Here is a 56642-nt window from a genome sequence, read left to right on the forward strand (position 1 = left end):
AAGGGACGCGGCTACCAGATGGCCGTCGTCGTCGACGAGTACGGCGGAACCGCCGGAGTCGCCACTCTCGAAGACCTCGTCGAAGAACTGGTCGGCGAGGTCGCCGACGAACACGACCGCACCCGCGCCGGCGTGGTGCGCTCGCAGGACTCCCTGACGTTCCCCGGCCTGCTCCGCCCCGACGAGGTGCTGGAACGCGCCGGACTCTCGGTTCCCGACGACGGTCCCTATGAGACCGTCGCCGGATTCGTGATGAGTGAGCTCGGCCGGCTTCCGGTCGTGGGCGATGTCGTCACAATCGACGCCGGAACCCTCCGCGTCGAACGCCTCGACGGGCGGCGCATCGACCGACTGCGGTTCACCCCTGCTCCCGAACCGGAACCTGACGAGAACAACGCGATCAAGAACAACGCGATCAAGAACAACGCGATCAAGAACAACGCGACGAAGAACAACGCGACGAAGAACGATACGCAGAAGAAGGAGGGGAACCGATGAACGACTGGGCTGGAATCGCATGGCTGGTCGTGCTGCTTCTCGGCAACGCCTTCTTCGTCGGCGCCGAGTTCGCCGTGATCTCGGCGCGCCGCTCGCAGATCGAACCGATGGCTGAAGCCGGCAAACGGAGCGCGAAGACCGCGCTCTGGGCGATGGAAAACGCCACGTTGATGCTCGCGACAACGCAGCTCGGCATCACCGTCTGCTCGCTCCTCATCCTGAACGTCTCGGAACCGGCGATCCACCACCTGCTGGAGATTCCCCTCGGCCTGACCGGGTTGAGCGAGGAGGCGATCGGGACGATCGGATTCACGATCACTCTGCTGATCGTGACCTACCTGCACGTCGTGTTCGGCGAGATGGTGCCGAAGAACCTGTCGTTCTCGGTGCCCGACCGCGCGGTGCTGTTGCTTGCACCGCCATTGGTGTTCATCGGACGCATCTTCAAGCCGGTGATCATCATGCTGAACGCCAGCGCCAACGCCGTGCTGCGTCTATTCGGTGTGGAACCGAAGGATGAGGCGACGAGCACGTACACGCTCGACGAGGTGGCGACCATCGTCAGCCAATCGACGCGCGAAGGCGTGCTCAGCGACGGAACCGGCGCATTGAGCGCCGCGTTCGAATTCACCACGCTCAAGGTGAAGGATGTCGCGGTGCGCCTCGACAAGCTGATCAGCTTGCCGGCGGAAGCAACGCCCGCCGACGTCGAGCGCGCAGTGGCCAAGCACGGCTTCTCCCGCTACGTCGTGGTGAACCCCGCCGGGGAACCGACCGGGTATGTGCATTTGAAGGACGTGCTCGACCTCGACTCCGAGACCGACGAAGACGGCGAACCCGGTGGCTATTTCGCGCCGATCCCTGGCAAGCGCATCCGGCAGCTCGTGTCAATCTTCGAGAACACCGATCTCGAAGACGCCCTGGCGACAATGCGGGCATCCGGCGCCCATTTGGCCCGGTCGTTCACGGCCGAGGGGGAGACGACGGGTGTGCTCTTCCTGGAGGACATCATCGAGGAACTCGTCGGTGAGGTTCAGGATGCGACGCGTCGCGACTGAGCGGCGGGTTCACTGAGCGTGCCTTGAGGGTCTCGCCACGGCGGGTCTCAGGCCGGCCCCGGGGGCCTCGCCTGCCCGCTGGCCCAGGCGTACGCTGGCCGCGGGGCAAGCAAAAGGAGACACTCATGCTGAATTCATGCGAAGTGATGGCTGTGCTTCCAGCCAAGGATCTGAAGCGCGCGCGGGACTTCTACCGGGACGTTCTCGGGCTGGAACCAACGGAAGAAAATGAGGCGGGACTGACCTATCGCACGGCGCAGGGCAGCGCCTTCTTCCTCTACGAAACCGACAATGCCGGATCGGCGAAGAACACCTCGATTTCGTGGACCACCGACAATCTCGAGAAGGAAATGGGCGAGCTTCGAGGGCGTGGCGTCGTCTTCGCCGAGTACGATTTTCCGGGCCTGAAGACTGAGAACGGCATTGCCGAGCTGGACGGCGAACGCTCCGCGTGGTTCACCGACAGCGAGGGAAACATTCACGCGCTCGGGGAACACGCGTAATCACCTGAACAGGGCACACCCGTGAGCACGCGGATGCTGCGGCGCTCATACATCGAGACTGACGTCTCAGTCGAGCGCGCCAGGGTGTCGCGAGGCCAGCGGCCCAGGCGTACGCTGACCGCGGGGCAAATGGAAGGGCACACTCATGTTGAAGAAAATGAAGGCAATGGCCGTGCTTCCGGCGAAGGATTTGGAACGGGCGCGGGCGTTCTACCGGGACACTCTGGGGATGGAACCCGACGAAGAGGAGAGCGGCGGATTGATCTATCGCACGGGAGGCGACACCGCCTTCCTGCTGTACGAGACCGACAACGCCGGATCGGCGAAAAACACCCAGATGGCGTGGGAAGCCGACGATCTTGACGCAGAAGTCGCTGACTTGAGAGGGCGCGGAGTCGTCTTCGCCGAGTACGATTTTCCGGGTCTCAAGACCGAGAACGGCATTGCGACGACCGACGGGCTCCGGACCGCGTGGTTCCTCGACAGCGAGGGAAACATCCTGGCCGTCACGGAACGCGTCACCTAAGACGGATGCGTTTGGTCACGCCGTCGTGTTGCGCCGTGCCCGAGGCCGCTCGTCACGCCACTGGGCACGCAGATACTGCGATGGCCAGTAGTCGAGGCTGACTCCGAGTTCGTGCGCCGCGCGCAGCGGAAAGTGCGGATCTCGGAGCAGCTCCCGGCCGAGGAGCACGGCGTCGGCCTGCCCAGACGCGACGATCGCGTCGGCCTGGGCCGGCGTCGTGATGAGGCCGACGGCGCTCACCGGAAGCTCGGTGCGCGTTTTCACGAACTCGGCCAACGGAACCTGATAGCCGGGCCCCAGCGGGATCGTCACCCCGGTCACGTTTCCGCCTGAGGAGATATCGAAGAAATCGGCCCCGCGCTCGGCCGCCCAGCGGACGACCTCGACGGTGTCATGCTCGTTCCAGCCGCCCGGCGCATAGTCGGTCGCCGAGAACCGCACGAAGATCGGCACGCGCGCGCCGACGGCATCCCGGATCGCACCGATCACCTCGAGCAGCAGCCGTGCCCGATTCGAGAGCGAACCGCCGTATGCGTCGTCGCGCTGGTTGCTGAGCGGGGAGAGGAACTGGTGCAGCAGATAGCCGTGGGCGGCATGGATCTCGACGAGGTCGAAGCCGGCGGCAACCGCTCGCACGGCCGCGGCGGCGAAATCGGCGACGACCTTCTCGATGCCGGCGAGGTCGAGTGCGATCGGCGCCTCGTAGCCCGGAAAGGGGATGGCCGAGGCCGACACCGTCGGCCAGCCACCTTCGGCCGCGGGAACAGTGCCGTGCACGTCGTGACCCCAAGCCGGCCAGGTTGAGGCCTTGCGCCCGGCGTGAGCAAGCTGGATGCCGGCGTGCGCGCCCTGAGAATGAATGAACGTCACGATTCGCTGCCAGGCCGCGGCCTGTTCGTCGTTCCAGATGCCGGTGTCGGCGGGGGAGATGCGGCCCTCCGGGCTGATCCCGCTTGCCTCGGCGATGACGAGGCCCGCGCCCCCGGTCGCCAGAGCGCCGAGATGCACGAGGTGCCAATCGCGGGGAACGCCGTCGGACTTCTCGATCGAGTACTGGCACATCGGTGCCACCCAGACCCGGTTGCGGAAGGTGAGCCCGCGCACGGTCAATGGCGTGAAGAGACCGACTGTCGGAGTCATGGGCGACCTTTCGTAGACGAAACAACCTATCGTGAGTGCATGACGAATGCCGGGGACTGGCTGGACTGGAACGCAGAACGTGCGCGCGACTGGATTGCGGTGCCCCAGGCATCCGACGACAAGTACTCGCGGGGTGTTCTCGGGATGCTCACGGGCTCGGCCGAATACCCGGGGGCCGCGGTGCTCGGTGTCGAAGCCGCGGTGCGCACCGGGGTCGGCATGGTGCGCTACCGGGGGCCGGAGCGGGCCGCCCACCTGGTGCTCGCCCGCCGTCCGGAGGTCGTGACCGCTGCCGGCCGGGTGCAAGCCTGGTTGCTGGGCTCCGGAATGGATGCCGGGACCCGGTCCGACGAGACGACGAAGGCAGTTCGCGCGGCGCTCGCCGAGGGGCTGCCCAGTGTGGTCGACGCGGGCTGTCTCGATCTGGTCGAGGGCGGCGGACCGCTTATCGTCACCCCGCATTTTCGGGAACTCCGGGCGCTGCTGGGCCGGCACGGAGTCGTCGCGACGGTCGAGCAGATTCAGCGGGCACCGGGGGAGTGGGCGATTCGTGCGGCGGCGGCCCTGCACGTGACGGTGCTCGTGAAGGGGAACGTGACGCACATTGCCTCTCCGGCCGGGCTGAATCTGCGCCTGGCGGGAAGCACGCCGTGGCTGGCGACAGCCGGAACCGGCGACGTGCTCGGCGGCATCCTCGGTGCGCTGCTGGCCACACACGCCGAGCAGGCGCGTGACGACCCGAATGCACTGGCGAAGTTGGCCGCGACGGCGTCGCTGCTGCATTCACGGGCGGCGATCCGGGCTTCGGCCGGGGGGCCGATCGCCGCGCTGGATGTGGCGGAGGCGCTTCCGGCCACGATCGCTGAGCTGCTGGGGGCTGCGCGTTAGCGCGGGATACGCGAGAGGAACTCGCGGGTGCGCTCCTCCTGCGGGTTCTCGAACACTGCAGCTGGAGCACCGATTTCCAATACCCGCCCGTGATGCAAGAACGCAACCCGGTCGGCGACATCCCGGGCGAAGCTCATCTCATGGGTGGCCATCACGATGGTCGTTCCGGTCTGCTTGAGCTGCCGCACGAGATCGAGAACCTCGCCGACGAGTTCGGGGTCGAGCGCGCTGGTGACCTCGTCGAGAAGCAGGAGTTCCGGATCGGTGGCAATGGCGCGCACGATGGCGGTGCGTTGCTGCTGGCCGCCGGAGAGCCGGTCGGGGAAGTCGCGCGCCTTGTCGGCCAGGCCTATCTGGTCGAGCAGTTCCAGGCCACGCTTCTCGGCGACCGCGCGGGACTGCTTGTGCACGGAGCGGCTGGCGAGCGTCACGTTGTCGAGCACCGAGAGGTGGGGGAACAAGTTGTAATGCTGAAAGACCACGCCGATGCGCGCGCGCACCGCATCGGCCGGGGTGCGCGGGTCACTGATGTCCTGCTCGTTCAGCCAGATTTGGCCGTCGTCGACCTGCTCCAGCAGATTGATCACACGCAGCAGCGTCGACTTGCCCGACCCACTCGAGCCGATGAGCGCGAGCACCTCGTGCCGGTGCACGTCGAGCGTGATGCCGTCGAGCACGGTGTTGTCGCCAAACGACTTGCGGATGCCGTCGAGGCGCAACACGGGGATTGTCGAGGCCGGGGATGCCGTGCCGAGCGCGCTCATACGAGGGTTCCGATCTGCTCGCGGCGGCGCATCCGTGCCGTGACCCAGTCGGTCAGTCGGATCATCGGCAGGGCGAGCAGCACGAAGAGCAGCCCGGCGAGCACGTAGGGGGTGAAATTGAAACTGGCCGCGGATTCGATCTGCGCGGCGCGCACCGCATCGACGGCACCGAGCACCGAGATGAGACCGACGTCTTTCTGCATGGCGACGAAGTCGTTCATCAGCGCGGGGGTCACCTTGCGGAGTGCCTGCGGAAGCACCACTTTGCGCAGAGCCTGGCCATGGCTGAGGCCGAGCGAGCGCGCGGCGAGCACCTGTGACGGGTGCACCGCCTCGATTCCCGCCCGCCAGACCTCGGCGACGTACGCCGAGTAGGTGAGGATGAGGGCGATCGTTCCCCAGACCGCTGCCGGAAACCGGGGGAAGATGTCGAGTCCCGGCAGTCCGAAGCCGACCAGGTAGAGCACGATGAGCAGCGGAACGCCGCGAAACAGATCGGTGTAACCGGTGGCAAGGGCACGTAGCGGAAAGAAGACGGGGCCGCGCAGCGTGCGCAGGGTAGCGAGGATCAGGCTGAACACCAGCACTCCGAGAGCCGCGAAGATCAACACCTGGATGTTGAGCACGAGGCCCTGGAACACCCGCGGCCAGGCCTTCACCGCGACGGCAGGGTCGAAGAAACTCTGCCGCACGGCGTCCCAGCCCGGGGTGTTGACGACGAACAGCCAGATCAGCGCCGCGAACACGAGAGTGCTCACAACGCTGATCAGAACTGAGCGCCCGGTTTGACGCTGGCGGTAGGCGCGTCGGCCCAGCTCAACGGCGCTGGGAAGCGGCGCGGTGGGCAGCGGTTCGTTGGTACGGCTGCGGCCGAGTGTGGTGGTCACGCCGTCAAACTACTTGAGCACGGGAGCGTTGGCGTTGCCCGCCAACCACTTCGCGGCGAGTGCGTCGAGCGTGCCGTCGGCGCGCAATTCGTCGATGGCACTGGTCACGGCGGGGGTGAGCGAGCTGCCCTTGGCCAGAACGAGGCCGTACTGGTCGCCCTTTTCGCTGCTGCTCGGCAGCTGGCCGACGATGTGGCCGCCGTCGAGTTCGACGCCGGTGAGGTAGAAGGCGGTCGGAAGGTCGACGACGAGCGCGTCGATGCTGCCGTTCTGGAGCGCCAGTTTGGCGTCATCGTTCGTGTTGAACACCTGCACGCCGGCGGTGGGGGCGATGAATTCCTCGGCTTCGACGAAGCTCGTTGTTCCGGCCTGGGCGCCGATGAGCAGGCCCTTCAGATCGGCGAGCGACCCGGCTTTGGCCGCGGCGGAGGAGTCGACCGTGATGACGGCCTGGGTGGTCTCGTAGTAGGCGGGGGAGAAGTCGACCGCCTTGGCGCGCTCCGGGGTGATCGAGAACTGCTGCAGATTGAAGTCGAAGTCCTTCGGGCCCGGTGCGATGGCCTGGTCGAAGGTGCTGCGCACCCAGACGACATCGGCCGCGTCGAAGCCGAGCTTGTCGGCGACCGCGTAGGCGACCGCGGACTCAAAGCCGTCACCGCTCTCGGGGGCGTCGTCGATGACCCAGGGGAAGTAGGCCGGTTCGCCGGTGGCGATGGTCAGCTTGCCCTCGGTGATGTACCCCTGCCCGGCGCCGCTGCCGGTCGTCGAACCAGCGCCCGCGTCAGCACCGCAGGCGCTGAGCGCAAACACGGCAGCAGTGGCTGCAACAACGGCGAGGCCGCGGGTGAAGGTACGACGACGGGGCATGGGGTTCTCCTCGGGAAGATGGTGTTTCATTCAGCATGGCAAAGCCGCGGTTTCGTCGCTCGTACGCGACGAATTGTGACGAAAGGGGAGCGAGAGCTCCGGTTGACCGGCCCGCACCGGATGCCGCTTCGGCGTCGGCAACGCACTCCGGACCTCACGATGTGGGAAAGTGAAACGTGCAGCAACTTGAGTCCTCGCCCGTCGCGGCAACCGTGGCGTGGCCAATGCGCCGGTCGCTGCTCTGGACGGGTTTGGTACTCGTGCACGGCTGGCTGATCTGGCTGTGCGTGAACGCGGTGGGCTGGCCGCTCGGCGACATCGAGGGCGTTTACCGGCCCTGGGCCGAACTCAGCGTGTCGGGAACCGCGATCGTCGGGATCGACACCCCATTCGTCTATCCGATCGTCGCCCTGGTGCCGATGCTGCTCGCGCTGGCGTTCGGCCCGGCCTCCTATGCGTTGGTCTGGCTTGGCCTGGTGACTGTGCTCGACGCCGTGGCGTTCGCCGTGCTGATCGGTATTCGCCAGGCGCCGAGTCGTCGAATCGCCGGGGTTGCCTGGTGGTGGCTCGCCTTTCTGCTGCTGCTCGGGCCGATCGCTCTGGCCCGGATCGACTCCGTCACGGTTCCACTCGTCATCATCGCCCTGCTCTGGTTGCGCACCCGGCCGTTCTGGGGTGTCGTGTTGCTCACGATCGACACCTGGGTGAAGGTCTGGCCGGCTGCGGCGCTCGCCGCGCTGGTCGTGGTGTCTCCCCGGCGCTGGCGCATCACGCTCATCGCCGTGGTGACGAGCGCGGTGATCGTCGTGATCGCGCTCATCCTGGGCAGCGGTCTCAATGTCTTCAGCTTCGTCAGCCAGCAGACGGGGCGTGGCATTCAGATCGAGTCGCCGGTCGGCACCATCTGGATGTGGCTGGCCGCGCTCGGGGTGCCGGGCTCCACCGTTTACTACGACTTCGACATTCTCACCTTCCAGGTGGTCGGCCCGGGCACCGAGATCGCCTCCCAGCTGATGACCCCGTTGCTGGTGCTCGGCACTGCAGTAGTGCTCGTGCTCGGTGTGCGCGCCCAGCGGCGTGGGGCGCCGATCGACACGCTGCTGCCGCCGTTGGTACTGGCCCTCGTGTTGGCGATGATCACGATCAACAAGGTCGGCTCGCCGCAGTTCATCAGCTGGGTTGCCGCACCGATCATTCTCGGGCTCGTGGTGAATGGTGCGCGCTGGTCGACCCCCGCGGTTCTGGGCTTGGTACTGGCCGCGCTCACCCAGCTCATCTACCCCTATTTCTACGACGGGCTGCTGGTGCCGACGGTGCCCATGGTGCTGGTGTTGACACTGCGCAACGTGCTCGAGTTCGTTCTGTTCGGTTGGGCGCTCTGGGCGCTCGCGACCGCGCACGTCCGGCGTGATAGCTCGGGTGACACCCAGCTGCCGGGCGCAGACTTTTTTCCAGAACTCGTGAAGGAGTAAACAATGCTTGTCGCTTTTTCGGTCGCCCCCTCCGGTGCCGGCAACGAGGATGCCTCGGTGCACGACGCTGTTGCCGCCGCAGTGAAGATTGTGCGGGAGTCGGGTCTTCCGAACCACACTGATTCGATGTTCACGACGCTGGAAGGCGAGTGGGACGAAGTGTTCGCGGTGATCAAGGCTGCGACGGAAGCCGTCGGCACGTTCGGGCCGCGGGTGTCCCTGGTGCTGAAGGCCGACATCCGTCCCGGTCACACCGGGGAGCTCACCGGCAAGGTCGAGCGTCTCGAGAAGGCGATCGACGCGGCCGAGTGACCTGCCCGTCGCACTAGTCGCGCTGCGCGAGATCCTCGAATCGCGCAAGCGTGACCACGCCGGCCACCACGCGGGCGAGGTCGGCGTCTTCGGTGATGAAGGCATCCGCCTGGAGCTGGGCGATAGCGACGTATTCGGCGGGCGCCGTGTCGTCCCCGTCGAGCTCGGTGGCGAGCCGCCAGGCGACGGCGCGAGAGACGCGGTCACCGAGCAGGCGGATGCGGAGCGTCGTAACGCCGTCGAGAATGATCTGAGCGTCATGGTGGCTGAGCTCGCCCCGGCGAACGGCCCGGTAGAGGATCGAGAGCGCGTCGGAACGCAGCCGACTCGGCGCAACGAGCTGGTGCTCGCCGGACACCGTGATGCCTTCGCGCACCAGACGGATGGCGGTGGGGGCGTCAATCGCATATCGCGTCATGAGCACAGTATGCGCTGAACGCCGCGCATCTGCCCCGACCTTCAGCGAGGAGTGTCGAACCAGGCCGTAGGGTGGAACGATGCACCCCTCTTCTGACGGGCCGACGTTGTTGTCGCCGGCCCGTATTCGTCTTGCCCTCGTGGCGCTCGCCCTCGGTGGCTTCGGAATCGGCGCGACCGAGTTCGTGGCCATGGGACTGCTGCCGAACCTCGCAGCCGACCTTCTGCCCGGGCTGGCCGCAACCTCGCCGGACGAGGCGAACGCTCAGGCCGGTTGGTTGATCAGCGCGTATGCGCTCGGCGTCGTCGTCGGTGCGCCGACGATCGCTGCGTCGGCGGCACGATGGCCACGCAAGCAGTTGCTGCTCGTGCTCCTGACCGCATTCACGCTCGGAACTATCGCGTCGGCATTGCTGCCGACCTTCGGCCTGGTTCTGATCGCCCGTTTCGTCGCGGCGCTGCCGCATGGCGCCTACTTCGGGATCGCGTCGCTCGTGGCCGCCGACCTCATGGGTCCGGGTAAACGCGCCCGCGGTGTGGCATTCGTGCTGGGTGGTTTGACCATCGCCAACGTGATCGGTGTGCCGCTGATCACCTGGCTCGGCCAGCAGTCGGGCTGGCGCATCGCGTATTTGGCGGTCGCCGTGATCTTCGCACTCACCTTCCTCGCCGTCGCGCTCTTCGTTCCGCTGCAGCCCGGCAACCCGGAGGCCACGATGCGCAGCGAATTGCGTGCATTCGGTCGGCTGCAGGTCTGGTTCGCGCTCGGCATCGGCGCGATCGGTTTCGGCGGGCTGTTCGCGGTGTACACCTATGTGGCCCCGCTGGTCACCGAGATCACCGGGATGCCGGCCAGCACGGTTCCGCTCGTGCTGATGGTCGTCGGGCTCGGCATGGTCGCCGGCAACTTTGTCGGCGGAGTGCTTGCCGACAAGAGCGTGCGGCGCACGATCTACGGCTTCTTCCTGCTGATGATCGTTGCCCTCGTCGGGCTGGCGCTCAGCGCACAGTTCTTGGTCGGGCTGCTCCTCGGCGTGTTTCTGGTCGGGGCGTCGGCATCCGCCTTGTCGCCCGCGATTCAGAGCAGGCTGATGGATGTCGCCCACGACAGCCAGTCGATCGCCGCGGCACTCAACCACTCAGCGTTGAACATCGGCAACGCCCTCGGCGCCTATCTCGGCGGGGTCGCCATCGCCGCCGGATTCGGCTATCTCTCGCCGATCTGGATCGGCGCCGCTCTCAGCACCGTCGGAATCCTGCTCGCTGCGGCCACGTTCGGGATCGACCGGTCGCGGCGGATGAAGGGGCTGACGGTGCCCTATGGCACGCAGTCGGTCGCCGTGGTGGGCGCCGGCGTCCGGGAGTAGCCGCGCGGAGTCTGGATCAGAGCAGGAACCGCGTGACCACGGCCAGGTGGTCACTGTCACCGGCCGGAACCACCTCGTTGTGCACCGGGGTGAGTCCCGACTCGAAAATGTGATCGATGCGCACCAGCGGGTTGGCGGCAGGCCAGGTCGGGCCGAGCGACAGCGAGGTCTGGTTGGGCTCCGAGACGACGCGCCGCAGCGCAGTCAGGGACGGATCGGTGACCGCTGCGTTGAAGTCGCCGACCACGAGCACCCGGTCGTTTTCGTCACGCGCAACGATGTCGGCCAATGCCGCGAGCATGGCATCGCGGTCGCTTTGAAAACCGACGCGCAGTGACGCCGCGTGAATCACGTAGACGCTGATGAGGCCATCCGGTGTGTCGATATCGGCCGCGAGAGCGCGTTTCCACCCGAGCCCCAGATCGAGTGGCTGTTCGTTGACGATCGGATAGACGCTCCAGAGGCCAACCGTTCCCACCGCGTAGGAGTAGGGATGTGTGGCTTCCAGAGCGTCACTCGCGGCGTCGCGTGCCGCGCCGTCAAGTTCGACGAGAGAAATCACGTCGGCGCCCTCGTCGACCAGAGTCTGCGCGGATTCGGCGGCGGTCCCCGACCCCGCTTTCACGTTCTGGCTCGCGACGGTGAGTGTTGACGCATCGGCTTCGGAGGCTGACGCGGCGCTGAGGGGAACGACCAGGGGCACGATGAGAAACAGCCAGACCAGGAGCGGGACCATGCTGACGAGCCAGGCCCGGCGTCGGCCGGTCAGGAGCGCGGCGATGAACAGCACGGGAATGATCAGGCCGAGCCAGGGAAGAGCTGTCGCGATTGCCGTACCGAACGGGCCGACAATCAGCGGGTGGATGGCGAGGAGCCCCGCGAAGAGGATGGCGACCACTGCAATCGCACGTGCCCATGCTCGCCGTGAGCGCGCGGCGGCCCGCATGCGCTCGGTAGCGGGGGGTGATGCGACGCGGTCGGGCATGGTTGCAATGCTAGGCGTCGGCCTCTGTGAGGCAGGTGTGTGCGGAGCGTGAGGCAGGTGTGCGTGCAGCGTGTTTTGCGCAGCAGGATCGCCCGGTGGTGCAGCGGGTCGAGCCGGTGCGACGAGCCCGTGCGACGAGCGACGAAGCGGCTAGTCGTTCTGCAGCAGGATGCCGTCACGGATGGCGCGCTTGCGCAGTGCCACCTTGGTACCGACATCGTGACCGGCCAGGCGGTACTTCTCGCGAATGCGCTTGAGGTAGGACTTCGCGGTCTCTTCTGAAATGCCGAGCTGGTGTGCCACGGCCTTGACCGGCTCGCCCGCGCCGTACAGTGCCATCACGCGGCGCTCCTGAGCGCTCAGCCGCGGCGAGCCCTCATTGCCGCCGGTGAGGGCAAGGTCGAGTTCGGCGGAGATGAAGGACTCGCCGTTGTAGGCGGCACGGATCGCCTCAACGATCATGCTCGCTTCCTCGCTCTTGACGAGATAGCCGAGCGCACCCGCGGCGAGAGCCTCGCGGACGAGAGCCGGCTCAGAGTACGTGCTCATGAGCACGGTCTTGACGCCGGTGGTCTTCAGCGTGGAGATCTTGAGTGAGACCGGAATGTTGTCTTTGAGGTCGAGGTCGAGCAAGACGACGTCGACCGGGAACTCGGGATGGGTGAGCAGCTCAGGCCAGGTTGTCACCGCAGCGACCATACTGATGTCGTCGGCCGCGCTTCTGATCCATTCGGTCAGCGCACCGAGCAGCATCCGGTGGTCATCCACGATGGCCAAACGGATCGGGCTGTTCGCATTCATTTCTGATTCCCCTACTGCCTCGCCCGGCGGGTCATGGCTGAATTAAGCATCCGCGGGATTATCAACACTGCACTCGATGTCCACTCGAAGACTGCCGTCTCGAACAGAGTCAAGATGCGTGCCGACTACACGGATAGCATGCCATGTCTCGGGGTCAACCTTTTGTCGTGGCACACCCTTAGTGAGCAATTTGATCGGAAATCGAACATTTTGATGCAGAATTCCACGATTTGACGGAGAAATCGGCCCGAATGTGAGTGAAACCGTTGCCGTCGGACGGGCCTCATCGCTGATCAGGAGCCAGATCGCGAGGAGGAGCGCATCGCGTTGCGAGGGCGAGAGCAGGCCGGCGAGACCGTCGGGATCGTCAACCGTCACCGACGGGCCGAGAAACTCCGACTCGGTCACGGCGTGATAGAGCCAGGTTTCCGTGCGCCCTTCGATCAGATGCAACCTCAATTGAGTCGCGAGGGATGCGGCGGTGCTTGCCGTGGCGGCGGGCAGCGGCAGCGGCGAGCGGCCCTCTGCGACGTCGTCGAGGAGCGTCTCTGCTGCGAGGTCGAGCGCCGCGAGGCGTTCGGAGGCCAGCATCCCCACTGCGAAACGCGGCTGAGAAACCGTGCTCTGCACCAGTACGAGGTCGAGCTCGAGCTGAACCATCCGGCGGAATGCGCGGACGATCTCGATTCCGATCGCCGGCGCCAGCAAAGCCAAGCTCAAAATGAGGATGTCAGGGGCCAGCGTGAGCGGGTCGGATCGGGGTTCGATGAAGGCCGCGGTGACAAGAGTGACAGCCAGCGCGGATGTCGCGATCAGGAGGCTGCGCTCGCTCTGCACGGTGATCAGGGTGCTGAGGAGCAGGCCGACGGCGGCGGCGGCGGTCGGGAAGACGCCTTCGCCTCGCAACCCCGTCGTTCCGGCCAGGTCGAGGGCGACGACGATGGCTCCGCAGCCGAGCACAGAGATAAACGCCCAGCGCGGCATCTGCGGGGCGAGAACTCGGGCGCTGGCCAAGGCGAGAATCGACGCACTGGCCAACAGGATCCAGGCGGCGAGGGTCGGGAGAGGGTTGGGGTACGACGACCACTGAACGGCGAATCGCCAGACCAGAAACAGCGTGATGAACCCGCCGCTGAAGACAAGCCCGACGCCGAGGTGGCGTCCGCCGAGTCCGTTCTGTTCGAGTCGGGCCTCGCGCGCGATGCGGGTCTGATGCCGCCCCGCACGCCGGTGTTCGGCGACCGGTTGAACGGTGTGCACGGCCGGCGTGAATGACCGGAGGTGCGTCGCATTCGAGGTCGATCTCGTCATTTCGGAACCTCAAGAACGACAGTTGTGCCCGAATTGGGCGAGGAGAAGAGGCGGGCGTTGCCGCCCACATCGCGGAGCCGGGCAACGACTGATTCGGCGAACCCGAGCCGAGCCGTGTCAACGGCGGTGAGATCGAAGCCGATACCGGCATCCGTGACCATCGCCCGCACCGTCGTGTCGTCGTCGGTGATTGTCACGTCGGCGCGGGCGACACCGGAATGGCGGCGCACATTCTCGAGACATTCGGCCAGGGCAAGAAGAAACGAGTCGAGCACGTCGCTCGGCAGAAGTACCTGGCCGCTGCCGTGCCAGTCGACATCGAGGCCGAGGCGTCCGAAACGCTGCTTCACCGACTCAAGCGTGGTGCCGAGCGTCGACTCAGTCGCCGGTTCCAAGGTATAGACGCCGGACCGCTGCGGGGCCGGCATGCCGCCGAGGCGCAGCTGGCGCAACAGTTGGGCGTCATCGCCGGCTTGCGCCCGGAGGGCCTCCGGGCGCACCCCGACACCGGAGTGCGCCAGCAGAGTGAGGGTCGCGAGCACCGTGTCGTGCAAGAGGCGGGCGTCGTGGCGACGCTGGGCTTCGAGCTCGCTCGCGTGGCGTTCGACGCGGTGAGCTCGTCCGATCGCGGCGATGCGCTGCATGACTTTCGGGATGCTCTGCCCCATCCACCAGCCGCCGAGGCCGTTGGCGAGCCAGGCGCAGATGGCGAGAGCGAGCGGGAGCGCGGATCCGCCGGAGGCGACGGTGACGAGCGCGACGGCACTGAGGGTGAGCGCAAAGGCGACGGCGAGCAACAGCGCGCGGCGCCAGCTTTGAGCGAGCACGAGTGCCACACAGCTCACCGCCCCCGCGCCGATCACACCCACGACCGACTCTTCGACGACGTTGAGTCCGTCAGAATTCGCGGCGCCGACCCCGAAACCGATGGCGAGGATGATGCCGATGCCGGAGGCGACGATTCCGAGAACCCATCCGAGCGAGCCGCTGCGACCGAGAAAGTACTGGCTGAGGGCCAAAAAGACGGCAAGTGGCAGGCACACGGCGAGCGTGGCCGGGGTGACTCCGCCGGGAACGATCAAGCAGAGTACCGCTGAAGCCGTGCAGGACAGACCGATCAGCCGGGCTGTCTTTCGCAGAAGCCGGTCGCGCTCCTTGACAATGCGTTGCATGGTGCTTGCTTCGTTTCTGTGAAGTGGGACTCTTGCACCATATCGGGATTCCGGCTAACTGGGCAGGAGCCGCCGCAGTTGATCGCCGACGAAGTCTGATTCGATCAGAAAACCGTCGTGACCGTAGTCAGACTCCAGCAATACCGCATCCGTGCCGTCGATGTTGTTTCGAAGCTGCGCCGCGATCTCCTGTTGACCCGACAACGGGAACAATCTGTCGCTGTCGATTCCGAGCACCAGGCTCTGCGCGGTGACCTGGGCCAGCGCCGCGGCAACGCTTCCTCTGCCACGCCCCACGTCGTGGGAATTCATCGCCTCGACGAGGGTGATGTAACTGTTCGCGTCGAACCGGCGGGTGAACTTGTTGCCGTGGAAGTCGAGGTAGGACTCCACCGCGTAGCGCCCGTTGCTGCCGAGCGGGCTGATTTCGCTCTGCCAGCCGCGCTCGAACCGGGAGTTCAGCTCGGAGGGGCTGCGGTAGTTCAGCAGGGCCATCCGCCGGGCCAGGGCGAGCCCGCGGGTGGGGCCGTCGCCATCGTCGGCGTCGTAGTAGTCGCCAGCGCGAAACAGCGGATCGGTGCGGATCGCCTCAATCTGTACCGAGTTCAACCCGATCTGATCGGCCGTGGTGACCGGGGGAGCAGCGAGCACGGCCAGCCGTTCCACGCGTTCCGGTTGCGCGATCGCCCATTCGAGAGCATGCATCCCGCCCATCGAACCACCGATCACGGCCGCCCATCGGTCGATCCCGAGCCGATCGGCGAGTGCGATCTGCGCGGCGACCTGGTCTCTGATCGTGACGAAGGGAAACCGTATGCCCCATTCGACGCCGTCGGGTGCAAGCGTCGAGGGGCCGGTGCTGCCCTGGCAACCGCCGAGCATGTTCGGCGCGATCACAAACCAGCGATCGGTGTCGACGGCGAGGCCGGGACCGACGACGCCACCCCACCAGCCGCCGGTGGCGTGCCCGCGACCGGCCGAGCCGATCAGATGGCTGTCTCCGGTGAGGGCGTGCAGGATCAGCACCGCGTTGTCGCCTGCGGGTGAGAGCGTTCCCCAGGTTTCGTAGGCGAGCCGCACGTTGGGCAGGCTGCCCCCGGCCTCGAAGGTGAACGGCCCGAGATTCTGGAACTGACGGTTACCGACCGGGTCGCCGTCTCGCCAGGCACCGGTCGCCGGCGGCTTGCCGAGGAGCGAGCGCGCCTGAGCTTCGGTGATGAAGCTCGACGGGACCGTGTCTGCTGAAGATTGCCATTCCATACGCACCCATTCTGCCTGGCAACGCGACGCCCCCGCCGATTGTTACGTCGGCGGGGGCGTGGCGATCAGATCAGGTGAACTGCTTGCTAGGCGTTGGCGCGCGACGCGGCGACGACGGCACGGGCCGCAGCCAGGCCGAGCTCGAGGTCGGCCTTGAGGTCATCGATGTTCTCGATGCCCACCGAGAGACGCACGAGGCCCGGGGTCACACCAGCGGTGAGCTGCTGCTCCGGTGTGAGCTGAGCGTGGGTGGTCGAGGCCGGGTGGATGATGAGCGAGCGCACGTCACCAATGTTGGCCAGGTGGCTGAACAGCTCGACGTTGTCGACCAACGCACGGCCGGCATCCACGCCGCCCTTGAGCTCGAACGAGAGCACGGCGCCGACACCCTTCGGGGCGTACTTGTTGGCGTTGGAGTACCAGGGGCTCGAAGGCAGGCCGGCGTAGTTGACCGAGGCGATGTCGGGGTGGTTGTCGAGCCACTCGGCGACCTCCTGTGCATTCTGCACGTGGCGCTCGATGCGCAGGCTCAGGGTTTCGATGCCCTGAATCAGCTGCCAGGCGCTGGCCGGGGCAATGGATGCGCCGAGGTCGCGCAGCAGCTGCACGCGCGCCTTGATGATGTAGGCGATGCCGTCGCCGACCGCGGCCGTGTAGCTGGCACCGTGGTACGACGGGTCGGGCTCGGTCAGGCCCGGGAACTTCTCGACGTTCTTCGACCAGGCGAACTTGCCGCCGTCGACGATGATGCCGCCGATGACGGTGCCGTGGCCACCGAGGAACTTGGTGGCGGAGTGAATGATGATGTCGGCGCCGTGCTCGAACGGACGGATCAGGTACGGAGTCGCGATCGTGTTGTCAACGATCAGCGGGATGCCGGAGTCGTGGGCGACATCCGAAACGAGTGCAATGTCGAGCACGTTGATCTTCGGGTTGCCGATGGTCTCCGCAAAGAACAACTTGGTGTTCGGACGGACCGCGCGGCGCCACTCTTCGGCGTCGTCCTGGTTCTCGACGAACGTGGTCTCGATGCCGAGCTTGGCCAGCGTGTACTTGAACAGGTTGTAGGTTCCGCCGTAGATCGAGCTCGACGAGACGATGTGGTCGCCGGCCTGGGCGATGTTGAGCACCGCGAAGGTCGAGGCAGACTGGCCGGAGGCGAGCAACAACGCGGCGGTTCCGCCTTCGAGCGCTGCGACACGCTCTTCGACGACCGCCTGGGTCGGGTTCTGGATGCGCGTGTAGATGTTGCCGAACTCCGCCAGCGCGAACAGGTTCTGAGCGTGCTCAGCGCTGTTGAACACGTAGGACGTGGTCTGGTAGATCGGTGTGGCCCGCGCGTTGGTGACCGGGTCAGGCTGTGCTCCGGAGTGAACCTGCTTGGTTTCAAACTTCCAGGATGCCGAGTTGTCGCTCATGGGAAAATCTCCTGCTTCGCTGTCGAGGAGCGCGGTCCATCCTCGCTCTGCTGCGAGCCTAGGCAGAGCGCGCGCGGCTCGCAAACACTTCGACACACAAGGTCATTTTCAGGACGGTGGACGAGGCGGTACCGACTCATCCGGCGGCAAAACGATGGTTCCGGTGGGTGTCGCCGCCTCGGTGCGAAACAGCCAGCGCGCCTGCGGTTCGACCAGCGGATGGAACACGCGTTTCACGAATTTCTGGGACAACAGAATGGATATTCCGATGCTCGCAACGATCACTGCCGGCAGCACCCAGAGCGGTTGCGGGCCGGCCAGTACCCCGCTCTCCCGCACCGGGTAGAGCAAGAACGAGTGAAGCAAATAGATGTACATGGTCGCGGCGCCGAGGCCGGTGAACCAGGTTTGCCGCCGCGGCATCAGCACGAGGAATGCCACCATCAATGCGCAGGCCAGTGCGATCAACCCCAGACGGATGCCGCCGGCCCAGATCTGGTCGTAGCCGAAAGTCGGGTAGGCCCCGTCGTAGAGCAAGAAACGGCGGATCTTCAGCGCTCGCAGCGTTTCGATGTTGGCGAAGATCACGATCAGCAGGGTTCCGAAGAGAGCGAGCGCTCCGGCCCGCCACCGCCAGACGATGGCGGAACGCAGGGTCAGCCAGCGGCCGGTGATCTGCCATTGCCGCAGCTGCCAACCGAACACGAAGAAGGGGAGGAGCCCGAGGGTGCGCGACAACGCGAAGGTGCTGTCGATCGCCGGAATGTAGCCGGCTCCGACCGAGATGATGACGCTGATCAACAGCGGATAGCGCAGAAGCACCAGGTAGGGCAGCGTGATGCGCCAAATCGTCAGGGCGATCAGGAACCAGAGCGTCCAGGACGCCGTGGAGTAGTCGAGCCAGAACTTGCCCCCGAGCATCCACCGCAGAACCGTCCAGATCGTTTCGAAGATCAGGTACGGGAACACGATGTCGGTGAGCAGCCGGTGAAGCTGGCGGGTGCCGGGCGGACCCGACTTGGCGAAGTAGCCGCTGACCCCGACGAAGACCGGCACGTGGAAGGCGTAGATGAAGAGGTAGACCGCGTAGGAGAGATCCGAATCGCTGATCAGTTTCAAAATGGCGTGACCGATCACCATCAGGGTGATCGCGATCCATCGCGCGTTGTCCCAGAGAGGAACGCGTCGTCGCTGTGTCGGCGCTGTGCCGGGGAGTGGGGCGATCATTGTCTCTATTCTCCCGGCAGAATGGGAGGCATGGGTACACGCAGAGTTGTGGTGACGGGTGCAAGTTCGGGAATCGGTGCGGCAACGGTGCGCCTGTTTCGGCTTCGAGGCTGGGATGTCGTGGGCGTGGCCCGCCGGGCCGATCGGCTGGCGGCGCTCGCCGCGGAGACCGGGGCCACGGTCTTCCCGGCGGACCTCACCGTGCAGAGCGACGTCGATGCGCTGCGGGACTTTCTCGCGGCATCCGGCCCGGTGCATGCCCTGGTGAACAACGCCGGCGGAGCGATGGGACTCGACACCGTCGAAGACTCAGCGATTGACGACTGGGCCTGGATGTTCGAGATCAACGTGCTGGCGGTCAAACGTGTGACTAGCGCGGTGCTGCCGCTGCTGCGGCGCACAATCGCCGCGGAGGGCGGCTCGGCGACCATTCTCACCGTCACCTCGATCGCCGGCCATGTGGCCTATCTCGGTGGTGGCGGATACAACGCGGCGAAGTTCGCCGCGCATGCGCTGATGGAGGTGCTGCGGCTCGAGTTGAACGGCGAACCGATCCGGGTGATCGAGGTCGCTCCGGGCATGGTCAAGACCGAGGAGTTCGGGCTGGTGCGATTCGGTGGCGACGCGGTGAAGGCCGCGGCGCCGTATGAGAACGTGCCGAACCCGCTGTCCGCTGAGGATGTTGCCGACACGATCGTCGACGCTGTCGAGCGTGCTCCGCATGTGAATCTGGACCTGATCACGATCAAGCCGGTGGCGCAGGCAGCGCCATCGCGACTGGCGCGGGGGCCACTGGTGGTGCGGCCGGAGGCCTAGCGCTACGGGATCACTTCGACAGGCTCAGTACATCGCTCGACCGGTTCGACCGCCGAGCGCTCGGCGAGCAGGTCCTCGTCGGGCGCGACATCCGCGAATGACAACTTCGGCACGAAGAACAGCAGCACCCCGGCGACGAGTGCGCCGAGACCACAGATCGTCCAGACCAGCATGTAGCCGAAGAGGCTCGCGGCCGTCGAGGTGACGGCGGTCGCCGCGCCCATCAACAGCACGACACCGAAGGTGGCGGAGGCGAACGACCCGCCGAGGGTCTTCGTGGTGTTGGTGAGACCCGCCGCGATCCCGGTTTGACCGCGGGGCGCCGCAGCCGCGGCGGCGGCCGGAAGCGCGCCGACCAGGGCGCCGGAGCCGATGCCGGCGATCGCCATGTTCATAAACACCTGCCAGGTTTCCAGGTGGAACGGCAAGAACATGAGGTAGCCGAGCGCCATCAAGAAGGTGGCGATGATCAATGCGATGCGCGGGGTCGTCCATTTGGAGACGAGAGGGAAGAGGAGCGCACCGACGATCATCGAGATCAGGTAGGCGCCGATCAGGGTCGAGATGTCTGAGGCGTCGAGTCCCAGGCCATAGCCGTTGGCCCGGTCGGTTCCTGCATAGGTGGCCAGCGGCGCCTGAGCCCCGAGCAGGCTGATGCCGATCAGGCCGGCCGTCAGCTGCACCGGCCACATATTGGGCTGACGCAGCACTCGCAGGTCGATCGCCGGGTCTTTCTGCTTGAGCTCGAACTTGCCGAACGGAATGAAGCTCGCGACGCCGATCAGGATGAGCGCCCAGACCCACCAGGTGCCGGGCCCGTTCAGACGCAGGAAAGTGAGTCCCGACGTGATCAGCAGCAGCCCGATGGTGAGCATCAGGAAGCCGCGGGCGTCGAGGGAACGGCCGCCGACCGGTTCGGACTCCGGGACGCCGAACAGAATGGCGAAGAAGACGAGGGTCACGGCGATCGCCGGAAGAAACAGGGTGAGGGTCATGTCTTCGTCGAGTGCGGCGAAGATCCGCCCGGCGCTGAGCGCACCGATGATGGCCCCGGCCTCCAGGGCGACGACGAGCAAGCCTGCCGCACGCCGCGTCTGCGACGCTCCCGTGTTGGTGCGGCGGCCGCGGTCGAAGATCAGTGCCACCTCGAGCGGCAGCCAGACCACATAGAAGCCCTGCAGCGCCCAGGCGAAGAGAAAACTCCAGAAGTCCCCGGCGAACGCAAGCCACCAGGTCGCCCCGGCGGTGAGCACCGTCGATGCGAGAAGGATGCGTTTGTGGCCGTACATGTCGCCGAGCTTGGCGAGGAACGGCACGACGATGGCCGACAGTAGAAGCTGGGATGCCTCGAACCAGTTGAAGTCGGCGTCGTGAATGCCGAGATTCTGCACCAGATCCGGAATCAGCGGAACGTAGTAGCCCTGCAGAATTCCACTGGTGATCTCCACGAGAAAGAGAAAGCCCACCAGGCTCGCGGTCACACCAACGGCCGAACCCCGCATCGCCCGGGCGCCCCGTGAGAAAGACATCATTCCCGGATGTTAGCGGCACGGTCCTCTGAGCGGGGAACGCCGGACCTCTCGTTTCGATTTTGGACAGGGCCGATTTACCATAAGGGATGACATTTGATGCAGGAGATGCGGCAACAACAGACGCGAGCACGATTAAAGAGATCCTGCAATGGACGGATTTCGCCGACGCCTCCCGTGAACTCGCCGAAGCGGTGTTGAGGAGCGGATACAAGCCGGACGTCGTGATCGCCATTGCGCGCGGCGGACTGTTGCTCGCCGGCGCGATGTCGTACGCGCTCGGCACCAAGAACTGCGGCAGCATCAACGTCGAGTTCTACACCGGCGTCGACGAACGGTTGCCGAAGCCGGTGCTCTCTGCGCCGATGCTCGACGCTCCGGCGCTCGCCGGGAAACGGGTGCTGCTGGTCGATGACGTCTCGGACTCCGGCCACACGATGGCGATGGTCGTCGGGCTGCTCGGTGAGACTGCGATGGAGGTGCGCACGGCAACTCTCTATACCAAGCCGCGCACCGTGCACGTGCCCCATTTCACCTGGCGCACCACCGATGGCTGGATCGTTTTCCCCTGGTCGGCTTTGCCTCCGGTGCAGGTGGTCTGACCACCTCGGATTCACGCCACACTCGTCTACAAAGGGTGATGCCGCTCTCTTCCGCCCGGGCATAGCATGGTGCCGAATCCGGGGTCGATGAGTCTTCTTTTGCCTCGTGATCTGCACTTAATCACTGATGGAGGAGAGCACAATGGCGAAGAAGTTCGGCGGCGTTATCAATCTGGATATCAGGGACTCGGTTCCGGACTGGACGCCATACACGGCAGAGCGGGCACCTGACGGGTCGCCGAATGTTCTGATCATTCTGTTCGATGACACCGGAATGGCGGCCTGGTCGCCCTATGGCGGCCGCATTTCGATGCCGACGATGGACAAGCTCGCCGCAACCGGACTGACCTACACCCAGTGGCACACGACGGCGCTCTGCTCACCGACGCGGTCGAGCTTTCTGACCGGCCGCACGCACCACCAGAACGGTTTCGCCTCGATCTCGGAGGGCGCGACCGGCTATCCCGGCGCCAACTCGCACATCCCGATGGAGAATGCTTTTCTTGCAGAGGTACTGCGTGAAAAGGGCTGGAACACGTTCTGGGTGGGCAAGAACCACAACGTGCCGATCGACGAATGGCACGCCGGCGCCTCCAAGCGCAACTGGCCGCTCGCGCGTGGCTTCGATCGCTTCTACGGCTTCCTCGGCGGCGAAACGAACCAGTGGTATCCCGACCTGACCGAAGACAACCACAACGTCGACCAGCCGTATCTGCCGGATGACGGCTATCACCTCTCGAAGGACCTCGCCGACAAGGCGATCGAGTTCATCCGCGACTCGCAGCAGACCGCGCCGGAAAAGCCCTGGTACATGTTCTTCTGCCCCGGGGCCAACCACGCTCCGCACCACGCACCGCAGGAGTGGATCGACAAGTACAAAGGGCAGTTCGACGACGGCTATGAGGCCTACCGGGAGTGGGTGCTGCCGCGCATGATCGAGCGCGGCATCCTGCCGGAGGGCACCGATATCACCGAAATCAACCCGATGCCCGACGGTACCTTCGCGCCGGCCGACTCGGTGCGGCCGTGGGAAACCCTCTCCGCCGATGAGAAAGCACTGTTTGCGCGGATGGCCGAGGTCTACGCCGGATTCTCGTCGTACACCGACTACGAAACCGGCCGCATCATCGACTATCTCGAAGAGTCGGGCCAGCTCGACAACACCATCGTGATGTTCGCCGCCGACAACGGCGCATCCGGTGAGGGAAGCCCAGACGGCTCGGTGAACGAGGGCAAGTTCTTCAACGGGATCCCCGACGACATCGCGCAGAACCTGACGATGCTCGACAAGCTCGGTAGTCCAGACACCTACAACCACTACCCGACGGGTTGGGCGATGGCGTTCTCGACACCGTTCCGCATGTTCAAGCGCTACAGCTACCAGGGTGGTGTCGCCGACCCGCTGGTGATCAGTTGGCCGAAGGGGATCAAGGCGCGCGGCGAGGTACGCACGCAGTACCACCACGTCACCGACATCGTGCCGACTCTGCTTGAAGCGCTCGGGGTCGAGTTTCCGGAGGTCGTCAACGGCTACACCCAGACGCCGTTGCCCGGCGTTTCGATGGCGTACACCTTTGACTCGCCCGAGGCTCCCACGACCAAGCAGGTGCAGTACTACGAGATGCTCGGCACTCGTGCCCTCTGGCATGAGGGCTGGAAGGTGGTCGCCCTGCACGGACCCACGTCGGGCATCGGACATTTCGAGAAGGATGTGTGGCAGCTGTTCCACACCGACGAAGACCGTTCGGAGGCCGTCGACCTGGCCGATCAATATCCCGACAAGGTCGCCGAACTCGTCGCACTCTGGTTCGAGGAGGCCGGTAAGTACAACGTGCTGCCGCTCAACGACCTGACGGCCAAGGAGATCCTCGCGATGGAGATCCCGACGATTGTTCCGCCCGGCGGCACCTACACCTACTACGCCGGCGCATCCGATGTGCCTGAGCGGATGGCGGCCAACGTGCACGGCGTCTCGTACACGATCGCCGTCGAGTTCGAGGCGACGGAGGCCGACGCCGAGGGCGTTCTCTTCGCCCAGGGTTCGCGGTTCGGCGGGCATTCGCTGTTCGTCAAGAACCGCAAGCTGTACTACGCCTACAACTTCTTGGGCATTCCGCCGGAGACGCAGTTCATCTCGGATGTCGAGGTGGGCGTCGGCAAGCATGTCGCCGGCCTGGAGTTCGCGAAGGAATCGGTGGGGGAGTACGGCGTCTCGATCGGTACCGCGAAGCTCTACCTCGACAAGGAAGTGGTCGCCGAAGGCCCATTGACCACGATGACCGGTCACTTCTCACTCTGTGGCGAGGGATTGGCCATCGGACGGGATAGCGGTGACCCGGTCAGCAAGGAATACGACCACGGCTTCGACTACCGGGGCGGCACCATCGTCAAGGCCCAGGTGCACGTCGGTGACGACGCTTTCCTCGACATGGAGCGGATGCTCGAAGCGGCGATGGCGCGCGACTAAGTCACTGCACGCGTCAGCATTGACGGGCGGGCCGGGGCGATTTTCGCTCCGGCCCGCTGTGTTGCCTGCCCGCTGTGTTGTCTGCCGTCAGGATGCTGCGATGCCCACCACTGCAACCCCGCAGAGCGCCAGCCCAATGAGCTGGGTTCGGTTCGGTCGTTCGTGGAGCAGAAGGAACGCGAGTAGAACGGTGATTGCGGGATACAACGAGGTGACAACTGCGGCAAGGGTGAGAATCCCGAGTTGGCTGGCGTAGAAGTAGGAGATGGTTCCGACGACGCCGAGGGCGCCGGTTGCCAGAACCAGCCAGCCGATCTTCGCTGACCTTGTTGGACGGGTCGGCCGCGTGAACGCGATCGTGATTCCGATCACGAGCAAGGCTGCAGCTTGTCCGGCGGCCACCGGCCAGAGGCCATCCTGGTTGCCGGCTCGGTTCAACCCGATGAAGAGCACGCCGAAGCCGAGCCCGGCGATGCATCCGTCGAGCGCTCCAGCTCGGAATGGAGCCCCGTCGTGTGATGAGGCTCTTGAGACCAGCCAGATCGCCGGAAGCGCGACGATAACGCCGGCGATCGCCAGTGGGGGAAGGCGGTCGCCGATGGCGACTCCCACCAGGGCCGGAAGTACAGCTGCCCCAACTGCCGAGATCGGGCCGGCCACTGACATCTCGCCTCGGCTCAAGCCGCGATAGAGGGCTATGCTGCCGATCGCGGTGCCCAGCCCGCTGAGGGCGCCCCACGCGACGGCGTCGGGATCGGGGAGAGTCGGGCTTGTCCACGGCAGGGTCGCGGCCACCATGATCAGCGCGACGACGATGGACGCGAGCGTTACCCACAGAAAATGAGCTCGGCGCGCGGCCAGGCCTGCGGTGAAATCGGAGACACCGTAGGTGAGCGCTGCGCTCAGGGCCAACGCGAGGGGGATCATGCCGGCGAACTTGTCATCGAAGTGGAAAATACCACCGGCGTCTCAGGTCGGGAGGCATTCTCGAGCGAGCGGTCTTGTCGCGACGCCCTGGCCAGGATCCCAAGTCAGGATGCCTGGCCAGGTCGGTGTCAGCGTCAGGAAAGGACGACAGGCTGCTGCAGCTCCGTCACCCAGTTGTCCGGGGAGTCCGGTCCCGCAACGACGTATACCTCTCGACATACCCCCGCGAGCTGGTAGCCGTTGTCGTCGATCCAGGCGTGGAGGGCATCCCACGAGTCGCCGATGGTAGCCATCGAACCGTAGTGAACTGTCGTGGCGGCGAGTTCGACCGCCGGCAAGTCGACGATGCTGAAGCCGGCATCCGCAACGACGCTCTGGCCCACCGGGTAGGCAGCATTGGCGCGCGCGCCGTCGCCGTCACCAGACTCAAGAGCCTCGTATCTCGCGATGGGATTCGGGCTCAGCCCGACTCCCGCAGCGGTGAGGTCGTGGCGTAGGCGGTCGAAGAGCGGTCCGATGACCGGGCCGATGTTCTCCGACCCGAAGCCCGGAGCGATGGCGCTCGCTTGTGCGACATGCTGTGCGGGCAGTGATTTGAGTGCGGTGGTGATCGTTGACATTGATGGTTCTCCTTCGATGTGACGGATTCGCGCGTCGAGTCGGCGCAGACGTGCTGCGTCGAGGTCGAGCTGCCGGCCGAGCTCCGAGCGCTGATTGGTGAGCATCGTGTGCAGGGCGTCGTTGTCGCAATCGCCACGCACAATCTGAGCTACCTCATCGAGCCGGAATCCGAGGTCTTTGAACGCCACGATGGCGCCAAGGACCGCGAACTGTGCACCTTCGTACCAGCGGTACCCGGTGAAGGGGTCTACGTGGGCCGGGGTGAGCAGGCCGATCTCGTCGTAGTGTCTGAGCATCCGCACGGACACCCTGCCGATCGACGCGAATTCTCCGATGCTGAACATGATGTCTCCGACGATTCCGCCTCACACTGTGTGAGAGTCAACCGCCATTGTGAATCCTTCTACGAGTCGGTGGCCGCTAGCCCTGCGCGTGTCTGGAGTCCGGTGCAGTCACTCATCGGTCGAGACCGGGTGGATGGTTCGCAACGAGATGGTGACGTCCGTCTCGGGTCGGTCCCGTTCCGGTGGTCGAGCTTGTCGAGACCGGGTGCGCCGAGCCGTGTGCGGTGGGTGCGTTGTGCGGGGCGGCTGGCGGAGGTCACTTCGACAAGCTCAGTACATCGCTCGGCAGGCTCGACCACCGGTCAGCCGGCCCGTCGGGCGGGTGGCGGTGCCGGCGCCTGCTGCACGGGTTGTGTCGTCGGTTGCTGCGCGGGGCGTTTCGGCGGGAACAGTTCGAGCATCAGCGAGCTCTTGCTCGGGATCGGGATCGGTGTCTGGTCGGCGTCGAGTGCGACCGGTGGGATGAGCCAGTAGTCGGCTCCGGTGCGCCGGATGTGCCAGCCGTTGTTGTGCAGGAGCAGGTGGTGGGCTTTGCAGAGCAGGATGCCGTCGGCGAGATCGGTTTTGCCGTGTTCGGCTTTCCAGTGGTCGATGTGGTGTGCTTCGGTCCAGGAGGCGGGTTTGTCGCAGCCGGGCCAGCGGCAGCCGCCGTCGCGGGCGGCGAGCCCGACGCGTTGCCTCGCGGTGAAGAGGCGTTGGTCGCGGCCGACGTTGATGCATTGGCCGTCGTCGTCGAACTCGATCCCGGTGAGTCCGGAGCAGAGCAGGCGGTTCACGGTTTCCATCGAGACCGGATCGGGGTGCCCCTCGATCTGCCCGTGCCCGATTCGAACGAGGTCACTGCCGGGAGGGTCGGTGCAGGTGGGGGTCGGCCCGGCTGAGGATCCGGTCGATGAGGATCCGGTCGGTGAACCGGTCATGCCCGATCCGACCGCGGCTGCTCCGGTCGGTGCAGACCCGGTTGAAGAATGGCCCGCCGAGGAACCGACGGGCGGCTGACCGGCAGGTGCGCGACCGGCGGGGTTCCGAAAGGCGGGGCCCGGGAGGGTGCGGGCGAGGTCACGTTCGGTGACGAGCACCCGCACGGTCGGCCGCCGGCCGAAGAACACGGTGTTCGGGTCGGCCTCGGCCGCGATCTGCAACAGCGCCAGGATCGTGTCCGCGGCGATCTGCTCGACGCTCCGTTCGTCGTCGCGGAGGGCGTCGGCGCGGGCCTGGGTGCGCGGGTCGACGAAGCGGGGTCCGCCGCGGCGCGGGGACGTGGCCCCGTCGACGATCAACTCGACGAGGCGGCCGTCCTCCGGCGGCAGCAACGCGGACACCCGGTACATGCCGTCGGGTTGCCGCCAGATCCGGAAACTGCGCGCATCCCGCCGGGTCTTCTCCCGCCGGGCAATCCCCTCCACATCCAACTCGTCGCGGAGCCGCCGGGCCCGGCGCAGCAACTGGTCCGCGTTCAGCGTCCCGGCCTCACCGAGCAGGAACTCGGCGGCGGCGGCAAGTTTTTCGGCGGGCACGCCCGGGTCGATGTCACCGAGCCCTTTGCGGATCGCCTCCGCCGCATCCACCGACAGGGTCCCGGCCCGCACCGCGCCGGCGACCACGGCCAACCAGGGGCCGGCCAGGCCGGCGAGTGCGGCCCGTTGCTGCTCGGTCAGTGGGGAGTCGGGGTCGGCCTGCCGCAGCTCGTTCTGCAACTCCTCGGCGGCCTCGGACTGGGTCAGCATCGTGCCGACCGCGACCAGTTTCACCGCCTCGGCGCGGGTGCCGCCGGTCGCCGACTGAATCAACTCCACCGGGGAGAGAAACCCGTTGCGTTGCGCCAACCCCGAAAAGCCGAGCTCCCGGGACGAGCGCCGGGCGATCTCCCCGGCCGCCCACGCCGCATGCGTCTCATACGACCGGCGGATCAGGCCGAGCTGCGTCTGCGACTCGAGCAGATCCACATCGGAAAGTGCCGCATATCCGGCGGCGCCGTCACCGATCCGCGCGACCGCGGAGGCGGCGTCCCGGAGTTGATCAGGCAGAGGCTGATCGGTGAGATTTTGCATACTCCCAGACTAGAAAAAGGGGTGGAACCGAAACTTGGAAACCGCAGATCCGTGAGTAACTTCTCGACCAGCCCGCCTGTGGAGGAGCGTTGCGGCACCGCACTGATCGACCGGCATACGGGGAGCGAGCCGATCGAAGATACGCACCCAGGTTGTGAGACCGGCCCACCCGGACTCGACGAGCTCGACCACCGAGATGGTCGCCGGGATTGCGACGGTGACTTTGCGCTGCCAGGTCTCGAGACCGGCCCACCGGGACAAGCTCTACCAGCGAGCGTCGCGCGCTCGAGGCTCGGCAGAATGCAGAATTGAGAGATGACCGTCACCCTTCAGGAAATCTCAGCCACCGAATTCCCGACCTGGCTCGACCGCAGTTGCACGGAATACGCCGGAGATTTGGTCACCCAAGGACAATCGCACGAGGACGCTCTGCGCCTCGCGACCGAGAGCATGAATCAGTCTTTCCCAGATGGCGTTCTGAGCCCGGGCAACGAGGTTTTTCACGTGGTTGACGAAACGGGTGAGATCGTCGGATATCTATGGATCGGGCGGGATCTCAGCGGAGGCCCAGGCGCGTGGTGGGTCTGGGACATCGTCATCGACGCCGATCAGCGTGGCCGGGGGCTCGGGAGGGCCGCAATGCTCCTCGGCGAGCAGCTTGCGCGCTCGAATGGTGCACATTCGCTCGGTCTGAGCGTTTTCGGATTCAACACCGGTGCCCGCGGCCTGTACGAGTCACTGGGCTACGAAACGACGACGGTGAAAATGCGCAAGACGCTCGACTGAGCCTGACGGCGCTGCGGGTCCAGGCCAGATCAGGACCAGGTCACGCCGGGCGAACGATCAGAGCAAGATCGCCCACGGCTGAGGAGTCCGCGCATCGTCCGCCAGGATTCCAGCGACCCAATCGTCCTCACGGGCGAGTCGCCCGAGCGCACCGCGACGCAGGGTCCCTTCGAACTGAAACCCCACGCGACGTGCGACGCGAGCGGATGCAACATTTCCTGCGTACGCATGCCATTCGATTCGTTCGAGGCCCAAGCCGTGGGGCTCCGGAGTGAATCCGAAATCGACGACGGCCTGGGCAGCTTCCGTCAGCAGTCCACGCCCACGAAACCGTGGCGCCATCCAATAGCCGATCGTGGCCTGCCCGGAGCCGATGTTATCGAGACTGATCGCCCCGCAGTGCACTCCGTCGACCGTGATCGCCCAGGTGCAACGGCTACCGTCTGCCCAGCCCGGATCGGAGTAGGAAGTCACATAGGCCTCGGCATCGCTCGGCGAGTACGGCACCGGGACCGGCACGCGACGCTGTATCTCTGGGTCCTGGCACGCCGCGGTGATGGAACCGATGTCCGCGACAGAAGGTGCCTGAAGTACAAGCCGCTCGGTGCGCAGTTCAACCTTGTCCATGCGCCAAAGCTATCGTTCCAGGCTCGTCCACGGCCGAGACACGGCGCACGCCGGCAGGGCGGTCTGGAACCCACGGCCCGGCACCACAGGTTGCACCGCTTACTCTTGAAGCATGAGTGTGCACCTGGTAGGCGGCGGCTGGGCCCCCGAGAATTTTGAAGCAGTATTCGAGCAGTTCGTCGCCGAGGCGACGGCACGCGGCGTGGCGGCAGGTCGCACCGAGCCCAAGATCGCGCTGATCGCCGTGCGCGACGGCGACGCCTCAGATCACGCTGCGCAGCTGGGCGCCGCACTCGCCGCCGGCGGTCCGATCGAGGCCAAGGTCACGGCGCTGGCACACGATCAGCTCGCCGAGCTGATCCACGTTGCGGATGTCGATGGCATCGTCATCGGCGGAGGACTCACCCCCGCCTACCTCACGGCTATCACCCCGATCGCGGGCGAGATCCGTCGCCAGGTTTCTGCCGGCATCCCGTACCTCGGCTTCTCGGCCGGAGCCGCGATTGCCGCCGAGCGTGCCCTCATCGGCGGCTGGCGCATCGGCGGAGTCGAGGTCAGCAACGAAGACGGTTCGGAAGACCTCGACGAGGTGACCTTCGCGCAGGGAATCGGCCTGCTCGACGTCACGGTTGAGGTGCACGCGGCGCAGTGGGGCAACCTGTCCCGGCTGATCGCCGCCACCGAAGCAGGACTCGTCGACGGCGGGCTCGCCATCGACGAGAACACGGCGCTGGTCGTCGGCGAAGGCGCCCTCGGTGTCGTCGGAGCGGGCAGCGTCTGGCGCGTCAGCCAGGCCGACGGCGGCGTGCTCGTGAGCACCTTCGGCGCGTAGCCACCGGCATGATGCTGTTCGATTCGGACTTCGGCCGTGAGGGCGATCCGGCTGCAGGCGACCCGGCGGCAATTGAGCCGCCGGCGCTCGACGCCGACTGGGCGGCGGCACTTGAACCCGTCTCCTTCGAACTGAACGCCGTGCAGAGCTTCGTTCAAGCCGAACGGGAGGCCGGCCGAGAGGTGTTGCCGGCACCGCAGAACGTGTTGCGCGTCTTCACCCGACCGCTCGATGCGGTGCGCGTCGTGATCGTCGGCCAAGATCCCTATCCGACGCCGGGACATCCGATCGGCCTGTCGTTCGCCGTCGACCCGGCGGTGCGCCCGTTGCCGCGAAGCCTGTCGAACATTTACCGGGAGCTGCAGGACGACCTCGGCCTGACCCCGCCCGCGCACGGCGATCTCAGTGCCTGGGCCGACCAGGGCGTGCTGCTGCTCAACCGCGTGCTGACCGTGGGCGCCGGCGAGGCCGGTTCGCACCGCAAGCGCGGCTGGGAAGCCGTGACCGACCAGGCCGTGCGCGCGCTCGTCGATCGGGAACGCCCGCTCGTCGCCATCCTCTGGGGCAAGGATGCTCAGGCACTTGGCCCGCTCTTCGGAACGACGCCATTGATCGAATCGGCGCATCCCAGTCCGTTGTCGGCACGCCGCGGATTCTTCGGTTCCCGACCGTTCAGCCGCACGAACGCACTGCTCGCCGAGCAAGGCGCGGTCGGCGTCGACTGGAGTCTCGGTTAGCCTTGATGAAGAACGAAAGGGTGTTGCACGGTGCTTGAAGAGGAATATCAGCCACGTCGCCGACTGCCCCGGCACCTGCAACCTGAGCCCACGCCCGAGGCGCCGTTCGCCTACACGCTGCGCCTTGTCGAGGCTCCCGATCTGCCGTACATTCGGGAAATTTACAACTATTACGTGGCGAACAGCACTGTCACCTTCGATGAAGACCCCATGACTCTGGCCGAGTGGCGCGACAAGTTCTATTACCTCTCGCGGCTCGGGATGCCGTTCATCGCCGCAGTCTCACCGAGCGGGCAAATTCTCGGTTATGCGCTCGTTACCCCGTGGAAGCAGAAAAAGGCATACCGATTCACGGTCGAGAACTCGATCTACCTCGGCCCGGCGTCGACCGGCAAGGGTCTCGGCCGCGTGCTGCTCGCCGAGCTGCTCGACCGTTCGAAGGCGGCGGGTCTGCGCGAGGTCATCGCGGTGGTCGCCGATCAGGGTGCCGACGCGTCGATCAAGCTGCACGAGAGCTTCGGCTTCGAAGAGATCGGGCGAATGGGCAAGGTTGGCTTCAAGTTCGAGCGCTGGCTCGGCACCGTGTTGCTGCAGAAGAGCCTCAAGTAGTCCGCGGCGCCGGTCGGCTGCCGGTCCGCTGCGCCGAGTGTCGCCGTTCGCGCCGACGATCGCCGCTGCAACGGCGACTATCGGCTGTAACGGCGATTCTCGAAAAGTGACCAGGCCTATCCGGTGCGACCCGGCGCCGACATCCGCCCCGTGACAGTCACGACGGCACGCCGCGGTGCGAGGGTCGCCATCCGAGCGAACACCGCGTTCTGAGAACCGCTGATTGAGTGGAGCGGGGTGGTGGTGCGGTTGAGCGCGGTGAAGGTAGTGTCCATCACCTCGTCGACGGTGAGGAACTTGCCGAATGCCGCGTCGTGATTCTGCGCCACGTCGAAGAACTCGGTGTCGACCGGGCCGGGGCAGACGGTGGTCACCTTGAGGCCGGTGCGCCGGGTTTCGTACCAGATTGCCTGCGTGAAACTCACGACGTAGGCCTTCGTCGCCCCGTAGACGGCCATCCGCGGCACCGGCTGAAAGGCGGCCGTGCTCGCCACGTTCACCAGAGCTGCGCCATGGGGATGCGTCGTGGCAGTGGTCAGCAGATCGGGCAAGAACGCGTGAGTGAGAGCCGTCAATGCGACAACGTTGACGGCGATTTCGTCCATCTCGCGCCCGGCATCCGCATCGACGAAGTTGCCGTAGGTGCCGAAGCCGGCGGAGTTGATCAGGCTGCCGATGGTGATCGAGCGCTCGCGGAGGTCGTCGACGAGCTGGGGGACTGACTCCGGCAGCGACAGGTCGAGCGGGATCACCGTCGACGTGGCACCGTATTTCTCGGCCAGATCGACGGCCAACGCTTCCAGCCGGTCTTGTCGGCGAGCCACGAGCACGAGGTCGGCGCCGCGCTCGGCCATCGCGTGCGCGTAGCCGATGCCGAGGCCGCTCGAGGCGCCGGTGACCAGCGCAGTGGTTCCCATGGGGTTGAAATGTGCGCGCGCCATGCTCTGAGGCTAGTCGTCCCCGCTTCCGGGCGACAGAGTGGCCTTCATCGCCCGGCCTAACATTGAGGCATGACGAATGCGCCACTCGACCTGCCGGCCAAACACACGGTGCTGCGTTCTTTCGCGGGGCACCTCGAGGCTGAACCCGACGCCGTCTTCGACTTGCTGCTTGAGAAGCTGGCGGCCGGCGACGAGAACGGCGGGCACTTTCTCGCCGACCCGGCCGAGCGTTTCATCGTCGTGCAGGGCGACTGGTGGTATCGCGGCGAGTACCGCGTGCTGCCTGAAGAAGACGGGAACGGCACACGTGTCGAACACGAGATCTTGAACGTCGCACAGATCGCGCATTGGGCCGGAGCGCTCACCGGCCGGTCGGTCGTCGCCGGGGCTCCGGCAGCGTTCGGCCGGCTGCTGACCGAGATCGACGCGGAACTGAGCGAAGACTCCGACGCGGAATAGCCGAGCGCCTCGGCCCGAACGTGTCACGCCGTAGGCTCGACGCATGACTGAGCTTCACGATCTAACCGCGCTCGAGCAGTGGCAGGGGCTGCAGAAAGGTGAGATCGGCGTCGTCGAGCTGACCGAGCATTACCTCGCCCGAATCAACACGCTGAATCCGGCGCTCGGCGCGTTCGTCACAGTGACGGATGAGGCGGCGCGGGTCAGAGCCGCGGACGTCGCGACACACGTGCCCCGCACGGCGTCCCTGTGGGGGTTGCCATTTGGCGATAAAGATCTGCAGCAACGGGCGGGGGTTCCCGCCCGATACGGTTCGCGACTGATGGCCGACTTCGTGCCGACGGAGTCGGACGACCTCGTGCAGGCGCTCGATGACGCCGGCGCGGTGAGCCTCGGCAAGACCGCGACACCCGAGTTCGGCATGCCGTCGTACACCGAGACGCTGGCCGGCCCGCCGGCACGGAATCCCTGGGACCCAACCCTCGGTTCCGGTGGCTCCAGTGGCGGGGCCGCCGTCGCCGTGGCTGCCCGGATGCTGCCCTTCGCGCCGGGGTCGGACGGCGGCGGTTCCGTACGTATTCCCGCAGCGGCATGTGGGCTGGTCGGGCTCAAGCCATCGCGCGGACGCGTGCCCGCCGCATCCGGTGTAGACAAGCTGGCCGGGCTTCCCGTGGCCGGCCCGCTCGCGCGCACCGTGGCGGATGCCGCGCTGTTGCTCGATGCGATGATCGCGCCGCTCGGCGGCCGGCCCGACCACCAATTCACGTTGCGTTCGCCGGGTGACGACGGAGGCCCCCTGCTGGCAGCCGCCGTGCGGGGCGAGGGCCGGTTTCAGCTCGGTGTGATGACGACGTCGGCGTGGGACAACGCCTATTCCATTGAGATCGCGCCGGAAGCACGGGCGGCCCTCGACCTGGCCGTCTCCGAATTGGCGGCACTTGGACACGGCCTGGAGCAGACGGCGCTCGCGCCCGATGACAGCTACGCCCCGGCGTTCCGCACGATTTGGCAGGCCGGAGCTGCCAGCATCCCGGCAGAGAGCGACGAGCAGGAACAGCTACTCGAACCGCTCACCCGCTGGCTGATGCACCGGGGGCGGGCGCTCTCGGCGCGCGATCTGGCCGAAGCTCTTGCCGCGTTGTCGGCCTACGAACGGTCATTCATCCGACAGCTGTCGCGGTTCGACGCGGTACTGACTCCCGCTCTGGCGTTGACCCCGCGGCCGATCGGCTGGTACGACGCCCACGACGGCGAGGCGAACTTCGCTCAGCAGGTGCAGTACACGCCCTTCACCTCGATGGTCAACGTGAGCGGGCTGCCCGCCATCGTGCTGCCGGTCGCCGAGACGGCCGACGGGCTGCCGATGGGGGTGCAGCTGATCGGGCGTCCGGGGGGCGAGGCGACCCTGCTCGCGCTCGGCGCGCAACTGGAGCGGCGCCTGCGCTGGCAGCACCGGGTGCCGGCAATCGCGCGGGCGTGACGGCGCGTCATCTCTCTTTCCGCGAACCGTGCCGAATTACTGTTTGCCCGTTGTTTTGAATAACTCAAGACAACTTGGTAGATTGAGGTCATGACACACACCGTGACGGATGCCTCGGGGGCAGACGAACTGAGCGAGCGCATCCGCGCGGCTTCGCTCAAAGTCACGGCGACTCGTCGCTCGGTGCTGGCTGCGTTGAGTGCGGCTCCGCACACGAGTGCCGACACCATCTTCGCCGCGGTCGCGACCGAGCTGCCCGGCACCTCGCTGCAGGCGGTCTACGGAGTGCTCACCGCCTTCACCGCCGCCGGCCTCGTGCGCCGCATCGAACCGGCCGGCTCGGCCGCCCTCTACGAGTGCCGCATCGGTGACAACCACCATCACCTGGTCTGCACGCACTGTTCCGCGGTGCAGGATGTCGATTGCGTGGTCGGGGGAGCGCCGTGCCTGACGCCGTCCGACACGGGCGGTTTCGCCATCCATACGGCCGAGGTCACGTTCTGGGGCCTCTGCGCTGCGTGCCAGACCGGCGCCGCGGAGGCCGCACTCGCCGCACCCGCGTCATCCGCGGCCGCGCCGACAACATCCGCGCCCGCACCCACAGCATCCGCTCCGGCCGCCCACTAGTTTTCTTTGCCTCATCTGCCCATCACCATCCCTTCGAGATAAGGATCAGAATGACTGAACCCACCACCACCCAGACGGGTGCGCCCGTTGCCAGCGACGACCACTCGCTGACCGTCGGCACCGATGGCGTCACCGCGCTGCACGACCGCTACCTGGTCGAGAAGCTCGCGCAGTTCAACCGTGAGCGCATCCCGGAGCGCATCGTGCACGCCAAGGGCGGCGGAGCATTCGGTACGTTCGAGGTCACCGGTGACGTGTCGGCGTACACCCGTGCCGCAGTGTTCCAGCCGGGCACCGTCACCCAGACCATGCAGCGCTTCTCCAGCGTTGCCGGCGAGCAGGGCTCGCCCGACACCTGGCGCGACGTGCGTGGCTTCTCGGTCAAGTTCTACACGACAGAGGGCAACTACGACATCGTCGGAAACAACACCCCGGTGTTCTTCATCCGCGATGGCATCAAGTTCCCCGACTTCATCCACTCGCAGAAGCGCCTGCCGGGCTCCGGCCTCCGCGACGCCGACATGCAGTGGGACTTCTGGACCCTGTCGCCGGAATCCGCGCACCAGGTCACCTACCTGATGGGCGACCGCGGCCTGCCGCGCTCCTGGCGTGAAATGCCCGGCTTCGGCTCGCACACCTACCAGTGGATCAACGCTGCGGGCGAGCGCTTCTGGGTGAAGTACCACTTCACGTCCAACCAGGGCAACATCGAGATCGACGGAACCGAAGCCGAGCTCATCGCCGGTGCCGACGCCGACTACTACCGTCGCGACCTCTACGAGGCCATCGAAGCCGGCAACTTCCCGTCGTGGGATGTCTCCGTTCAGGTCATGCCGTACGAAGAGGGCAAGACCTACCGTTTCAACCCGTTCGACCTCACCAAGGTTTGGCCGCACGCCGACTACCCGCTGATCAAGATCGGCACGCACACCCTCGACCGCAACCCGGAGAACTTCTTCGCGCAGATCGAGCAGGTTGCACTCTCGCCCGCGAACCTGGTTCCCGGCATCGACGCCAGCCCCGACAAGATGCTGATGGCCCGCATCTTCTCCTACCCCGACGCACAGCGCTACCGCCTCGGTGCCAACTACAACCAGATCCCCGTGAACTCGCCGATCGCTCCGGTGAACAACTACTCACAGGATGGCGCCGCCCGCCACGGCTTCAACTCGCCGAGCACCCCGGTCTACGCGCCGAACTCGCTCGGCGGCCCCGCCGCTGACCCGGCAGCTGCCGGAACCGGTGGCTGGGAGAACGACGGCGAACTGCTGCGCGCTGCTGCCGTGCTCCGCTCGGAGGACAGCGACTTCGGCCAGGCCGGAACGCTCTACCGCGAGGTCTTCGATGATGCAGCCAAGGGTCGCTTCCTGGCGACCATCACGGATGCCGTCAGCGGCGTCACCCGTCCCGAGGTGCGCGAGCGCGCCATCTGGTACTGGTCCAGCGTTGACGCAGAGCTCGGCGCAGCACTGCGCTCGAACCTCGAGGCACTCGACCTGGTCAACGCCGGCGAGTAACTCTGCTCCTGCAGAATCGGTTCTGAATCACGGATTCTGAACCACAACGAACGCCCGACCTTTTCGAAGGTCGGGCGTTCGTCGTTTCAGGCACGCGGGGGCGGCAACCTTGGGAAGGTTGGTTAGGTAAGGCTTGCCTATGTTGGTTATAGTGAATGTCATGCTCGGTCACGACCTCACCCTCTCCTACCACGGCGCACCCGTCGTGCACAGCGCCCACATCGACCTGGCCCCCGGGCAGATCACCGCGCTGATCGGCGCCAACGGCAGCGGAAAGTCGACCCTGCTGCGCGCCCTTGCCCGACTTCACACACCCGACTCCGGCACCGTCTTTCTCAGTGACGATTCCAGCAGCCCGGATGGCGCGCCCACTCTCACCGCGGCCAACGGCGTCGACGCCCTCACTTTGACCAGCCGCGAGTTCGCCCGCCGGGTCACCCTGCTTTCGCAGAGCCGGGCCACCCCGACCGGACTGACCGTGCGCGAGGTCGTCGATTTCGGACGCCACCCGCACCGGGGCCGCTGGGTGCGCGGCGATGCCGATGGTGCGGCTGCGGTGCAGCACGCGATGACCGTCACCGGCATCAGCGACCTTGCCGACCGGCAGGTTGAGCAGCTCTCCGGTGGGCAGCTGCAACGCGTCTGGTTGGCCAGCTGTCTGGCTCAGGACACGACGGTGCTGCTTCTCGATGAGCCGACCACCTACCTCGACCTGCGCTACCAGGTCGAGCTCCTCGACTTGATTCGCGACCTGGCCGAACTCCACGGCGTGACCATCGGCATCGTGCTGCATGACCTCGACCAGGCGGCACTGATCGCCGACCGGGTGATTCTGCTCGACGCGGGCCGCATCGTCGCGGCCGGAACGCCGGGCGAGGTCTTCGTCGGCGACGTGCTCAGCTCGGCCTACGGCATCCGGATCGACGTCGATGTGGATGCCGACAGCGGCCTGATTCGCTCACGGCCGATCGGCCGCCATGATCGCCGCCGCGCCGAAAGCCACGACCATGACCACGACCACGGCCACGGCCACGACGAACGCAGCGTTCACCGCCACGACCAACGCAGCAGCGCTCACAGTGTGGCGGTTAACGCCTAGCGTCACCTGCTGCCCCGACACTCCTCTTCCGACCCAGCTTCCCCTCGTATCGCCCTCACTCCGCGCGGGCGCTCTTCCGCGCGCCATCAGAAAGAAACCCATGAGAAAGACGCCAATGAGAAAAAACGCCGTGAAGGCTCGCCACCTCCTTCTGTCGATCGCCGCCGCAGGAACCGCCATTCTCCTGGCCGGTTGCGGCACCACCGAGAACGCCGGCTCATCCGCCGCAAGCGGTGCCTCAGCCATCACCATCACCGATGACCGCGGGGAATCTGTCACGCTCGACGGGCCGGCCACGAAGGTCGTCGCGCTGGAGTGGAACACGGTCGAGAACCTCGTTGCGCTCGGCGTGATGCCGATCGGGGTCGCAGATATCGAGGGCTATGGCGACTGGGTCAAGTCCGAGTCGCTCGACGACTCGGTGACGGATGTCGGCCAGCGCGGTGAGCCGAGCATCGACGCGATCGCCGGCCTGGCTCCCGACCTCGTGGTGACCACCACCGACCTCTCCGAGAGCGCCATCGCGCAGATCGAAGAGATCGCCCCACTGATCGTCGTGCGCGGAGCCGACGCGTCGAACGGCATCGGACAGATGGAGAAGAACCTCAACACGATCGCCACCGCCACGGGAACCGAAGACGAGGCGGAGACGCTGCTCGCCGACTTCGAGGCGAAGATCGCCGACGGCGCCGAGGCGCTGAAGGCGGCCGGCCTCGCCGGTACCAAATTCGCGATGACCGACTCCTATGCGAGCGGCGGCCAGGTCACCATCCGCCCGTTCGCCCACGGCGCGCTGCTCGCCGACCTGACCGAGCGCCTCGGCCTCGTCAACGCCTGGACCGGCGAAGGCGACGCCGACTACGGCCTCGGCACGACCGACGTCGAGGGGCTCACCGCTCTCGGCGACGTGAACTTTCTCTACATCGCCAACGGTGCCAGCGACGCTTACCAGGTTGATCTCGCCGACAACGCGGTGTGGAACTCGCTCCCGTTCGTGCAGGCCGGCAACGTTCACCGCCTGCCCGACGGCATCTGGATGTTCGGTGGCCCGTCGTCGATGAATGACTACATCGACGCGGTTGTTTCGACTCTCACCGCCTAGCATGACCGCGACCACGACTGCCCCGCCGGCCCTCACTCCCACCGGGGTGACGGCCGGTGCCGGGCGCGCCCGGCTCGCGGCGTTCCTGGTCGGCGGCGTGCTGCTCGCCCTCGTTCTCTCCGCTGTTCACCTCACCCAGGGGTCGTCCGCGGTCGGTCTCGGTGATCTGATGCACGTGCTCACCGGCACCGGTGACGAGCAGTCGGCGGCCGTGCTCGTCGCCTCCCGTTTGCCGCGGCTCCTCGCCGGTCTGTTTGTCGGCGTCGCGCTCGGCGTTGCCGGCCTGGTGATGCAGACGGTTGCCCGCAACGTGCTCGCGTCGCCCGACACCCTCTCGGTCAACGGCGGCGCCTATCTCGCCGTCGTCGCCGTCTCGGCGTTTGGGATCTCACTGCCCGCTCTCGGCGGTGGCGCGGTCGCCTTCCTCGGCGGGCTTGCCGCCGCCGCCCTCGTGCTCGGCCTGTCGGCCGGCGGGGGAGGCGGAACGGTGCGGCTCGTGCTCGCCGGCTCGGCCATCGCCCTGGCCCTCGCCGCGCTCACCACGGTGCTGCTGCTGCTCTTCGCCGAGGAGACCACCGGTCTCTTTGCGTGGGGAGCCGGCTCCCTCGGCCAAACCAGTCTCGACGGAGTCAGCCAGCTCGGCCCGGTCGTGCTGCTCACCGTGCTGGCTCTGCTGCTGCTCTCGCGCAAACTTGACCTCCTCGGGCTGGGTGACGACGCGGCATCCGTGCTCGGCGTGAAGGTGCGCCAGACCCAGCTGATCGCGATTGTCCTGGCCGTACTGTTGTCTGCTGCCGCTGTGACGGTGGCCGGGCCCATCGGATTTGTCGGACTGGCCGCGCCGGCGATCGTTCGGCTGCTGGCCACGCGCATCCCGGGGCTCGCGCGGCACCGGATGCTCATCCCCGCCTCGGCGCTGATGGGCGTGATCGTCGTGCTCGGCTCCGACGTGCTGCTGCGCTTCATCTTCGGCGGGCAAGCCGGCGTCGATGTGCCGACCGGCGTCGTGACCACTCTCTTCGGCGCCCTCTTCTTGGTCGTTCTCGCGGGCCGCCTCACCGGCTCCGGCTCGGCGGGCGCGCGCGCCGACACCGCTCATGGAGTCTTTGGTGGGCGACGGATGCGTGGAGCGGCAGTCATCGCCCTGGTCGTGATCCTGCTCATCGTGGCGATCGCATCCCTGCTGCTCGGTGATGCCAAACTGCTCGCCGGCGACCTCGTGAACTGGGCGACCGGGCAGGCCGGGCCGGTGGTCACCTTCGTGATGAACACGCGGGTTCCCCGGGTTCTCGCGGCCATTCTCGCCGGTGCCGCCCTCGCGGTGGCCGGGGCGATTGTGCAATCGGTGACGCGCAACCCGCTGGCCGATCCCGGAATTCTCGGTGTGACCGGCGGTGCCGGCGTCGGCGCGGTGATTGTGATCACGATCGCGCCACTCGCCAGCTTCTGGGCGGTCACGGCAGGGGGACTGATCGGCGCGCTGCTTGCAGCCGCCATCGTGTTCGGCCTCGCCGCCCGGGACGGGTTCGGCCAGAACCGGCTCATTCTCGTCGGAATCGGTGTCGCCGCCGCGGCCGGCGCGGTGGTGAGCATGCTCATCGTGGCCACCGATCAGTACAGCGGGGCCAAAGCGCTCACCTGGCTGAGCGGTTCGACCTACGGCCGCACAATGCCGCAGCTGCTGCCGCTGCTCGTGGCGATTGTCGTGGCCATTCCCATTGTGATCGCGGGTCGTCGTGAGCTCGATCTGCTCGCCTACGACGATGACACCCCACGCATTCTCGGTGTCTCGGTCGGCCGGGCCCGGCTCGGCCTGCTCGCGACGGCAGTGATGCTGACGGCGGCCGCCGTTGCGGCCGTCGGGGTGATCGGCTTCGTCGGTCTCGTCGCCCCGCATGCGGCCCGGGCGCTCGTCGGGGCGCGGCATGCGCTCGTTCTGCCGGTTTCCGCGCTGCTCGGGGCGATCCTGGTCTGCGTCGCGGATACGCTCGGGCGCACGGTGATCGCTCCGGCACAGCTGCCGGCCGGGTTGCTCACCGCACTCGTCGGAGCCCCCTACTTCGTCTGGCTGCTCTGGCGTTCGCGTCGGGCGGGCTGACTCGGGCGGGTCGTCCAGGTCGGGAAGTTAGGTTAGGCATGCCATACTAAGGGCATGCTTACTTCGACGGTTCCTGAGCTCGCCCCCCGCCCGCCGAAGCCCAGCTACCGCCCCTTTTCCGTCACGGTCGCCGGCATCCGGCGGCTCTCCGACTCGTTCACGCGAGTGACCTTCAGCGGCGCCGACCTGCATGAATTCGGCACGATCGGGCTCGATCAGCGTGTCAAAGTCATTCTCCCGCTACCCGGAATCGGGATGTCCCCACTGCCTGAAGATGACACCTGGTACGACGCGTGGCGCCGGCTTCCCGACGCCGAACGCAACCCGATTCGCACCTACACGGTGCGCGCGGTTCGACCGGCAGCGCGCGAGATCGACATCGACTTCGTGATGCACGGCGACGGCGGACCGGCCTCGCGCTGGGCCGGCGCGGCGACCATGGGGGAGCGACTCGTCGTCGTCGGGCCGAACGCGGGCGGCGAGTTTCCGCGCTCCGGCGTGGAATGGAACCCTGGCGACGCGTCAACCCTGCTGCTGGCCGGCGATGAAACCGCGGCGCCGGCGATCTGCTCGATTCTCGAGTCCCTTCCCGCCGACGCGCGCGGCACGGCCATCATCGAGTTGCCGCACGCCCGCGACGCCCTCGACGTTGCCGCCCCTGCTGGAATGCAGGTGACCTGGCTCGTTCGGGATGCCGCCGGCAGCGCTCACGGCGCGGCCCTCGATGCGGCGGTGCGGGAGTGGACATCCGGCTTTATCAGCAGCGCACCTGCCGGTGGCGGTGCAGATGCCGACCTCAACGACGTCGACGTGGACACCGAGATTCTCTGGGAGGTTCCCGACGCGGTGACGGCCGACGCGAATGCGGCTCACTCAACGCTTTACGCCTGGCTGGCCGGTGAGGCCGGCGTGATCAAGACCCTGCGCCGATTCCTCGTCTCCGAAACCGGGATCGACCGTCGACAGGTGGCCTTCATGGGGTACTGGCGCGCCGGTCGTTCCGAAGCGAACTAGCTTTCGGTCGCCCGCTCTCGATTCGGTCAGCGACGCAAAGGAGGAGTTTCTGCGACTCACCGCCCAGACCTGGCGGGTCACCTCGGCGTGTCGCAGAATGTCCTACTTTACGTACGGCACTCGCGGCAGCTCAGCGCAGGTAGCCGCCCTTTTCGAGACCGGCCTCGATTTCCCAGCGGTTCTTCAACGGGTCGCGCCCGGCGATCAGGTAGAGCAGCGGAAACACCATTCCGTAGCGCTGCCACTGGCGTTTGTGCACGGCTTCGTGCTCCAGGATGTCGTCTGACACATTCTGATTGGTGAGGTAGCAGCCGCCGACGCACGAGCCGCCGCGGCCGAACGACCAGGTCGGCATCCCGCGAAAAATGATCATGCCGCCGCGTCGTTCGACTCGACCGGTGCTCAAAATCGAACCCCAGACGATTCCGACCGCGGTCGCGTAGAGGTAGCCGGCCCGGCTGAGGGGGGAGTCGAAGAAGATGCGGCGCACGCTCCCAGCGTAGGCCGTCGGGGCCAGTGCTCGGCAGCGGATGCTCAGGGCAGATGCTCGACGCGGCAAGCCAGACTTCGCGGCAAACCGGACTTCGCGGCCGTCACGCAGGCATCCGCCCGCAGACATCCGCCCACCGGCGTCCGCCTTAGCCGCCCGTCGGCCGGCCGTACTCCTCCAGCAACCGCAGCCAGACCTCGCTCAGCGTCGGATAGCTCGGCACCGCGTGCCACAACCGCTCGATCGGCACCTCGCCGACCACGGCAATGGTTGCGGCATGCAGCAACTCGGCGACATCCTGCCCGACGAACGTCGCGCCGATCAGCACGCGGCGATCCTCATCGACGATGGCACGGGCGTGACCGACATAGCCGTCGGCGAGCACTGTCGCGCCGCCCAGCCAGCTGAGGTCGTAGTCGAGCACCCGGATGCGATGGCCCGCCTTCTCGGCGGCGGCTGCGGTCAGCCCCACAGAGGCGATCTCGGGGTCGGTGAACGTCACTTGCGGAACCGCTGAGTGATCGGCCGTCGCCACGTGGGCGCCCCACGGTGCGTCGTCGACCCGTCGCCCGGTCGCCCGCGCAGCGATCACGTCGCCGGCGGCACGCGCCTGATACTTGCCCTGGTGGGTGAGGAGAGCCCGGTGTGTGACGTCGCCGACCGCGTAGAGCCAGTCGCCCGCGAGCGCGGGGGAGCCGCCCTGAACGAGCAGAGTGTCGTCGACGCGCAGCCAGTCGCCGGGCGGCAGGCCGATGCTTTCAAGCCCGAGGTCGCCGGTGCGCGGAACCCGCCCGGTTGCGACAAGCACCTCACTGGCCGTGACCGTGCGTCCGTCGCTGAGGATCACAGCGATATCGCCGTCGAGGGTGCGTGTTGCAGAATTCACGCTGAGTCCGGTGAGCACGGTGGCACCGTCGCGGCGCAGCGCATCGGCGACGAACTCACCGGCGAACGGTTCAAAGTTCGCGAGAAGTTTTCCGCGGGCGATCAACGTGACCGTCGAGCCGAGTGCGGTGAACGCTGTCGCCATTTCAGTGGCGACGGTGCCGCCCCCGATGATCGCGAGTGTGCGCGGAACCGTCTGCGCCGACGTCGCCTCCTTGCTGGTCCACGGGTCGACCTCGGCCAGTCCCGGGATTGCGGGCAGCAGCGAGGCCGAGCCGGGGCAGAGCGCCACGGCATGTTTCGCGGTCAGAACCGTCGTCGAACCGTCGGCAGCGGTGACTGTCACCTCGCGGATCCCGCTGACCCGTCCGTGACCGCGCACCAGAGCGATACCGGCCGAATTCAACCAGCTCACCTGATCTTGATCTGACCAGTCATGCACGATCGTGTCACGCCGGCCGAACGCTGCCATCGCATCCAGTTCTCCCGTGATCGCCTCGGCGGCACCCTGCACGCGGTGGGCAGCGGCGAGAGCGGTCCCGGCCCTGATCAAAGCCTTCGATGGCATGCAGGCCCAGTACGAACAGGCTCCTCCGACCAGATCGCTCTCGACGATGACGGCGGTCAGACCGCCCTGCACCGCACGGTCGGCGACATTCTCGGCGGATGTCCCGCCGCCAACGACGATGAGGTCATAGATCTGTTCCGGCATGTTGACGCCTTTCGATGCTTCCCACCCAGGTGCTGCTCTGCGCGGTCAGCATACGCCCCTCGACGGTTCTCGACAGGCTCGACGGATCTCGACAGGCTCGATCACCGGGGTGGTCAGCGCGTCAGCGACCCGATGACACGCAGCACGTTCGACAAGTCGTCAGAGGCCGCCTCGGGTGATGACGGAGCGAACCCGGCAATCGTCGCGCCGGCGACCCCGAAGTGGGCGCGCAGCCCGGTGATGGCGCCGGTGAGGGCCTCCACGCTAATTCCGAACGGCAGCAGGTTCGCCAGTCCGGTCATCTCGGAGGGGTCGAGCACGTCGAGGTCGATGTGCAGGTAGACCTGCGTGGCCCCGGTGTGGCGCACCGCCGCGATGAGGGCGTCCGCGGTGCCGAGATCCTCGGCGGCGACCAGCGCGATCGTGTGCGTGCGGATGAGTTCCGCCTCGGCCGCATCGATGTCCCGCGTTCCGGCGAGCACCACCCGGTCGAGCGGGATCGAGGTCGAGGAGCCGAGCGCCAAGCCATCGGCGCCCTCGCCGGTGATCGCGCGCAACACCATGCCGGTGAACGCGCCAGACGGCGACGATTGCGGCGTGTGCAAATCGGGGTGGGCATCCAGCCAGACCACCGCCAGATCGCCCGGATGCTGCCGCGACGCGTGTTCGACGGCGGCCAGCGACACCCCGCAGTCACCGCCGATCGTCAGCGCCCAGTCGTCGCTTGCGCGAAGTACTGCTGTCTGCGCGCTGCGCACCAGAGCAAGGGCGGAGTACCGGTTGACGCCGGTGTCCTCCGAGTCGCCCGCCTCGGCCGGAATCGGCACGGCGACAGTGGCTGAAGCGGGCAGATCGCCTCGAATCGCCTCCGCCCCATCGGCCAGGCGCATCGCGCGCGAAGAAACTGAACCTTGCCATTGCGGCACGACAACGAAGGTGGGAGACACCCCTTCAGTATGCTCTCAGACTGCTTCGAAGCGCCATCACGACATGTCGCGATAGCGCTCGGCCGCGTCGACGGCGGCGCGCAGCTCGTCGAGATTCATCCGCACGCCGTAACCGGGGGTGTCCCGCTGAATGCGCCAGCCTTCGGCGAGCGGGCCGAGGTCGAGCGTGTCAAAACCGAACTCATTGATCAATGCGGAGGCGGCGTGACGGGCGGCAGCACTGTCGCCGGCAACGACCAACGCGCGACGATTCGGGGTGCCGGCCGGGCTGCCATCCGTCAGGAGTTCAGATGCGTAAATATGGTTGAACGCTTTGACGACATGCGCGTTCGGCAAATGGGCTTGCAGCAGCTCGGCACTGGTTGTCGATTCATCGTCGAGCGCGGCTATCGCTCCGTCGCGCTGCGGGTAGTAGTTGTTGGTGTCGATCACGACCTTGCCGGCAAATGCCGCTGACGGAAGTTCCTCGATGCGGCGGAGTGGGATGGTGACGATCACCAGGTCGCCTGTCGATGCGGCCACGGCCGAGGTGGCCGCGCGCGCCTTCGGACCCAGTTCGGCCACCAGGCCGCTGAGTGTCTCGGGTCCACGCGAATTGCTGAGCACCACGTTGTAGCCACTGGCCACACCGAGTCGTGCGAGCTGGCTGCCGATGTGCCCGGCGCCGACGATTCCCAAAGTTGTCATGATCGGGTTAACGACGAGAGCCGGCGGGGTGTTCCCGCCGACCCTGAAATCGTTGCCGTTCGAATCAAACGAAACGCGTTATGAACCGATCGCGGTGGTCGACCCGGCGTTCTTGAGCGCGGCGAGCCGTGCGTCGACCTCGGTCAGCTCGCCCAAGTCCTCGAGGCTTTCGAACTGCGCGTCGAGACTGGATGCCGCGAGCTCACTGGCGCCGCGCACCTTGGCCTCTTCGCGACGGATCTTGTCTTCGAACCGGCTGACCTCGCTGGTCGGGTCCATGATGTCGATGCTCTTGACAGCATCCATCACTTGCGCCTGCGCGGCGGCGGACTTCGAGCGGGCGACGAGTTCGTCGCGCTTCGACGCGAGCTGACCCAGCTTCGTCTTCATCGCGTTCAGGCCGTTCTTGAGCTGCTCGACAACCGCGGTCTGCGAGGCGATCTGCGGCTCGGCAGCCTTGGCTTCCTTCTCGGACTGCAGCTGACGACCGAGCGCCACCTTGGCGAGGTTGTCGAACTTGTCGGCGTCGACGGCGTTGCCGCCCGCGCGCAGCTCGTCGGCCTTGCGGCTGGCGGCGAGGGCCTTGCCGCCCCACTCGGTGGCGGCTTCGATGTCTTCGCGGTGGTCGTCTTCAAGCAGACGCAGGTTGCCGATTGTCTCGGCGATCGCGCTTTCCGCATCGGCGATGCTCGTCGTGTAGTCGCGCACCATCTGGTCGAGCATGAGCTTGGGGTCTTCAGCGGAATCCAGAAGCGCGTTGATGTTCGCCTTCGCCAGCTGGGAGATGCGGCCAAAGATTGACTGCTTTGCCATTTTGGTGGTGTCCTTTCGAGTGGGTAATGCCGGTGTGTTGCAAGTGTTGCAAGTGTTGCGAGTGTTGCGTGGTCGGTGAGACTGTGGGGTCGAAATCGGCGGGCGTCGGATGCTGCACGGATGTTTCGCGGATGACCTCGAGGTCTAGAAGCGGCCGCCGCCTCCGCGTCGAGAGCGCGTGCCCCCACCGCCGAAACTGCCGGCGCTGCGGGAGCCGCCGCCGCGCGAACTGCCTCCGCCGCCGAACATACCGCCTCCGCCTCCGCGGGATCCGCCGCCTCCGGTGAGAAGCGTGTTGATCAGGATGCCGCCCAATATGGCGCCCATGGCGCCGTTGCCGCCGCCCGAGCCGCTGCTCCTGCTCGCTTGCTCGCCGAACAGTCCGCCGAGTGGGTCGCCGCTCGTCGCGTTGAACCCGTTCACATCGTTTTGGGCGAGTCGGATAGCTTCGGCCGCCAGCGCATCGGCACGCTGTGCTGCGGTGAGTGCCGTGGCCGGATCCGACGCGCTCAACGAATCGGCCTGAACGACGAGACGGCCCGCTTCCGCAAGCCGGGTGCGTGCCTCCGCGCCGACGGCCCCGCGCCGCGCGGTGATGAAGTCCTCGGCGGCCGAGACCTGGCTGCGCGCGGCGAGGAGGGTGTGGCTGAGCGCGGCCTGCGCACGTTGCTGCTGAACCGCGGCTTCCCGCACGCCGTGCAGCGCAGCATCCATCGGCGCGTTTGCCGCCTCTAACGTCTGCACCAGCTCGATCGGGTTGATCGCACCGTCGGCCAGGCGTGCCTTGACGGCGGTGAGGGTCTGCTCGGTCTGCGCGATCACGGAGGGCAGGCTGGCCGACGCCCCGCCGGTCACCGGAAGCGCCCGCGCGGCGACCAGGTCGGTCTCGAGGTCGGTGATTGCCGGGCCGACGGTGGCGGCGGCCTGCTTCAGGTCGGCTCCCAAGCGGTCGACGGCGTCGAGTAGAAGGGTCGCCTGGTCGACGGATTCTTCGGCCGCACGGATGCCGACGGCCGCGGCTCCGGTGTCGCCCGCTGCTAGCCGGGTGTTGGCCTCGGCCAAGGCAGATTCGGCGAAGGTCACGCGTTCGCGAGCCTGGGCGGGGTTGTCGGCGACGGTCGCAATGCTCGTCGCGGTGTAGCGCGCCGAGAGATCGGCGAGGCTCGCTTCGGCCGCGGCGATCCGTGCCTGGGCCGCGGTAGCCGCAGCGGCGACAGTCGCGGCGGCCTGCGGCGCGTTCTTCTCCAGCTGGCGCAACTCGTCGAAATCAGCGGCTTGCTCGTCGAGCGCGGCGTTCGCCTGGGCGCAGAGGTCGAGAATCTGGGAGTACCAGGCGCGCTGTTGCTCTTCGGAGTCGGGCTCCGAGTCATCAAGTCTCTGCTGCAGGGTGAAAGCCTGGCGCAGCAGCGCCGTCGCGTCGGTCACCGCCGCCTGGAACGCCGTGGTCGCCGCCTCGCCATACTGGGCGACGGCGAAGCCGAGTTCTTGCCCGCTGGTCTTGATGGCGTCGTCGGTCTGCACCAGAGCACTGCCGGCCTGCTGCTTGAGTTGTGGGGTCGGCACCGCCTGCACGGCGGCGGGGCCACCGGCTCCCGCGCCGTTCTTTCGACGTCGGCGCATCGCCAGAAAGATGATCACACCGACCGCGACGACGACAATCAGGATGCCGACGAATACGCCGAAGCCGCCGCCTCCGCTGCCGGGGTCTGCCTTGCCGGGAGTGATCTGCGGGGTCGTCACGGCCTGCCCCTGCAAGCTCTGGGAGAGCCCGTTCGCGGCTCCGATGCCCGCGCCGGCCCAGTCGTTTTGACGCAGGGGAGGCTCAATGGCGACCGATTCGATCTCGCTGAGCTGGGCATCCGTCAGTGTGAAGTTCGGCGAAACCGAGAGCTGGTACTGCCGGTCGCCAGTGGCGACGGCGAGCAGCACGTCGTTGGTGCCGAGACCGTTCTGGTCGGCCGTCTGGTCGGCCCATTCCTCGCGGTTGGACACCCCGGTGAAGCTGTCGACATAGGCGACGAAGAGGTCGGTGCCGGTCTCGTCGGCGAGCTTCGTGATGGCCGCGGCGACCTCGCCCTCGCGGTTGCCAAGCGCGCCGGTCTTGTCGACGATGTGGCTTGCGCCGAAATCGACGGGACTCTCGGCATACGCGATCGTCGGTACCCCCACCGCCAGAGCGCTCACCAGAAGTGCGGCGCCGAGCTTCGACCATGCGTGCATGTGCCTGCCTTCTCGCGAGGGATGGGGTTGAATCGAGCTTAGGGCGCGCGAGATTGTCAGTCTAGGAATGTGGTGTGAACGCCGGATGACGCCGTCTCGCGGCGTGTGGTTCGGTAAAATCCGCGCATGGCTCTCACTCTTCATCACATTGTTCTTGACTGCGTCGACGCGGCCCGGGTCGCCTCGTTCTGGTCGGCCGTGCTCGGTCGGGATGTTCTGCCGGGCGCGAGCGCGGATGCCGCGTTCATCGGTGACGGGGAGGCGGGGGAGCAGGGCTGGTTGTTCTTCAAGGTTCCGGAGCCGAAGACGGCGAAGAACCGGATGCACGTCGACTTCGAGGCCGACGACCGGGATGCCGAGGTCGAGCGTCTGCTGGCGCTCGGCGCGACGCGCGTCGCCGATCACGACGAGTGGGACACGCTCTGGACGGTGTTGCACGACCCGGAGGGCAACGAGTTCTGTGTCTCGCAGCGGGCGCGCGTGGCCGCGCCGGCCTGACCCTCTCGGTGATCGAGGAGCGCTTCACCATTTCGTTGGTCGAAGGGCGAGCGAGCGCAGCGAGCCCGTGTCTCGAGACCTCGCGAGCCGACGTCCAAAAGCAACTCAGGTTCGAGGATCGGCTCGCCGGGTCTCGAGACGCGGCCTCCTGCGTCGGCTGCTCCTCGACCAACGACGCCGTGACCGGTCCTCGGCACGCTCGCCAGGCATCCGCCGAGACATGCCCTACGCGGTGATCCGCGCCACGCTCTCCAGCAGCTCGTTGCGCACCTCGGTGACGAGCAGCTCGCGCGCGCCGGCCAAAATCGGGTTGCCGGTCACCGTGCTCGCGGCGACTGCCGGCGACCACCGACTGGAGCCACGAATCTTCTTCGACACCAACTCGGCCAGTTCGTCGCCGCCGGCGCGGCAGGTCGGCCCGCCGAGCACAACGAGTTCGGGGTCGACGACCGCGAGCAGCGGAATCACGCCGAACGCCACCCGGTAGGCCAGCTCGTCCAAAATCGCGGTGCGGGCAGGGCTCGTGGCCAAGGCGTCGAGAATGTCGGGCAAGGTGCGCCCGCGCATGCCGTGTTCGCGGGCCAGGCGCACGAGTGCCTTGCCGCCCATGACGTCTTGCAGATCGCTGACCGGACGACCGTCGACGCCGGTGAGCGCTTGCGGCGCCGGCAGAAAGCCGATCTCCCCGGCGCCGCCGAACGAGCCGCGGTGAATGGCGCCGTTGAGGTCGAGTGCGGCGCCGAGGCCGTTGCCGAGCCAGAGCAAAGCAAAGTTGCTCGCCGATGCGGCGGCCCCGAAAGCGCGCTCGGCGATCGCGGCGAGATTGACGTCGTTGTCGATCTGCACCGCGAGTCCGAGTTCGTCCTCGATGAGTTTGCGCACGCCAATGCGGGGCCAGCCGGGCAGCGTTTCGGTGAACAGATGATCGTCGTCGAGAGTGTCGAGGTAGCCCTGCACGCCCAGGCAGACGATGCGCACCGACGCCGGGTCGGCCCCACTCGAAGCACAGGCGGCCTCGATCGCGGCGCGCACCTCGGCGACGGCGTTGCGTTCCGAGGCATGGGCAGGCAGCGCAATTTCAACGATTTCGTGGTCGGTGCGCAGTGCGTCGACCAGGCAGGCGCGCATCCGCTTGGCGTCAATGTCGATGGCGACGCCCAGCACGCGATCGGCGCGTGCCGCGTAGGTGACCGAGGGGCGGCCTTGACCGCCGGTGGCTTCGCCGTCGACGCGGATGAGTCCGGCCTTCTCAAGCCGGGTGACGACGAGGGATGCGGTCGGTTTCGACATTTCGCCGAGTTCGGCGATGCGTACGCGGCCGAGCGGCCCGTGCTCAAGGAGCAGGGAGAGGGCGGTGCGGTCGTTCCAGGCGCCGAGCCACGCCGGGGTGCCGGGGGCGGATGTTGCTGCCATGGGCCCTCTCTTGTGCGCGGCCGGAAGTGTGCTGGTTGTGGGGTGCGCCGTCTTGCAGCGCAGACAACAATCTAATCGTTTGGTGCGGTCGGGCTGAACTCGACACGATGGCTGCTGCTGCGGCGCGGCTGGCGCCGACACACGCGGTTACATTCCGTAAGGGGGCGCAATGCGCCAGCGGCCACGGCTTCGCGGTGCGTAGGGTGGGCTGATCGCGGCGTGCCCGAGTGGTCGAAGGGGTCGGTTTCATACACCGGATGTCGCAGGTTCGAATCCTGCCGTCGTGTCTCAGCATCCTGGCGCGGTGTTTCCCGCTGGGTGCGGTCTCTACCGCGCGCCCAACGGGATACACCGCGCCGGAATACTGGCCGAGGCTCGAAATCGCGCGAGTCGGCCCCAGGGCTCGCGGCGCGTGTGTGCGAAGCGGGCATGTGTCTTACCGCGTGCCGCCATCCCAAACACGTGCCGCGATGGTGGTCACTCCTGCGCTTGTGGGGGTACCGAATTCAGGAGTGGAGGTGTGTCGGCAGTGAGCCGGCCGCGGAACAGTCTGGCCTCGGTAGCCGCGACACGCCTCCGCTCCTAATTTTGGCCCCGCCCGTCGGTGGTTGAGGAGCGCCCGACGACGTCGGCCGCGTCTCGAAACCACGCGAGCCGAACTCGAGACTCAAGGCCTCGCGTCTTTGACTCTTGAACCGACGCCGTTCACAACAGCGGAGATTCTGCTCAATCGCGCCGATTCAGCCCCGAAAAACCCCGAACTACAGAAAATCTCCGCAGTTGCGAACGCCCGCGCCGCGTAAAGCGGCCGAAGTACGCCCGCGGACTCGCCCTACAGAACCCGCAACCCCACGCTCGTCACGATCGGCTCCCGCTGCCCACCCGAATGCACGACGTGCGTGCCATCCACGGTGAGCTGGCTGGCGTGACAGCGCAGCGCCCGCGTGACCGTGTCGAGGTGGTCGCCGAGCGTAAACCATTCGGTGTCCGTCACCGGCGCGTGCAGAATCTCAGCGAAACGCACACCCTGCGCCCGACAAGCAGCGATCGTCGCCTCATGCACCCGCACATGGTCGGGATGTCCGTAGCCGCCCTCGTCGTCATAGCTGATCACCAGCGACGGCCGTAGCTCCTCGATCAGCGCCGCGACATCGGCAGCGACCTCGGCGAGCGGGGCGGTCGTCAGTGCGTCGGGGCCGGAGTCCTCCGCGGGGCCGGCAATGCCCGGCCGGATCCATTGCATGCCCGAATCACGATAGATGCGCGGGGCCAGCCCGGCGGCCCGCGCCGGGGGAGTGCCGAGCCAGAACCGTTCGGCGATACCCAGTTCTTCCGTCGCACGCTGCAACTCGTACTCCCGATGAGCGGTCAGCGCATCGGTGCCCTCCAGGCCAGAAAGCGGACCAGGCACAACCTCGCCGCGCTCCCCGCGTGAGGCGGTGAGCAGCGTGACCCGCACGCCGCGCGCCACGAGTTCTGCGATCAGTGCGCCGGTTGAAATGGTTTCGTCATCGGGATGCGCATGCACGAAGAGCACGGATGCGAGCCCGTCGAGAATGCTCACGAACGCGACGCCGAATCGGTTGACGCGGCTGCATCGCCGGCGACGCCCATGTCGCCAGCATCAGGAGCTTGGCGCGTCGAGTCCGGACCAGCCGAAGCATCCGCCTCCAGCAACCCGCGATACACCTCAAGAAGGGCCTCGGCCGAACTTTGCCAGGAGTAGTGCTCGGCTCGCTCCCGTGCTGCTACCGACAGGTGCCGCGCGGTCTCGGGATTCGAGAGGATGTCAGCCATCGCCGCCGCCCACACGGCTGGGTCCCGCGAATCCACCACCATCCCGGTCACGCCATCGACGACAGCTTCGCGCAGCCCACCGGATGCCGCCGCCACGACCGGAACCCCGCTGGCCGCCGCTTCGAGGGCGACGAGTCCATAGGTCTCCGAGTGCGACGGAACCAACACAATGCGGGCACCCCGAAAGAGGCGCGCCAAATCCACTCGGGACTGCGGGCCGATGAAATGCACGTGCTCCACCACGCCGAGTTGAGTGGCGAGCTCATTCAGTTCGTCGATGTAGCCGTCGAAGTCAGCGGAGGCGTCACCCGACACGAGCAGATCGGGGCGGAGGGCCTCGGGAACCGCCGCAATCGCCTCGATCGCCAGGTCGATTCCCTTGAGCGGCTGCAGGCGAGCAGCCACGACGACGTATCCGCGGTCCTCGGCTGGGCCGGCAAGATTGTGAATGAGATCCGCAGTGAACTCGGCAGCGGCGGCACCAGCACCAGCACCAGCACCAGCACCAGCACCAGCAGCAGCACCAGCAGTGGAACCGGCGTCCGCCGACGCAGCGCCGACCGACCCAGCGCCTGCATCGACATCCGCAGGGTGAAACAGCACCCCATCAACCCCCGGCGGCACAACGGCAATCCGCGCCTCAGGCCCGCCGAGCCGCGTCATGATGGTGTCGGCCTCGGCCTGGCTGATCGCCACGAGCGCATCCGATTCCCGCGCCAGCCACGCCTCGCCGGCCATCCGTCCGGGCGACTCCGGCCGTTCACCGGCCGACAGCGGCGTCGATAGATCGGCGGCAATGCTATGAAAACTCTGCACGTGCGGCGTTCCCCAGTGCTGCGCGAGCGGCAGCCCAACCATGCCCGAAAACCAGTGGTGCGAATGCATCACGTCATACGGCCCGAGCGTGCCCATGCGCATCCGAAACTCGTCAATGAAATTCTCGTGGTCGCCCTTCGGCACGGATGCCGCTGGCCCGGCCGTCAGAAAACGGAGTCTCACTCCCGGTGCCAGCTCCATCTCGCTCGGCTGCTCGGGCGACGAGCGCCGCGTCAGAATCTCGACCGAATGCCCGAGCGCACCCAGCGCTTCGGCCTGGTGCAGCACCACGACGTTCATGCCACCGGCGTCGCCGGAACCCGGCTCAGCTGCGGGGGAGGTGTGGAGCGAGATGAGGGCGATACGGAGTGGGGCAGAAGAAGGTGGCACGCGAAAAGCGTAGTCCTCATTAGAGAGGACAATGCGCACAACACACACCGGGCCGCACACGTTCCAATCGGGGGCCAACGCTGGGAACGGCGACCCAATCCCGCTAGTCTCAGTTCACGCTGACGCGATCAGGGCTCTCAGAGAGAGTGGTGACGATGAACGACGAATCTGGTGACCTGTTCGACTCGTTCCGTCGAGGCGGGAACTGATCATGCCGATTCTGAAGGCAAAGCTCCTCGCTCTGGTGGTCCGCGACGGAATGCCGACCATGGCCCGGTTGATGACTCTGACGATGCTCGCAGCGGTCAGCCTGGTCGCCATTGCAGAGATCGATCGCCTCATGGCGGGCACCATCGGCAGCGACCACCAGAGCCACCCGATGAATTCGGTGATCGGCCCGCTGGCATTCACCGAGCAGGGCGCCTGGGTGCAGTGGGCGTCGAGCACCCTCAGTGCGCAGGTCGGGCTCTGGGTCGTGGCCGAGACACTGATCGACGGATGCTTCGTGCTGGCCTACGTGCTCCTCCTCAGGCCCTTGATCGCCCGCGCCCGCATCGCACCGGGCGCCGTCAACGTCAGCCGACGGCTGCTGATCGGGTTGGTGATCGCCGAAATCGTCGAGGCCTTTCTGCTGCTCAACGGCGCATTTCTGCTCATCGTTCTTCCCACCTGGACCGGCGCCCTGTCAGCGCTCGGCATTCTGGTCGCGATCACGGCCACTATCAAGTGGCTGCTGGTTCTCCTGCTCTTCGTCGCAATCCTCCGCAATCCCGGCACCCGGACGACACTCGCGCGAATCGGGATGCGAGCCGCCCAAGCAGTGTGGGTTCACCGGCTGTCGGCCGTGCTCGTCATCGCCCTGATTGTTCTCGCGTGCATCCCATCGGACGGGGTTCTGGACCAGCTGCCTGATGTGCAGCGCCAGTGGCTCGACGAGTTTCCGGCCAACCTCGGCTACGTGGCTGTCGCGGTGATCGTGCTCACCGTGGCGGCGATCGCCAGTTTCGCCGTGGGGCGGCAGCGCACGCGGGCCAGCATCGACTCACGGGTGCGGATGCGTGGCGAGAGTGACAAGCTCCCCGCCATCCAACAGTGGTGGTGGTGGGTTGTGCCGGTTGCCGTTTGGCTCGCCCTGGCAACGTTCACGGTCGCCCGCGCGGTCGTCGACGGTCGTGGTTGGGCCACGGCATTCAGTCAGATCAACTGGCCGGTGGCGGCGGCCTTCCTCGCCGTACCGGCGCTCGTTTTCATCGCCTCGGCGTTCATCCCGACAGGCGCGCTGCACGGGCGGGCCGCACCGGAGGAGGACGCGGAACGGGCACGCTACGCCTGGATCCTCGGCGACTGTCTCGCCCTACTCGTGCTCTGCGTGGGCGGGCTCGGACTGGTGCGGTCATTCATCGGCCCAGTGTTTCTCGGCCCGGTCACGGGCACCTGGTTCGGGGCCGTGGCACTCGTCGTGGTCGGGGCGGCGACCGCTCTGCTCGCGCCGCTTCTGCTGCTTCGGCTGAATCTCACCCCCGTGTTGTTTGCTCCCGATACTGCCGTCTGGCAGCGCGTCGCAAGGCGACTGCGTGCGCCCGTTCAAGGTCTCGCCGCTCACAACGACCCCATCGCCGAACGCTCAGCGGCGGCCGCCACAACATCACGAGCCTGGCTTTTCGGAATTCTCGTGGCCGGCATCCTGATTGTCGCCAGCATGACCCTCTGGCCGATCCCGCTCGCCGGAGGCCTCGGCGGCGTCGGCGTGACGGTGGTTCTCATCACCGCATGGGGCGCGATCCTCGGCTCCTTCACCGTGGCCCTGCAGGACTATCGGCTGCTGCCGGTGTTCCGCGCCGTGCATCTGCGCGCCACCCCGGTCTTGAGCCTGGCGATCACCGTGCCGCTGCTGTTCGGCACCGTGGCCGCCGCTGCGTGGGGTGGGGATCCGACTCTGCACGCCGTGCGCACAAGTTTCGCCCCGACGAGTGCCGCCCCGTCGAGCCCCGCCCCGTCGGGTCCCGCCTCAGATACCGTCGTCCAGGTCGGATCCGAAGCACTCCTTTCGACCCGCATTGCGACGAGCGGATGCCTGGCCACGACGGCATCCGGAACCCGGTTCAAGCCCGTGCTCGTCATCGCGGCCGAAGGTGGGGGAATCCGCGCCGCATCGTGGACCACTCAAGTTCTCGCACAATTGACGACCAATGGCGGCTGCCTTCCCGAGGCAGTCCTCCTGTCGAGCGGGGTGAGCGGCGGCTCGGTCGGCCTCGCTCTCACCCATCTGTCAAAGAGCTCCACGCCGGCGGATGCAGCCAGCTCGCCGTACTCGGACATCCGCGCGCTGGCCGGCCCGACAACCGTCGCGACGGCCATGGCCGGCTTGCTTGCCGGTGATCTCGTCGCATCCAACCTCGGGATTCATATCCCTTCCTTTTCGACCGGCGACGACTCCTCTCGGTGGCGCGACCGGGCAGCGCTCATCGAGGAGACCTGGATTGATGCGGTGCCTGAGTTGGGCCGCCAGTATGAGAGTGGTGCAACGGATGCCACAGGGTTCATCGTGCTCAACTCCACCGACTCGCAATCCAAATGCCGCATGATCATCAGCCAGCTCACCGCGGCGGAACTGGCCACCTCGCCACCAGTGGGGACCGCAACGCCGCAGTCCGCTGCACCGGCGGGCGAAACTCTCGATTGCTCCCGGCCCGACAGCCAGCCCGCGCGCAGCGGCAATCTGGCGCAGATCTATGGCGCGGACTGTCTCGGCTCGCTCGACTGGGCAGCCGCCTCCATGCTCTCGGCACGATTCCCGATCGTCACGCCGGCGGGGC

The 56642-nt window shown here is 66.6% G+C and carries 52 protein-coding genes and 1 tRNA gene (2 of these 53 cut by a window edge); 26 read left to right on the top strand and 27 right to left on the bottom strand.

The window, feature by feature from the left end; genetic code table 11:
- The 4 genes from AC1DCF_RS11905 to AC1DCF_RS11920 all read left to right on the top strand — a co-directional run.
- Positions 1 to 498: the 3' end of a hemolysin family protein gene (locus AC1DCF_RS11905; RefSeq protein WP_477211329.1), read on the top strand. It extends 918 nt beyond the left edge of the window; only the last 498 of its 1416 coding nucleotides appear in the window; its start codon lies off the left edge, out of view; it ends in the stop codon at positions 496 to 498.
- Entirely contained in the window at positions 495 to 1556 is a 1062-nt protein-coding gene (locus AC1DCF_RS11910) for a hemolysin family protein (protein WP_441791401.1), read from the top strand. The genes AC1DCF_RS11905 and AC1DCF_RS11910 overlap by 4 nt, the downstream gene beginning before the upstream one ends.
- A gap of 125 nt (positions 1557 to 1681) precedes the next feature.
- On the top strand, positions 1682 to 2059 hold the full coding sequence (locus AC1DCF_RS11915; RefSeq protein ID WP_441791400.1) for a VOC family protein: 378 nt from the start codon (positions 1682 to 1684) through the stop codon (positions 2057 to 2059).
- Between the two features lie 145 nt (positions 2060 to 2204).
- Positions 2205 to 2585 carry a VOC family protein gene (locus AC1DCF_RS11920; RefSeq protein WP_441791399.1) on the top strand — a complete coding sequence of 127 codons (381 nt, stop codon included), beginning with the start codon at positions 2205 to 2207 and terminating at the stop codon, positions 2583 to 2585.
- A 15-nt stretch (positions 2586 to 2600) separates the two neighbouring features.
- Here AC1DCF_RS11920 and AC1DCF_RS11925 read toward each other — a convergent pair whose 3' ends face one another.
- Positions 2601 to 3725: an NADH:flavin oxidoreductase/NADH oxidase gene (locus AC1DCF_RS11925; RefSeq protein WP_477211196.1), complete on the bottom strand. Its 1125-nt coding sequence runs from the start codon at positions 3723 to 3725 to the stop codon at positions 2601 to 2603.
- Positions 3726 to 3764: 39 nt separating this feature from the next.
- On the opposite strand from AC1DCF_RS11925, the gene AC1DCF_RS11930 reads away from it, so the two are divergent.
- Positions 3765 to 4613 (top strand): ADP-dependent NAD(P)H-hydrate dehydratase, encoded by an 849-nt coding sequence (locus AC1DCF_RS11930; RefSeq protein WP_477211197.1) that lies wholly within the window; start codon positions 3765 to 3767, stop codon positions 4611 to 4613.
- On the opposite strand, the gene AC1DCF_RS11935 is transcribed toward AC1DCF_RS11930, so the two are convergent.
- Genes AC1DCF_RS11935 through AC1DCF_RS11945 form a run of 3 tightly spaced genes read right to left on the bottom strand, consistent with a single transcriptional unit; the run spans position 4610 to position 7131 of the window.
- Positions 4610 to 5377: an amino acid ABC transporter ATP-binding protein gene (locus AC1DCF_RS11935; protein WP_477211198.1), complete on the bottom strand. Its 768-nt coding sequence runs from the start codon at positions 5375 to 5377 to the stop codon at positions 4610 to 4612. The two genes, AC1DCF_RS11930 and AC1DCF_RS11935, sit on opposite strands and share 4 nt — an antisense overlap.
- Positions 5374 to 6264 (bottom strand): amino acid ABC transporter permease, encoded by an 891-nt coding sequence (locus AC1DCF_RS11940; RefSeq protein ID WP_441791395.1) that lies wholly within the window; start codon positions 6262 to 6264, stop codon positions 5374 to 5376. Before AC1DCF_RS11940 ends, AC1DCF_RS11935 begins: the two co-directional genes overlap by 4 nt.
- Before the next feature lie 9 nt (positions 6265 to 6273).
- Positions 6274 to 7131, bottom strand: coding sequence for an ABC transporter substrate-binding protein (locus tag AC1DCF_RS11945; protein ID WP_477211199.1), 858 nt, complete (start codon positions 7129 to 7131; stop codon positions 6274 to 6276).
- A gap of 176 nt (positions 7132 to 7307) precedes the next feature.
- On the opposite strand from AC1DCF_RS11945, the gene AC1DCF_RS11950 reads away from it, so the two are divergent.
- Positions 7308 to 8603, top strand: a complete 1296-nt coding sequence (locus AC1DCF_RS11950) for a hypothetical protein (RefSeq protein ID WP_477211200.1) — start codon at positions 7308 to 7310, stop codon at positions 8601 to 8603.
- A 3-nt stretch (positions 8604 to 8606) separates the two neighbouring features.
- Entirely contained in the window at positions 8607 to 8915 is a 309-nt protein-coding gene (locus AC1DCF_RS11955; protein WP_477211201.1) for a thiamine-binding protein, read from the top strand.
- 13 nt (positions 8916 to 8928) lie between these two features.
- Here the strand turns inward: AC1DCF_RS11955 and AC1DCF_RS11960 are convergent, their stop codons facing one another.
- A complete protein-coding gene (locus AC1DCF_RS11960; RefSeq protein WP_477211202.1) occupies positions 8929 to 9333 on the bottom strand; it encodes a hypothetical protein in 405 nt (134 codons plus the stop codon).
- A 79-nt stretch (positions 9334 to 9412) separates the two neighbouring features.
- On the opposite strand from AC1DCF_RS11960, the gene AC1DCF_RS11965 reads away from it, so the two are divergent.
- The gene (locus AC1DCF_RS11965) at positions 9413 to 10699 is read left to right on the top strand and encodes an MFS transporter (protein WP_477211203.1); all 1287 of its coding nucleotides are present in this window, start codon (positions 9413 to 9415) and stop codon (positions 10697 to 10699) included.
- Between the two features lie 16 nt (positions 10700 to 10715).
- Here the strand turns inward: AC1DCF_RS11965 and AC1DCF_RS11970 are convergent, their stop codons facing one another.
- The 7 genes from AC1DCF_RS11970 to AC1DCF_RS12000 form a co-directional block, all read right to left on the bottom strand.
- Positions 10716 to 11684 carry an endonuclease/exonuclease/phosphatase family protein gene (locus AC1DCF_RS11970; RefSeq protein WP_441791389.1) on the bottom strand — a complete coding sequence of 323 codons (969 nt, stop codon included), beginning with the start codon at positions 11682 to 11684 and terminating at the stop codon, positions 10716 to 10718.
- A gap of 150 nt (positions 11685 to 11834) precedes the next feature.
- Complete coding sequence (locus AC1DCF_RS11975; protein WP_441791388.1) at positions 11835 to 12485, bottom strand: response regulator; 651 nt, start codon at positions 12483 to 12485, stop codon at positions 11835 to 11837.
- A 42-nt stretch (positions 12486 to 12527) separates the two neighbouring features.
- On the bottom strand, positions 12528 to 13796 hold the full coding sequence (locus tag AC1DCF_RS11980) for a hypothetical protein (RefSeq protein ID WP_441791387.1): 1269 nt from the start codon (positions 13794 to 13796) through the stop codon (positions 12528 to 12530).
- A complete protein-coding gene (locus tag AC1DCF_RS11985; protein WP_477211204.1) occupies positions 13793 to 14968 on the bottom strand; it encodes a sensor histidine kinase in 1176 nt (391 codons plus the stop codon). Before AC1DCF_RS11985 ends, AC1DCF_RS11980 begins: the two co-directional genes overlap by 4 nt.
- A gap of 54 nt (positions 14969 to 15022) precedes the next feature.
- Positions 15023 to 16228: a homoserine O-acetyltransferase MetX gene (gene metX, locus AC1DCF_RS11990; protein ID WP_441791385.1), complete on the bottom strand. Its 1206-nt coding sequence runs from the start codon at positions 16226 to 16228 to the stop codon at positions 15023 to 15025.
- 86 nt (positions 16229 to 16314) lie between these two features.
- Positions 16315 to 17646, bottom strand: coding sequence for a bifunctional o-acetylhomoserine/o-acetylserine sulfhydrylase (locus tag AC1DCF_RS11995; RefSeq protein WP_477211205.1), 1332 nt, complete (start codon positions 17644 to 17646; stop codon positions 16315 to 16317).
- A gap of 108 nt (positions 17647 to 17754) precedes the next feature.
- Entirely contained in the window at positions 17755 to 18873 is a 1119-nt protein-coding gene (locus AC1DCF_RS12000) for an acyltransferase family protein (protein WP_441791383.1), read from the bottom strand.
- Between the two features lie 30 nt (positions 18874 to 18903).
- On the opposite strand from AC1DCF_RS12000, the gene AC1DCF_RS12005 reads away from it, so the two are divergent.
- Complete coding sequence (locus tag AC1DCF_RS12005; RefSeq protein WP_477211206.1) at positions 18904 to 19689, top strand: SDR family oxidoreductase; 786 nt, start codon at positions 18904 to 18906, stop codon at positions 19687 to 19689.
- Between the two features lie 2 nt (positions 19690 to 19691).
- On the opposite strand, the gene AC1DCF_RS12010 is transcribed toward AC1DCF_RS12005, so the two are convergent.
- Positions 19692 to 21221 (bottom strand): MFS transporter, encoded by a 1530-nt coding sequence (locus tag AC1DCF_RS12010; protein WP_441791381.1) that lies wholly within the window; start codon positions 21219 to 21221, stop codon positions 19692 to 19694.
- Between the two features lie 86 nt (positions 21222 to 21307).
- Here AC1DCF_RS12010 and AC1DCF_RS12015 point away from each other — a divergent pair, with 86 nt between their 5' ends.
- Positions 21308 to 21820 (top strand): phosphoribosyltransferase, encoded by a 513-nt coding sequence (locus AC1DCF_RS12015; protein WP_441791380.1) that lies wholly within the window; start codon positions 21308 to 21310, stop codon positions 21818 to 21820.
- A 142-nt stretch (positions 21821 to 21962) separates the two neighbouring features.
- Entirely contained in the window at positions 21963 to 24287 is a 2325-nt protein-coding gene (locus tag AC1DCF_RS12020) for an arylsulfatase (protein WP_477211207.1), read from the top strand.
- A gap of 87 nt (positions 24288 to 24374) precedes the next feature.
- Here the strand turns inward: AC1DCF_RS12020 and AC1DCF_RS12025 are convergent, their stop codons facing one another.
- The 3 genes from AC1DCF_RS12025 to AC1DCF_RS12035 form a co-directional block, all read right to left on the bottom strand.
- The gene (locus AC1DCF_RS12025; RefSeq protein WP_477211208.1) at positions 24375 to 25214 is read right to left on the bottom strand and encodes an EamA family transporter; all 840 of its coding nucleotides are present in this window, start codon (positions 25212 to 25214) and stop codon (positions 24375 to 24377) included.
- Between the two features lie 134 nt (positions 25215 to 25348).
- On the bottom strand, positions 25349 to 26179 hold the full coding sequence (locus AC1DCF_RS12030; protein WP_477211209.1) for a MerR family transcriptional regulator: 831 nt from the start codon (positions 26177 to 26179) through the stop codon (positions 25349 to 25351).
- 302 nt (positions 26180 to 26481) lie between these two features.
- A complete protein-coding gene (locus AC1DCF_RS12035) occupies positions 26482 to 28230 on the bottom strand; it encodes an HNH endonuclease signature motif containing protein (RefSeq protein ID WP_477211210.1) in 1749 nt (582 codons plus the stop codon).
- 315 nt (positions 28231 to 28545) lie between these two features.
- Between AC1DCF_RS12035 and AC1DCF_RS12040 the strand changes: the two genes are divergently transcribed.
- Positions 28546 to 29016 (top strand): N-acetyltransferase family protein, encoded by a 471-nt coding sequence (locus AC1DCF_RS12040; RefSeq protein ID WP_477211211.1) that lies wholly within the window; start codon positions 28546 to 28548, stop codon positions 29014 to 29016.
- 57 nt (positions 29017 to 29073) lie between these two features.
- On the opposite strand, the gene AC1DCF_RS12045 is transcribed toward AC1DCF_RS12040, so the two are convergent.
- The gene (locus AC1DCF_RS12045; RefSeq protein WP_477211212.1) at positions 29074 to 29643 is read right to left on the bottom strand and encodes a GNAT family N-acetyltransferase; all 570 of its coding nucleotides are present in this window, start codon (positions 29641 to 29643) and stop codon (positions 29074 to 29076) included.
- 112 nt (positions 29644 to 29755) lie between these two features.
- Here AC1DCF_RS12045 and AC1DCF_RS12050 point away from each other — a divergent pair, with 112 nt between their 5' ends.
- The 3 genes from AC1DCF_RS12050 to AC1DCF_RS12060 are packed head-to-tail and all read left to right on the top strand — an operon-like array spanning position 29756 to position 31821.
- Entirely contained in the window at positions 29756 to 30475 is a 720-nt protein-coding gene (locus AC1DCF_RS12050; RefSeq protein ID WP_477211213.1) for a Type 1 glutamine amidotransferase-like domain-containing protein, read from the top strand.
- Positions 30476 to 30489: 14 nt separating this feature from the next.
- The gene (locus AC1DCF_RS12055) at positions 30490 to 31212 is read left to right on the top strand and encodes a uracil-DNA glycosylase (RefSeq protein WP_477211330.1); all 723 of its coding nucleotides are present in this window, start codon (positions 30490 to 30492) and stop codon (positions 31210 to 31212) included.
- Positions 31213 to 31242: 30 nt separating this feature from the next.
- Positions 31243 to 31821: a GNAT family N-acetyltransferase gene (locus tag AC1DCF_RS12060; protein WP_441791373.1), complete on the top strand. Its 579-nt coding sequence runs from the start codon at positions 31243 to 31245 to the stop codon at positions 31819 to 31821.
- A 116-nt stretch (positions 31822 to 31937) separates the two neighbouring features.
- Here the strand turns inward: AC1DCF_RS12060 and AC1DCF_RS12065 are convergent, their stop codons facing one another.
- Positions 31938 to 32762 (bottom strand): SDR family NAD(P)-dependent oxidoreductase, encoded by an 825-nt coding sequence (locus AC1DCF_RS12065; protein ID WP_477211214.1) that lies wholly within the window; start codon positions 32760 to 32762, stop codon positions 31938 to 31940.
- 69 nt (positions 32763 to 32831) lie between these two features.
- Here AC1DCF_RS12065 and AC1DCF_RS12070 point away from each other — a divergent pair, with 69 nt between their 5' ends.
- From AC1DCF_RS12070 to AC1DCF_RS12105, 8 genes are all read left to right on the top strand, one after another.
- Positions 32832 to 33221 (top strand): hypothetical protein, encoded by a 390-nt coding sequence (locus AC1DCF_RS12070; RefSeq protein WP_441791371.1) that lies wholly within the window; start codon positions 32832 to 32834, stop codon positions 33219 to 33221.
- Between the two features lie 43 nt (positions 33222 to 33264).
- On the top strand, positions 33265 to 34701 hold the full coding sequence (locus AC1DCF_RS12075; RefSeq protein WP_477211215.1) for an amidase: 1437 nt from the start codon (positions 33265 to 33267) through the stop codon (positions 34699 to 34701).
- Between the two features lie 90 nt (positions 34702 to 34791).
- Entirely contained in the window at positions 34792 to 35328 is a 537-nt protein-coding gene (locus tag AC1DCF_RS12080; RefSeq protein ID WP_477211216.1) for a Fur family transcriptional regulator, read from the top strand.
- 50 nt (positions 35329 to 35378) lie between these two features.
- Positions 35379 to 36845 carry a catalase gene (locus AC1DCF_RS12085; RefSeq protein WP_441791368.1) on the top strand — a complete coding sequence of 489 codons (1467 nt, stop codon included), beginning with the start codon at positions 35379 to 35381 and terminating at the stop codon, positions 36843 to 36845.
- Between the two features lie 160 nt (positions 36846 to 37005).
- Positions 37006 to 37944 (top strand): ABC transporter ATP-binding protein, encoded by a 939-nt coding sequence (locus AC1DCF_RS12090; RefSeq protein ID WP_477211217.1) that lies wholly within the window; start codon positions 37006 to 37008, stop codon positions 37942 to 37944.
- 115 nt (positions 37945 to 38059) lie between these two features.
- Positions 38060 to 39046, top strand: a complete 987-nt coding sequence (locus AC1DCF_RS12095) for an ABC transporter substrate-binding protein (RefSeq protein ID WP_477211218.1) — start codon at positions 38060 to 38062, stop codon at positions 39044 to 39046.
- 1 nt (position 39047) lies between these two features.
- A complete protein-coding gene (locus tag AC1DCF_RS12100; RefSeq protein WP_477211219.1) occupies positions 39048 to 41144 on the top strand; it encodes an iron ABC transporter permease in 2097 nt (698 codons plus the stop codon).
- 54 nt (positions 41145 to 41198) lie between these two features.
- Positions 41199 to 42158, top strand: coding sequence for a siderophore-interacting protein (locus tag AC1DCF_RS12105; RefSeq protein WP_477211220.1), 960 nt, complete (start codon positions 41199 to 41201; stop codon positions 42156 to 42158).
- A 130-nt stretch (positions 42159 to 42288) separates the two neighbouring features.
- Here the strand turns inward: AC1DCF_RS12105 and AC1DCF_RS12110 are convergent, their stop codons facing one another.
- From AC1DCF_RS12110 to AC1DCF_RS12135, 6 genes are all read right to left on the bottom strand, one after another.
- The gene (locus tag AC1DCF_RS12110) at positions 42289 to 42648 is read right to left on the bottom strand and encodes a Fe-S oxidoreductase (RefSeq protein ID WP_477211221.1); all 360 of its coding nucleotides are present in this window, start codon (positions 42646 to 42648) and stop codon (positions 42289 to 42291) included.
- A 148-nt stretch (positions 42649 to 42796) separates the two neighbouring features.
- Positions 42797 to 44245, bottom strand: coding sequence for a dihydrolipoyl dehydrogenase family protein (locus tag AC1DCF_RS12115; protein WP_477211222.1), 1449 nt, complete (start codon positions 44243 to 44245; stop codon positions 42797 to 42799).
- 113 nt (positions 44246 to 44358) lie between these two features.
- Positions 44359 to 45192 (bottom strand): arginase family protein, encoded by an 834-nt coding sequence (locus tag AC1DCF_RS12120; protein ID WP_477211223.1) that lies wholly within the window; start codon positions 45190 to 45192, stop codon positions 44359 to 44361.
- Between the two features lie 36 nt (positions 45193 to 45228).
- The gene (locus AC1DCF_RS12125) at positions 45229 to 45879 is read right to left on the bottom strand and encodes an NADPH-dependent F420 reductase (RefSeq protein ID WP_477211224.1); all 651 of its coding nucleotides are present in this window, start codon (positions 45877 to 45879) and stop codon (positions 45229 to 45231) included.
- Positions 45880 to 45957: 78 nt separating this feature from the next.
- Complete coding sequence (locus tag AC1DCF_RS12130; RefSeq protein ID WP_441791359.1) at positions 45958 to 46692, bottom strand: PspA/IM30 family protein; 735 nt, start codon at positions 46690 to 46692, stop codon at positions 45958 to 45960.
- Between the two features lie 144 nt (positions 46693 to 46836).
- Positions 46837 to 48912, bottom strand: a complete 2076-nt coding sequence (locus AC1DCF_RS12135; protein ID WP_477211225.1) for a TPM domain-containing protein — start codon at positions 48910 to 48912, stop codon at positions 46837 to 46839.
- A 126-nt stretch (positions 48913 to 49038) separates the two neighbouring features.
- Here AC1DCF_RS12135 and AC1DCF_RS12140 point away from each other — a divergent pair, with 126 nt between their 5' ends.
- Positions 49039 to 49410, top strand: coding sequence for a VOC family protein (locus AC1DCF_RS12140; RefSeq protein ID WP_477211226.1), 372 nt, complete (start codon positions 49039 to 49041; stop codon positions 49408 to 49410).
- Positions 49411 to 49635: 225 nt separating this feature from the next.
- Here AC1DCF_RS12140 and AC1DCF_RS12145 read toward each other — a convergent pair whose 3' ends face one another.
- Complete coding sequence (locus AC1DCF_RS12145) at positions 49636 to 50823, bottom strand: ROK family transcriptional regulator (protein ID WP_477211227.1); 1188 nt, start codon at positions 50821 to 50823, stop codon at positions 49636 to 49638.
- Between the two features lie 213 nt (positions 50824 to 51036).
- On the opposite strand from AC1DCF_RS12145, the gene AC1DCF_RS12150 reads away from it, so the two are divergent.
- Positions 51037 to 51110 (top strand) — tRNA-Met (locus AC1DCF_RS12150).
- A gap of 545 nt (positions 51111 to 51655) precedes the next feature.
- Here AC1DCF_RS12150 and AC1DCF_RS12155 read toward each other — a convergent pair.
- A complete protein-coding gene (locus tag AC1DCF_RS12155) occupies positions 51656 to 52387 on the bottom strand; it encodes a PIG-L deacetylase family protein (RefSeq protein ID WP_477211228.1) in 732 nt (243 codons plus the stop codon).
- Positions 52384 to 53826, bottom strand: a complete 1443-nt coding sequence (locus AC1DCF_RS12160) for a glycosyltransferase (RefSeq protein WP_477211229.1) — start codon at positions 53824 to 53826, stop codon at positions 52384 to 52386. The genes AC1DCF_RS12155 and AC1DCF_RS12160 overlap by 4 nt, the downstream gene beginning before the upstream one ends.
- Positions 53827 to 54037: 211 nt before the next feature.
- Here AC1DCF_RS12160 and AC1DCF_RS12165 point away from each other — a divergent pair, with 211 nt between their 5' ends.
- Positions 54038 to 56642 carry the 5' portion of a hypothetical protein gene (locus tag AC1DCF_RS12165; RefSeq protein WP_477211230.1) on the top strand. It continues 665 nt past the right edge of the window, so 2605 of the gene's 3270 nt are visible here — the first part of the coding sequence; the start codon lies at positions 54038 to 54040; its stop codon lies beyond the right edge, outside the window.

This window comes from Leifsonia sp. 10L418, assembly GCF_056395445.1.

Bases quoted from the DNA above. Each gene is read 5' to 3' on its own strand.
- AC1DCF_RS11910 (WP_441791401.1), top strand. From the start codon at position 495: ATGAACGACTGGGCTGGAATCGCATGGCTGGTCGTGCTGCTTCTCGGC.
- AC1DCF_RS11915 (WP_441791400.1), top strand. From the start codon at position 1,682: ATGCTGAATTCATGCGAAGTGATGGCTGTGCTTCCAGCCAAGGATCTG.
- AC1DCF_RS11920 (WP_441791399.1), top strand. From the start codon at position 2,205: ATGTTGAAGAAAATGAAGGCAATGGCCGTGCTTCCGGCGAAGGATTTG.
- AC1DCF_RS11925 (WP_477211196.1), bottom strand. From the start codon at position 3,725: ATGACTCCGACAGTCGGTCTCTTCACGCCATTGACCGTGCGCGGGCTC.
- AC1DCF_RS11930 (WP_477211197.1), top strand. From the start codon at position 3,765: ATGACGAATGCCGGGGACTGGCTGGACTGGAACGCAGAACGTGCGCGC.
- AC1DCF_RS11935 (WP_477211198.1), bottom strand. From the start codon at position 5,377: ATGAGCGCGCTCGGCACGGCATCCCCGGCCTCGACAATCCCCGTGTTG.
- AC1DCF_RS11945 (WP_477211199.1), bottom strand. From the start codon at position 7,131: ATGCCCCGTCGTCGTACCTTCACCCGCGGCCTCGCCGTTGTTGCAGCC.
- AC1DCF_RS11955 (WP_477211201.1), top strand. From the start codon at position 8,607: ATGCTTGTCGCTTTTTCGGTCGCCCCCTCCGGTGCCGGCAACGAGGAT.
- AC1DCF_RS11960 (WP_477211202.1), bottom strand. From the start codon at position 9,333: ATGACGCGATATGCGATTGACGCCCCCACCGCCATCCGTCTGGTGCGC.
- AC1DCF_RS11965 (WP_477211203.1), top strand. From the start codon at position 9,413: ATGCACCCCTCTTCTGACGGGCCGACGTTGTTGTCGCCGGCCCGTATT.
- AC1DCF_RS11970 (WP_441791389.1), bottom strand. From the start codon at position 11,684: ATGCCCGACCGCGTCGCATCACCCCCCGCTACCGAGCGCATGCGGGCC.
- AC1DCF_RS11975 (WP_441791388.1), bottom strand. From the start codon at position 12,485: ATGAATGCGAACAGCCCGATCCGTTTGGCCATCGTGGATGACCACCGG.
- AC1DCF_RS11980 (WP_441791387.1), bottom strand. From the start codon at position 13,796: ATGACGAGATCGACCTCGAATGCGACGCACCTCCGGTCATTCACGCCG.
- AC1DCF_RS11985 (WP_477211204.1), bottom strand. From the start codon at position 14,968: ATGCAACGCATTGTCAAGGAGCGCGACCGGCTTCTGCGAAAGACAGCC.
- metX (WP_441791385.1), bottom strand. From the start codon at position 16,228: ATGGAATGGCAATCTTCAGCAGACACGGTCCCGTCGAGCTTCATCACC.
- AC1DCF_RS11995 (WP_477211205.1), bottom strand. From the start codon at position 17,646: ATGAGCGACAACTCGGCATCCTGGAAGTTTGAAACCAAGCAGGTTCAC.
- AC1DCF_RS12000 (WP_441791383.1), bottom strand. From the start codon at position 18,873: ATGATCGCCCCACTCCCCGGCACAGCGCCGACACAGCGACGACGCGTT.
- AC1DCF_RS12005 (WP_477211206.1), top strand. From the start codon at position 18,904: ATGGGTACACGCAGAGTTGTGGTGACGGGTGCAAGTTCGGGAATCGGT.
- AC1DCF_RS12010 (WP_441791381.1), bottom strand. From the start codon at position 21,221: ATGATGTCTTTCTCACGGGGCGCCCGGGCGATGCGGGGTTCGGCCGTT.
- AC1DCF_RS12015 (WP_441791380.1), top strand. From the start codon at position 21,308: ATGACATTTGATGCAGGAGATGCGGCAACAACAGACGCGAGCACGATT.
- AC1DCF_RS12020 (WP_477211207.1), top strand. From the start codon at position 21,963: ATGGCGAAGAAGTTCGGCGGCGTTATCAATCTGGATATCAGGGACTCG.
- AC1DCF_RS12025 (WP_477211208.1), bottom strand. From the start codon at position 25,214: ATGATCCCCCTCGCGTTGGCCCTGAGCGCAGCGCTCACCTACGGTGTC.
- AC1DCF_RS12030 (WP_477211209.1), bottom strand. From the start codon at position 26,179: ATGTTCAGCATCGGAGAATTCGCGTCGATCGGCAGGGTGTCCGTGCGG.
- AC1DCF_RS12035 (WP_477211210.1), bottom strand. From the start codon at position 28,230: ATGCAAAATCTCACCGATCAGCCTCTGCCTGATCAACTCCGGGACGCC.
- AC1DCF_RS12040 (WP_477211211.1), top strand. From the start codon at position 28,546: ATGACCGTCACCCTTCAGGAAATCTCAGCCACCGAATTCCCGACCTGG.
- AC1DCF_RS12045 (WP_477211212.1), bottom strand. From the start codon at position 29,643: ATGGACAAGGTTGAACTGCGCACCGAGCGGCTTGTACTTCAGGCACCT.
- AC1DCF_RS12050 (WP_477211213.1), top strand. From the start codon at position 29,756: ATGAGTGTGCACCTGGTAGGCGGCGGCTGGGCCCCCGAGAATTTTGAA.
- AC1DCF_RS12065 (WP_477211214.1), bottom strand. From the start codon at position 32,762: ATGGCGCGCGCACATTTCAACCCCATGGGAACCACTGCGCTGGTCACC.
- AC1DCF_RS12070 (WP_441791371.1), top strand. From the start codon at position 32,832: ATGACGAATGCGCCACTCGACCTGCCGGCCAAACACACGGTGCTGCGT.
- AC1DCF_RS12075 (WP_477211215.1), top strand. From the start codon at position 33,265: ATGACTGAGCTTCACGATCTAACCGCGCTCGAGCAGTGGCAGGGGCTG.
- AC1DCF_RS12080 (WP_477211216.1), top strand. From the start codon at position 34,792: ATGACACACACCGTGACGGATGCCTCGGGGGCAGACGAACTGAGCGAG.
- AC1DCF_RS12085 (WP_441791368.1), top strand. From the start codon at position 35,379: ATGACTGAACCCACCACCACCCAGACGGGTGCGCCCGTTGCCAGCGAC.
- AC1DCF_RS12090 (WP_477211217.1), top strand. From the start codon at position 37,006: ATGCTCGGTCACGACCTCACCCTCTCCTACCACGGCGCACCCGTCGTG.
- AC1DCF_RS12095 (WP_477211218.1), top strand. From the start codon at position 38,060: ATGAGAAAAAACGCCGTGAAGGCTCGCCACCTCCTTCTGTCGATCGCC.
- AC1DCF_RS12100 (WP_477211219.1), top strand. From the start codon at position 39,048: ATGACCGCGACCACGACTGCCCCGCCGGCCCTCACTCCCACCGGGGTG.
- AC1DCF_RS12105 (WP_477211220.1), top strand. From the start codon at position 41,199: ATGCTTACTTCGACGGTTCCTGAGCTCGCCCCCCGCCCGCCGAAGCCC.
- AC1DCF_RS12115 (WP_477211222.1), bottom strand. From the start codon at position 44,245: ATGCCGGAACAGATCTATGACCTCATCGTCGTTGGCGGCGGGACATCC.
- AC1DCF_RS12125 (WP_477211224.1), bottom strand. From the start codon at position 45,879: ATGACAACTTTGGGAATCGTCGGCGCCGGGCACATCGGCAGCCAGCTC.
- AC1DCF_RS12130 (WP_441791359.1), bottom strand. From the start codon at position 46,692: ATGGCAAAGCAGTCAATCTTTGGCCGCATCTCCCAGCTGGCGAAGGCG.
- AC1DCF_RS12135 (WP_477211225.1), bottom strand. From the start codon at position 48,912: ATGCACGCATGGTCGAAGCTCGGCGCCGCACTTCTGGTGAGCGCTCTG.
- AC1DCF_RS12140 (WP_477211226.1), top strand. From the start codon at position 49,039: ATGGCTCTCACTCTTCATCACATTGTTCTTGACTGCGTCGACGCGGCC.
- AC1DCF_RS12145 (WP_477211227.1), bottom strand. From the start codon at position 50,823: ATGGCAGCAACATCCGCCCCCGGCACCCCGGCGTGGCTCGGCGCCTGG.